Source organism: Elusimicrobiota bacterium, assembly GCA_016788905.1.
Taxonomy (GTDB): domain Bacteria; phylum Elusimicrobiota; class Elusimicrobia; order FEN-1173; family FEN-1173; genus JADKHR01.
Window position 1 is genome coordinate 1 of the sequence record JAEURZ010000006.1, and the last position, 56,387, is coordinate 56,387.

Below are 56,387 nucleotides of genomic sequence, written 5' to 3' on the forward strand. Positions count from 1 at the left end.
TCGCTCAACACACAACCGTTGCCGTCCTTGTTGCCAGTGAAATAGCTCCGGGGGGTGAAACCCCCTGAACGGTTACAAAACAACAAGTTGAAACGGCTGGTGGCGGACCAAGCATTGGACATTTTGGGTTTAAAGGAAATTAACTCAAAAACCTGGTAAGGCTCAGGGCGAAGCGGCAGGCGGTAGATCATCTCACCGACCATCTTGGGTTGAGCGAACGAAGGAGCTGCTGCTTGGTGGGGTTGAGTCGTGGGACGCATTTCTACAAGATCAAGAACCGTTCCCTGGATGAAAGAGTTCGGAAAAGAATGCGTGAAATTCCTGAAAAGAAACGACGATGGGGATGTCCGCTCATTCATAAGGTCTTGATGCGTGAAGATTGGTGAGCAATCACAAACGGACGAAGCGATTGTATCGGGAAGAAAAGCTGCCATTGAGAACACGAAAGAGAAAGAAGCGGGGCTGTCACTTGCGGGTGGAAATGCCAATACCGGAACGGGCCAACCAGCGGTGGTCGATGGATTTCGTGTCGGACCGGATCTGGCGGGGACGCCGGTTTCGGGTGTTTACGATCGTGGACGACTACACCCGGGAATGCCTGGCTCTGGAGGTGGACACATCCATTGGCGGAGCCCGTGTGGCGCGTGTGTTGGACCGGATTGTAGCCCAACGCGGCCGTCCGGAGTGGATTCGGATGGACAACGGCCCAGCATTTACCGGACAAGCGTTGGATGAATGGGGCTATCGGAATGGGGTGAAACTGGATTTTATTGATCCAGGGAAACCAACGCAGAACGCGTTTATCGAGAACTTCAATTCGATCCTGCGACCGGAATGCCTGAACGACCACTGGTTCACAAGTTTGCAGGAGGCCCGGGACATTATCGAAGCGTGGCGTTTGGAATACAATAGAGAACGTCCTCACGGATCACTGGGGGACCTCACGCCAAGGAAATTTGCTACAAAAGCATCGTTGGGACTCTACTTGGCAGTGGCACAATAATGGGGGTATGACCACAGTGGAAACACCGATCCGCCAGGAGGATGTGTGAACGAACCTGTTCGGTTGCGCCCGTCCTGTTCGAGCGATGCTCGCCTGAGCCATAAGTGGCGAAACGAACCGGCTGTCCGTCGGGTTTCTTTTCAACAGGGCTCGATTCCCCTCCGGCACCACTTGACATGGTACCGGAAGGCATTGACCGATATTATTACCCGTGTTTGTGTGGGGGAGAATCGCCCTGGATTTTCCATCGCTCCCGTTCGCTTTCAAAGAACCAAACCGTTTGTGCGGATTAGTGTTGTGGTGGATTATCGTTCTCGTGTACGAAGCATGGGCAGTTCCCTCATTCAACACGGCTGTCACCGTCTTCAGGCGGAGGGGGCGGTCCTTTTGGGAGGGGTCGCCGGTCGGACCCACGTCTTGGAGATGGTTCGGCGTTATCCTATTTCTTTAATCGGGAATCATAGAAAGCGAGCTGCCATGTCCGTTGCCGGTCGCCGTTTAGTGGACGGAGGTGGGACCCGCCGCGTCGCGGAGTTGACGGCATCCTGTCTCCTATGACTCTCGAGGCGCTTTTCTCCCTTGAGAAGGACGATGAGCTCTTAAGTTTCCGGTTTGCCTATGACGGGTTCTTGATGTGGCCATTCATTCGGTTTCCCCTTTTTCTCGAAGCGTTGGCGGTGGAGCATGGGTTCCGTGTCCTGGAGCCAATACGGCGCTTTTCCACCTATCGCACCTTGAAATACTTGATCCAGTCGTGGGTGGAAAACCCACTCAGGATGAAGGGGCCTAGTGATATTCTGCTTTTTGGGTCCACCGCCGGGGTCTCTGTTCTTCGGAATGGGAAATGGTTTGGGCGTGTCAACGATTATTACGCTTTGTTAGAAGAAGAGCGGACGGTGGTCATTGATAAATCCCAGGATAGAGAATTTAAACGGCCCCGCACGCCCCGGCGGATCGCGGCCCAGGACTGGATCAGTATCCGTGCGGAGGTGGGCCGTCTTTTCATGGGCCAAAATTCGAAGGATAAGACAAGAATTGACCAATTTATTGCATACTTACGGGACAAAATTCCCCAAACGCTTGATGATTCGGTTTGGTCCTATTTGGCCGAAACATTAAAACGGGTCGGGGGTCGGCTCGTGGGGTTGCACAATGGATACCGTCGCCTTTTCGACCGTTTACGCCCAACGCTTGTTTTGCTGGAGGATGCCAGTTACGGAAGCGAGGCCTACCTGGTGAAATGGGCCAAGGATGCCGGTATTATAACGGCTGAAATCCAGCACGGGCTTATTGTTCCCTCGCACCACGCCTATCGATTTGGTAACGGTCTTTTTGCAAGCACCGATTACGGCCGATACCTGCCGGACTTTTTACTTACGTATGGAAGCTTTTGGAGCAACAATGCGCGAACCCCTTCTGAAAAAATTGTGATCGGCAATGCCCATTTGACAGAAAGCACACGCGGCTGGACAAAGTCTGTTGGTCGAGATCACCGGCCCACAATGATTATCATCTCACAACCGGATGTGGTCGACCATTTGACGTCGTTGGCCATGGATTTTTCCCGAGAGTGGGGGAGCAGGGGTCACATTATCTACCGGCTTCATCCAACCGAGGTGCCTCATCGGAATGATTACTCGGCCCTGGAAGAAAGATCCAACATTACGATCAGTGATGCTGGAGATATCTACGACCTGTTGAGACAGGCCGATGGAGTGATCGGCTCTTCTTCGACCGTGCTCTTTGAAGCCGTCGGTTTTCGAATTCCGGTTTATGTACATGATAATCCTGGATCACGGTTGTATGTTCCATTAAACTTTGGGAGATGGTTCAAAACCGCAAGAGAGCTTATGAGTCTGATGGAAACCACCGATCCATCTCCACCGGACCCCGCCCTATACTGGGCTCCAGAGTGGCAAGCGAACTATCGACGTTTCCTCTCAGAAAGAATTTTTAAGCCAAGGGAGGTCTCATCTTGATATCGACTCCACCTCCTCCTCAAACAGTTTGTACCCGTTGCCTGATGGACACGACGGATCCCCATATCGTTTTTGATGGGGAAGGGGTTTGTGATCATTGTAGCGCCGCGTTTTGGCGATTAAAGAATTCCGCATGGAATTTGTCGCCCGATGCAAAGATCAAAGCGTTGGACCAACTGGTAAAAAAGATAAAAGTCCAGGGAAGGGGAAAACGATACGATTGCGTGATTGGTGTCAGTGGCGGAGTGGACAGCACTTATGTGGCCTTCATGGCAAAAAAAAATGGATTGCGGCCATTGGCGGTCCATTTCGATAATGGGTGGAATTCGGAATTGGCCGTGGCCAACATTGAGAAAACTCTAAAAAGATTGGGGATTGATCTATACACTTTTGTCGTGGATTGGGAAGAGTTTCGAGATCTTCAATTATCATTTTTGAAGGCCTCAACTCCAGATTCTGAAATCCCAACGGATCATGGGATTTTTTCACTGCTCTTTCAGGTGGCCAGAAAAGAAGGGCTTCGCTATATTTTAGCGGGGACCAACGCGGCCACGGAATCCATTATGCCGTTGGCGTGGTCGAGGGGGCACAACGATTGGAAATACATACAATCCGTTCAGAGACTTTTTGGGACGGTCCGTTTAACCACCTTTCCGCACCGGACGCTCTGGTCCGATGCGTTCATGCGGGTTTTGTTACGCATTCAGTGGGTCCATTTTTTAGACTTTTTCGAATATAACAAAGCGAACGCCGAAAAATATTTAGAAAAAGAAATACATTGGAAACCGTATGGAGGAAAGCATTATGAATCCATTTATACGCGGTTTTTCCAGGGCTATATCCTTCCCAAAAAGTTTGGCATCGACAAGAGAAAAGCCCATCTTTCAAGTATAATCATGTCCGGTCAACGATCAAGGGCACAGGCCCTCGCGGAATTGAATAAACCTCCGCTTGATTCGCGGATGGCTGAAGAAGATCGTGTTTTTGTGATCCAAAAGTTGGGATTGACGGAACAAGCCTTTGATGAAATCATGGCGGCTCCACCCCGTTCGTTTCAGGAGTTCCCTTCCTATGGGAAAAGTTGGTATTTCCGATGGTTAACGAGAATTTACCGTTCTACCCTAGGATCACATCGTGATCGTTATTGTTGACGCGGGCATGGGGAACGTTGGGTCGATTGCCAATATGATCAAGCGATCGGGGCATCAGGCAGAGGTTTCAGCGAACCCCGAGGTGATCGGCAAAGCCTCGCGTTTGATCTTGCCGGGAGTCGGGGCCTTTGATGCGGGTGTTCACGCTCTCCGTTCTCATAATTTGTGGGACGTTTTGGACCGGCGGGTCAGGGAAGGAATCCCTTTGTTGGGGATTTGTTTGGGGATGCATCTTTTAACGGAAGGGAGCGAGGAGGGGGTGGAAAAGGGATTCGGATGGATATCCGGACGAGCGGTGCGCATTTCTCCGGTGGCCGAAAAAAAAATTCCGCATATGGGATGGTCCGAAATTCAAAAGCTCCGACCTTCGCCGTTGTTTGATGAAACGGATCCATCACCCCGATTCTATTTCGTGCATTCATTCCATGTGGTTTGTGATCGGGAAGAGGATATAGTGGCCACCGTTCCTTACGGGGAAGAAGTTACCGCAGTTCTTCATCGTGACCATATATTTGGGACTCAATTCCACCCTGAAAAAAGTCACCGATTTGGTGTGGCTGTCTTTAAGAGATTTATAGAGTTTAAAGCATGACGTTACCAAGGATCATCCCTTGCTTATTGCTCCAGAAAGGGCGTTTAGTCAAAACACGGTGTTTTGAAAACCCCATTTACGTTGGAGACCCCATTAATACCGTTCGCATCTTCAATGAGAAAGAGGTCGATGAACTCTTTTTGATCGACGTTTCTGCCACGGCGCAGGCCAGGCATCCTGATTTTGATCTACTTTCAAAAATTTCACGAGAGGCTTTCATGCCCCTCGGATATGGGGGAGGGATTTCGAACGTTCAGGAGATTCAGCGTCTCTTGAGCCTGGGGTTTGAAAAAGTGATCATTAACAATGCCGCCTTGAATAATCTGGAGATCATACGTGCTGCGGCAGAACGGTGCGGTTCCCAAAGCGTTGTGGTTTCCATCGATGTAAAAAAAGATTTTTGGGGACGTCCGAGACTCTACAATCATGTAAAAAGAAAATTCAATAACCGGTCGCCGACGGCGTATGCGGTTCAGGCCGTCGAAGCCGGAGGAGGAGAAATTCTGTTAACCTCAGTCGATCGGGAAGGGACCATGGAAGGGTTTGATTGCGAATCTATTCGTGACGTCTCTAAAAGCATTTCGGTCCCCGTTGTGGCTTCGGGCGGTGCGGGGAGCCTTGATCATTTTGGGGAGGCGATCCGATGCGGGGCCTCCGGGGTCGCCGCGGGAAGCTTCTTCGTCTTCCATGGACCGCATCGTGCTGTGTTGATAACATATCCTTCTCGGGATGAAATATCGCAGGCATTGTCATCCCAAAGGGAAAAATCCACATGACTCCGATTCGTTTTTCTTGGGTTGGTTCCGGGAGAATCGTAGCCAAGCACATCGAAGCGTTGACCGCTCTGCCTGAAGCGAATGTGGTTGCGTATGCGATTCCCAAGAGGAGCGCGAGGCTTTTTATGGGAAGAAACGAAGTGTCCCTTTGCATGGATTCCCATTCCATTGGGCGATCCCATTTCTCTTCATATTCGGCCGGCTTACCGTTATCTTAATTACCGCCCGGGGGCTTTTCCCTTCGCAGAAGACATTTCAACAAAAAATTGTGAGTGTGCCACTTTATCCAGGGATGGGCGACGAATGTGTAAAAAAGGTTGTTCCGAGGTTCAAGAGTTTTTTCTAGGGGGCTAACCCTATTTCCCGATCCATGAAAATCGCTTACCTCACTAATTTCCTGACCTACGGGGGGGGGACAAGGAGTCTCTTTCTTCTTCTGAAAAGTCTAGGCCCCATGCATTTAGAAAAAAAAGTATTGGTTTCAGAACATCCCACCGACTCATTTGAAAGGGTTTTTCTAAAGCATTGCGGGTCCGTGGAACTTATAAAAAACAAACCCCTTAGTCCGGGAGCAAGTTGTGTGACACTTTGTCGACGTCGTATGGAATCCCCCGTGCCATTGATCCATTCCCTCTCTCTTTGGAAGCCTGATATTGTGCATATTAACGGGGTCATTTATCCACACCTCTTGGAGGAAATTAAAAAACAACTTCAATGCGCTGTTATCGTTCATGTACGAGAACATCGGAAACAAAAGGGAGCTTTATGGGGGGGGGGGGCCAGTTGGAATTTTGCCATTAAACAAATTTATCGATGGGCGGACGCTATTATCGCTATCAGTGATGTGGAAGCCGAATATTTTCGTGGTCACCCAAACCTCCACGTCATCCCGAACCCATTTGATTTTTCAGTTATTAAAAAACCAAGGTCTGGAATCCGGGAAGAGTTCGGAATTCAAAAGAAAGTCCTTTTGATCGGAGTCCTATCCGATTGTTACCGGTCAAAGGGGCAACTTGATTTTGTTGAGGCGATGGGTTTGGTGGCAAAGAGATTCCCTGGGATGGAAGTTTTGGGGGTAATGATGGGGTCTCGTCCACTATTGTATTTTTGGAGATATTGGAACCGCCAGGAAACGGGTCGGCAATTTTACGGGCGCCAAATTCGAAAAAGAATTTCAAGTTTAGGGTTGGACAAGCGGATTCTCTTTCTTCCCCACCGAGAAGATATCTTTGGTGTTTTAAATGATTTGGACGTTATGGTTCGTCCTTCTCGGTTGGGGGATCCGTGGGGGCGGGACGTTATTGAAGCCATGGCTTTTGGAAAACCTGTCGTGGCAACTGGGACCTCGAATTACTATGTTGAAAATGAAATTACAGGGTATTTAGTCCCTCCGTATCGGGAAGATCTCCTGGCCGATCGAATTGAGGATTTGATTCGTGATTCCTCCAAGCGAAAATCTTTTGGAGAAAGGGGTCAGGAGAAAGTTTGGAAAATGTGTGATTTACAGAACTATGGCCATCGAATAATGGATCTCTATGATAACCTTTTAAGAAATCAGGGGGCGACCTCATGGTAGGGTTGCAATCTTTGCGCCTCGGTTATGTCCCTTACAGTAATGCGTTTGATCATCCTGGTGACCGGCGACGATTTTGCCACTACGCCAACCGACGAGGTTTTCCCCTTAATATCGCAGATCCAAATAAAACATACGATGCGGTAATTGTTTCTGAAGGAGGGGATTTGAGCGTTTGGAGCCAATATCAGAAAGGGAAAGTGATCTTTGATATGGTTAACGCGAACCTGGATGTCCCCCGAACAGAGATGAAAGGACTTATGCGAGGATTAGCCAAATTTGTTTCTGGTCAGCATCATCGGTTAACGTTCAATTACTGGAGAACGATTCAGGAAATGTGCCGAAATTCCGAGGCTGTTGTGTGTGGATCTCCTGAACAAGCGGATCGAATTCGCCCGTTCCAGTCGAATGTTCACGCGATTCTTGATCATCATGGAATGTATGATCACGTCAAAGAAGATTTTACCCCCAGCGACCCCTTTCGGTTGGTGTGGGAGGGCCTGCCTCATAACGCGGCTTTCTTTTCAGAGATTAAAGATGTACTGGTTTCACTCCACCACCGCCATGGGTTGTCTCTGCATGTTATCACCACTCCCCTTTCAAAACGCTTTCTTTCAAAATATGGCTCTGTCCGTGTGGAAAGTCTCTTGCCCCCCCTTCCTTTCCCTGTATTTGTCTACCCATGGGATGAACGAACGGTTTCCAGCATTATCACCTCCTGCGACCTTGCCCTAATTCCTATCCCCATGAAGAGTGCGTTCAATTCGCTTAAGCCAGAAAACAAGCTCCTTATCTTTTGGCGAATGGGGATGCCGGTTGTCACCTCGGCTATTCCATCCTATGTTCGGGTCATGCGGGAAGCTGGCGTTTCCCAGGTTTGCCGAAATCTTTCGGAGTGGGAAAGCACCTTGGAGCGCTGTATTTCTGATTTCTCAACGAGATGTGAAACATCGGATCGAGGAAAAAAATATGTGGCCACCCATTGTCGCGAAGACCACTGGCTGACCAAATGGGACGCGGTGTTTTCCTCTATGGGACTGGAATTGTAACCCAACTATGAATCCCACCCGTTTTTCTTCTCCACCCATAAAGCGAGGAGATCAATAATGATTCCCCGCCACGATCCAACACATCCTCAGTTATCGAACTCTGAGTGGGATGTTGCTGTCCTCGGAGCGAGGAAGCTTCATGTTTTCCAAACGTCGGGATGGGCCGAGGTTAAGCGGCGGATGGGATGGCGTGCCCATCGGGTGGTGGTTCAGCGGGATGGGTTTCGGGTGGGGATTCAAATTCTGGAAAGGGACTTTCCTAAAATCGGGTATCGTTTTTTTTATGCGCCGCGGGGGCCCGTCATGGGGGCGGGGTGTACGGCGGAGGATTTGAACGAACTTTTTCGGAAGGTGGAGGTTTTGGCGCGGGAGCGGAAGGCTGTCTTTTTGAAAATCGATCCGGACATCCCTCGGTCGGGCCTGGGCTTGCCTTCGGATCCCCTGCCTGTTTTCTCCGATTTGGTTGGAGAAAACAGAGGGGCGGACTGGATCACGGACCACCTTGTGCGAAACAAATTTCGTAAAGCCCCTGAGGGGGGTGGGTTTTCTGGTGTTCAGCCGCGCCTTGTTTTTCGATTGGACATTTCCAAGAGTGAAGAAGAACTTCTCCAAGGTATGGAACAAAAGACCCGGTACAATATTCGTCTGGCCGAAAAAAAAGGTGTGACGATTCGTGTCGCGGAGAAAGTTCAGGATAAGGAGATCTTCTACCGAATCCTTGTGGAAACCGCCCGCCGGGACGGATTTCTCATTCGACCCTTAAAATATTTTATGGACATGACGGAATGTTTGGGGGAGGCCCCATCTCCTGGGGTGGGAGCGCAAATATTTTTAGCGGAAAGAGAGGGGAAGCCCATCGCCGGGGCCCTGGCGTTAAGAGCCGGTCCCATGGCGTGGTACGCTTACGGGGCCAGTGCGAACACCGACCGCCAATACATGCCCAACCATCTCATGCAATGGACCCTGATCCGTTGGGCCAAATCTCGGGGATGTTCTCTCTATGATTTCCGCGCTGTCCCATCAAACCCAAAACCGGAAGACCCCCTTTACGGTCTCTACCGATTTAAAAAAGGGTTTGGGGCACAGCTCACCGAGTTTGTGGGGGAATACGATCGAGTCTATGTCCCCTGGTTGTATCGTTTGTGGGTTCACGGGTGGCCCCTCTTTAAAAAGATCCGACGAAAAATCTTGCTTCGCCCTTCCTCTCGCCAGGGAGAGCCGGATTAATGGGACGGGATAAAAATCCTCCTCTTCCCCGGTGGGTGGAGGTTGATTTAAGAGCCGTGGCTCACAACGTCCGCGCGGTTCGAAAGGAGCTGGGGCCCTCCATCCATTTTACGGCGGTGGTGAAATCCGATGGGTATGGGCATGGCGCCGCGGCCATTGGGCGTGTCGCCTTGCAAAATGGGGCCGATGATCTCGCCGTCACCTATTTGGACGAGGCGTTGGGTCTTCGAGAAGCGGGTCTCACAGCGCCCCTCCTGGTTATGGGTCCGGTGGATCCCAGGGATGCCAAGTGTGTTGCCGAGGAGAAACTTTCGGTCATGGTCGACAATCGCCAAATGTTGACCGCTCTGGGCCGAACGGGTTGTCCGGTGAACATTCACCTGGAACTGGAAATGGGAATGCACCGATGGGGAATTTCCCCAGGAGACCTCGTGGATTTAGCCCAGCGGGTCCGCGCGGCGCCGAATCTCCGTTTGGAAGGGATTTTTGCCCACGTCGGTTATATGGCGGGCAAAAACGATCGTGAGGTGGTTGCGCGGATCAAGGACGGTTTGGCGACAATCCGACGCGCCCGGTTGTCCCGGATTCCCGTCCATGTGGCCAACAGCGCGGTGCTTCTTAATTTCCCGCAGTTTCGTCTGAACCGGGTGCGCGTGGGCAATTTGATTTATGGGATCAATCCCACGAAACAAAAAATTGACCTTAAAAATCCCTGGCGGGCGAGATCTTTTCTTATGCGCGTGGCGAAAATTTCGGCGGGGGAACGCGTGGGTTATGGGGGAACATTTATATCCTCTAAAAAGATGGTCGTTGGAACAGTTCCTGTGGGATACGCCCACGGGTTGACCCTGGAACCCGTAACCCACCTGGTCCGCCGGGACACGCCCCCCACTTTTTGGGGATGGGTTGATGGCGTCAAATGCCCACTGGTCGGTCGGGTGGGAATGAACCACGCCTTGTTTGACCTTTCCTCTGTCCCCTCCCCGCGACAAGGGATGTTTATTGACGTTCCTCTTCGGCGGACGGCCGCCGCACTCTGGCCGAAAATACACCTATCTTAATGCGGGTCCTGGTGGCTCCCAATGCGTTCAAAGGGTCCCTTTCTTCCCGAGAGGCAGCACGTGTTATGGCGAGGGCTGTCCATCGGGCGGGGGCAAGCCCATTCATCGTTCCCCTGGCCGATGGGGGGGACGGGACGTTGGATATTTTACGAAAACCCCTTCAGCTTATACACCGTCGGGCCAAGACCGTCGATCCGCTCGGTCGTCCGTTGACCGTTCAATGGGGATACAATTCGGGCGTTCGTCTTGCTGTCATTGAAATGGCGCGAGCTTCTGGCTTGGCTTTGTTGGAAGAGAGGGAGCGCCGTCCTCTCCAAACAAGCAGTTATGGAACGGGGGTTTTGATCCGGGCGGCCCTACAGTCGGGAGCCCATACGATTTTGATTGGTCTTGGAGGGAGCGCGACGGTTGATGGTGGAGCGGGGATCCTCCAAGCCCTCGGGGCCCATTTCTTTTTGAAGAAGAAGGGGAAGGTCATTCTTCTCGAACGTCCTGTGGTGGGGAAGGATTTAATAACTCTCCATGAGGTTGATGTGCGACCGCTCCTGAATGTTTTCCGGGGTGTCCGTCTCCGCGTTTTGTGTGATGTGGTCAATCCGTTGTTGGGATCTCGGGGAGCGGCGCGGGCGTTCGGTCCTCAAAAGGGAGCCACTCCCGCGGAGGTCCGCTCCCTTGAGCGCGGGTTAATGAACCTTTCAATATTAATTAACCTGTCGAACAGAACAAGATCTCCCCTGATGGGCGCGGCGGGAGGGGCCGCGGCGGGGTTGCATCGATGCGCCCAAGGAACTCTTGAACAGGGAGTGAAGACAATTTTTCGTCTCACGGAATTGGAGAGAAAACTCAAAAGATCCCATATGGTTTTGACGGGAGAAGGGCAAGTGGACCGCACGTCTTGGGAAGGGAAACCGTTGGGAGAATTGGCGCGGCTCTGTCATCGCCATAAAAAACCGTTGATCGTTTTCACAGGGCGAGTCGGCAGGGGGGGCCGGCGACGTGGAGTAAAGATTATTTGTCTTGGGCGCAGGGAGACTTCGCTTGATCTCAAAATCCGTCGAGCGGGGGCGTTCCTGGAAGAAGCGATCGAAAACTTTTTAAAAAAAATGAGAAAATAAGCAACTTTTTTTTGCTTATCGGCTACGGTTTGTCTACAATCAGTGCGACCCTTTAGGGTTAGTTAATAAATAAGACGAGGTGTCCCATGGCGACAAAAAAAATCGCAACAAAAAAGAAAGCCGTAAAAAAAGTTGTGAAGAAAAAAGCCGCGAAGAAAGGCAGCAAGAAATAGTTCGTCATTAACTAAAGAAAGTTCCAATGCCGACCCCGGAACCTCAGTCCGAAAGGCGGAGGTTCCGGGGGAGCCAGAGGAAGGGTTGGAATTTTTTTAAGCGCCCGTGTGGGATGGGTGGGACGGGGCTGGCCTTCCTTCAAGTGAGAGACACATCTCCCGTGTGTGGCATCCACGGGTCAAGTCGATGGTTCTGGTCTTCGGACAATCGATCGAATCTTTGTGGTTGAATTATTAAACCGCAGACTCTGTGGACGATTCTGTTGGGGATCAGGGCCCGACGGGAGAGTGTCTCTCCAAACAGGAAAATGAAATGACGCGATCCAAAAAGAAAATAGTCGTGGGTTTGACTCTCTTCGCCGTGGCTTGGGGATCTGTGGTTTTGGGTCGTCGTGCACCGGTTTTGTCGGGAGACGCGCCGTCCTACCGGCAGATGGGGTCCCCCCGAGCCCGAGTTGTTTTGACGGAATATTCCGACCTTCAGTGTCCCAAGTGCGGTGCCTCGGTTCCCCTCATCAAAGATCTTCTCAAAGCCTATCCACATGATCTCCGTGTGGTGTTCCATCACGCGCCCCTCAAACAACACAAATGGGCAGTTCTCGCGGCTCAGGCATCGGAAGCCGCGGGCTTGCAGGGAAAGTTTTGGGAATACGCGGAGTTGCTTTTTGCCAAGCAGACCGAATGGTCCTCTGTTGTGGAAACGAAGCCTTTGTTTTTGGGGTATGCGAAAGAGCTTGATTTGGACATGGATCAATTTGCCCGAGACTTCGAAAGTCCTTACGTGGTTGAAATGATCCAAAATGAAAAGGCGCGAGCGGAGTCTATTGAAATCCCCGCCACTCCCACCTTTATCATCAATGGCCGAATGCTTGTGGGCGATACCCAATTGGCGGGTAACGGGGCCCGTTATATCGAGAGGGAGTTGGGGCGATGAATACGTTTCGCGGGGGGCTGTCGTGGATCGCTCCTTTCTTTCGTATTGTTGCGGGCGGAATTTTGGCAATCTCCGGATATCTCAAAGCGGTCCGGCCTACGGCTGAATTTGCCGCCACCTTAGAATCTTACTGGATCTTTCCAGCGTTTCTTGTCTTTCCGGCGGCGAAAGCTGTTCCGTGGGTCGAACTGTTGGTGGGGATGGCTTTGGTGGTCGGGTTTTTCACGCGCGGTTCGGCTTTGGTGGCGGCCGGTCTTTACGCCACCTTCGTGGCGGTCTTGGCCCAATCAATTATCAGAAAGTTGCCCATGGCGGATTGCGGGTGTTTCGGCCAAGTGGGCCCCCATTTGAACCCGATGCAAGCCCTGACCCTCGACGCAGTCCTGTTGATTTTTTGTCTCCTTATTTTATTTGACCAGGCCAGAAGATTCTCGGCGGACCGATGGATCGCACGATCCTAGAACCCATCCCGTTCCATAACTTGGCACCCGTCCACGAACCTCTGGAAGCCGCCGCGGTGGATGTCTTCCGCCATGTGTATCGAAAAAACGATTTCATCCTTGGTGAGGACGTTCGTCATTTCGAAGAGGAGTTCTCCCACCTGGTGGGGGCCAGCTACGGGGTGGGGATGTCTTCCGGGACCGCGGCATTGGAACTGGCCCTCCGGGCCCTCGGGGTGGGGCCCGGGGACGAAGTCATTACCACCCCGTTCAGCTTTTTTGCCACGGCGGCCGCGATCGTTTACGTGGGGGCCCGCCCTATTTTTGTGGATATCGATCCCAAAACGCTTAACATGAACCCTCTCTTCCTGGAGAGAGCCTTGACCTCAAAGACGAAAGCCATCCTCCCTGTCCATCTTTTTGGACACCCGGCGAATATGACAGCGATCAATGATATTGCTCTTGCGCGAAAAATTCCCGTGGTGGAGGACGCCTGCCAAGCGCACGGGGCGCGGTGGCATGGGCGGCCGGTGGGGGCTCTGGGGCAGATCGGGTGTTTCAGCTTTTATCCCACCAAAAATTTGGGTGGGTTTGGCGATGGGGGGATGGCGGTTACCAATGATGGAAGCCTGGTGGAACGGCTCCGGCGACTTCGAAATTGTGGTCGACGGGAACAATATGAACATTTGGAATTGGGATACAACGAACGGCTGGACAATCTTCAGGCGGCACTCCTTCGCATGAAACTGCCTCACTTGAAAATGTGGACCGAAGATCGCCAGAGACTGGCGGCTTTGTACCGTCGGGAATTGGCGGAGTGTTCCGTTTCTCCGTTGTCGGTCCTCTCGGGCGCGGATCCCGTATACCACCTTTTTACCGTTAGAACTTCTCGCCGTGATGCCCTGCGGGAATACCTGGGCGCGCAAGGTATCCAAACGGGGATCTTTTATCCAACACCGCTCCATCTCCAGCCGGCTTTTGCCTCTTTGGGTGGAAAAACCGGCGATTGCCCTGAGGCCGAACGGGCTTCGACCGAGTGTCTTTCGCTTCCTCTTTATCCCGGTCTTTCAGAAAAAAATGTTCAGAGGGTTGCCGCCGCCGTCCACGCGTTCGCTAAGGGATAACGAAAAATTTCGTGATCAGTCTCTCCCCCCATCCGCTTAAGGGGCTTGCCCTCCTGCTGGGCGGGTCCTTGCTCCTCTCCAGTTGTTTCCGAAACCCGATTACCTCCAAGCGACAAGCCAAACTTATTTCTGAACAAGCGGAACGGGAAATCGGTTTGGAAACGAAAAAAGCCATTCTTAAAGAATACGGGGAAATGAAAGATCCCGTTCTGGCTCAATACGTGACGAATTTAGGAAAACGGCTCGCCGCGGTGAGCGACCGACCCAAGGTCGACTATGAATTTGTTGTGTTGGACACGGACCTCGTGAACGCTTTTGCGGCACCGGGCGGATTTATTTTTGTCACGCGGGGACTTCTACAGGAAATGTCGAACGAGGCTGAGCTGGCTTCCGTCTTGGGCCATGAAATAGGTCACGTGGCCGGCTGGCATTCGATCGGCATGATCCAACGTCAAATGGGGTATGGAGCGTTAACAACGTTGGGGGCCATTGCCAGCGGAATTCATATGGGACCCGAGGCCATGATTTTGGTGGCGCAGACCGCGGATCTGTTCACGAGCCTCTATTTGTTGGGGTACAGTCGGGAACATGAGTTGGAAGCCGATCGTGTGGGCGTCCGTTATATGCTTTCGGCGGGATATGATCCAAAGGCCGCGCTCACTTTTTTTGAACGTCTCGCCGCTCTCGAAAAAAAAGAAGGGCCCGATCATTGGGAATCCTACCTTCGCTCGCATCCACCGACCGATCAACGTATTGATCTGGCCAAGGGATTCATGGCGCGCTCCTTCTTTTTCCATCGTAAAACAGAATTGAATGAAGAAATCTATAAGGACATGAAGGCAAGACTTCCCAAACTCCGACCAGAAGAGGTGGGTCAAACCCAAGGGAAACGTTACGCGTTGCCTCTGTTCGGGGTTGCTTTAACCATTCCAGGGGAATGGGGATGGGAGCCTCAAGGGGGCCGAGCGTTAATCGGGTTCCGAAAAACGGGAGGAGAGGCTTGGGGCCAGCTTCGAAGGGAATCGTTAGAGGCACCCGTGACAGCAGAAGAATTTGCCAAGAATTTTGCAAAAGAGCATCAATGGAAATTTCTCCAAGGAAGACAGGTTCTTTATCCGTCAGGTTACGGGTTCCTTGGCCAATTCTTTGGGCCCGGGGTGTTAGGAGGGGCATATGTTTACCGAGGTTTGTTTCTTGTTCGCGACGGGATGGGGTGGGCCCTTCTTTGTGCCGCCACCCCCACCCGCACGTTTGAATACCTGGTCCCTTTTGAACAAATTTTGCGTTCATTCGAATTAAGGTAGCGGGAGGTTCTGAGGCGTGGGATAATGTTTATTCCAGAGACCATGGTTTTTAATTCGATGCGACCGAAACCCTTGCCCATCTCCCTCAATGGGTTGGGCATCGGGCGAATAGACGAGAATGATTTATTATGAACCGTTTTTGAATATAAAGTTTTGAGTTGATCGGTAGAATGGGAATGGTTTTCCGGTCATGGTGCAAAATGGGCGGTGGTTCGACGGGTGGAATTGATAGGTTCTTTTATTGTAATAACGGAGGAAGGACTATGCGTGGAGCGGCTTTAAAACTTCAAAAACAAGTTGAAGCCTTGCCCGACGTGGAGAAGCTCCATCTGGTGAACACCATCCTTTCCGAATTGGATAAACCGGACCCAGCGATCGATAAAATTTGGATGGGAGAGGCCCAACGGCGGTGGAACGCTTACAAGAGAGGAAAACTCAAAGCCATTCCCTATCAAGAGGTGATGAAAAGATTTAAGGCTAAATGAAGGTTCTTTTTCTCGCACCCGCTCTTCATGAACTTGAAGACGCTTTTGAATGGTATCAAGGCCAGCTGGACGGGCTTGGCCATGAATTCTAAGACGAAATTGATGCGTGAGTTCGGCGAATTGTTTCTTGGCCAGAGATGCATGCTCTATTAGGTAAAGGAAAACGGCGCTGCCTGATCCGGAGATTTCCTTTTGGGTTGATCTATGAGCTTGACAAAGATTCTGTCATTGTCATTGCCGTGGCGCATCTTCATCGCAAGCCATTCTACTGGTCGGGGCGGAAGTAGGGTTTAATAAAAAGGTCAATGGAGCTTCATCCCTCCGTCACTGGGAAATTTGTAGAAACGGAGAGCCCCCCTTAAAAATTGTGTAGAATTGATAGTCCTTACTTCATTAATTTAAGCCGAGGTAGCTCAGTCGGTAGAGCACAGGTCTGAAAAACCTCGTGATTTAGATTTGATGGGTTTAAATCAAGATTCTCTTGAAATAACCCTGGAATTCCAGTAGCAGGCATGAGGTCGATTGAACTGAAATCTCTTTACTCGACAAAACAGATCGTGGTCGAGGCCAAAAAAATTCCACCGCCTGGACACCATCAACCTGGGAAAAATCCTGCTTCATCCACTGGCTCAGCTGATGTGTAGCAATGGTTCAGTTTTTAGGGGGAGCACTGCATCGCGTGAACTTTCAATAAGGCAATCACATGAAACTGACCCCATGACGAAAGTGGTTCGCGGCCTGCTTTTGGTGTTCCTTTCAGGGACCGTCCTCCCAGCCGTTCTTTCGTCATCTCCCGGCAATTCTCCCCCCGAACCCACTGTGACTGGGATCCTCGGGGCCTTCGCCGAGGAAACCCGGGTGTTGAAAGTCGCCACGGCAGACAAAGATGTCCGCACCATTTCGGGCATCGAATTTGTTTCTGGAAAATTGGAAGGGCGCCGCGTGGTCATTGCCGGGACCGGCGTTGGGAAGGTTAACGCGGCCGTTGTTGCCGCGTTGCTTCTGGCCCATTTCCACCCCAACGAGGTCATTTTTACCGGAATCGCCGGCGCGGTCGACAAGGCTCTCCGGCCGGGGGACATTGTGATCGGAGAGAAACTTGCGCAGCACGATCTCGGGCATGTCGGCCCGAGGGGCTTTCGTGCCGAATCCGTTGAAAATCCAATCGACCGACGGCGTAACCCGTTATTTTTTCCATCGGATCCCGCCCTGGTCGGACTTGCGCGTCGGGCGGCATCGGAGCTTGTTTTGGAAGAAGTTGACGCAAAAGTGGGTCGGCGGACGCCCAAGGTTTTAACGGGAATTATTGTTACCGGAGATGTGTTCGTCGCTTCGCGAAGGACGAAGGCTTTTCTCAAAAAAGAGTTCGATGCCGACGCCGTAGAAATGGAGGGGGCAGCTGTGGCACAGGTCTGTTTCCAGCAAAAGGTTCCTTTCCTTGTTCTCCGTAGCATGAGTGACTCCGCCGATGAAAATGCGGGGCTGGACATCGGGCGGTTCTATCAGAAAGCCGCAGCGAACTCGGCTGCTCTGACCCGTTCGCTGCTTCGCCAACTGGCCAAACGGGATGGCGCGCAAACCATGGAGAGACTTGAAGGCCAGTGATCTCTCTTGTGTCCTTCCCTAGGCCTCGAATCAATGAAGAGTCCAGTAAATTGGGGGATCTGTCCCCGAAGTTGGATGGTGTGTCCGGGATTCCCGTTGTGCACCGAAGCTTGAAGCCCTGACCGAGCAAATTATGGACATCTCTCGAAAAATGACCTAAAATCAGCTTTCGACGTGATAAATAAGGCTTTCGTGTTTTAAAAGGAGTCGGTTATGGGAGGGATTCGGTTCGTCGTGGATGAGAAAGGCCGTCAGACGGCTGTCATCATCGATTTGAAGACCCATGAATCCCTATGGGAAGACATCTATGATGCATTCAAGGCTCATCAGAGAGCCCATGAACCAAGGGAATCCCTTGCCTCCGTAAAAAAAGCCTTGGGCCATAAAACCCACCGCGTGCATGCCTGATTAAGAGATTAGCTTTGCTCGATCGGCAAGGAAAGAACTGAAAGATTTAGACCGAAGTTTTCAACGGCGTATTATCGACAAAATTGAAGGCCTGGGTCATCAACCGAGGCCGAGCGGTTGTGTTAAACTCACCGGACAAAATCGCCTGTGGCGAATTCGCATCGGGGATTATCGCATCGTCTATGAGATTGACGATGATCATCGGCAGATTGACGTGATCGTCATCCGTCATCGTCGGGATGTTTATCGGCAGTTTTGACCCTCGGTTAGGCTTCAGGTAGGAGCGTCCTTTAACTGGGAATATTCGGGATCAACAAAGAATTTCAAAAATTTTCATCAAAACTGTTCAAACTGAAGTTACGCAACATTTAAGCCGAGGTAGCTCAGTCGGTAGAGCACAGGTCTGAAAAAACTCGTGCTGAAGATTTGATGGGTTTAAATCAAGATTCTCTGGGAATTACCCTGGAATTCCAGGTGCAGTCATGAGGTCGATTGAACTGAAATCTCTTTACTCGATAAAACAGATCGTAGTCGAGGCCGAAAAATTCCACCCCCCCGGACACCATCGTTCTGCGCAAAATCCTGTCGCATCCACTGGCTACACTCATTCGTAGTAGTGGTTCTCTTTTAGTGAGCGGTGAAGACCCATGATCAAAGTAGATTAAAAAATGGGGCTTCCGTGTTTCGTGTACATGGAATTGCCCCTCTTTATTGACGATAAAAGCTTTTTAAAAACTTGACACAATAACCGGAGGGCGAGTAGAGTGAGGAACCATGACAAACCCCACTCGACTTCTGGACGAATACCGCTTCCCCGGCTTCTGCCCGCGCTCGGCTCTGGCGGTGCATCCGACCGATCCGACCGCGCGAGTCATTGAACTGGTGCGGCACAAAAAAAAGCGTCGGCTCCGGTTGCGGCGGCCGACGGCCAGTCCGTAGCTCCCGCCGCCAATTCGTCCGCGACTTGGACTGCGCAGGAGCGACGGTTTACCTGTCTTTCGACTACCGCCGTGTGGCCTGCCGGGACTGCGGAGTGAAGCAAGAGACGCTGGAGTGGCTGGCCTCTTCCAAGCATGCCACCCAACGCTTTGAGGACGCCATTGGCCGCCAATGCCGGGATCTCCCGCTCACACGCGTGGCGGAATTGAACCGCCTCACCTGGGACCAGGTCCGTCGCATGGAAATGGCCTACATGTTCCGCCTGGAGGCACGGCATCCACCGCCAGAATCGATCCGGGCCATCGGCATCGATGAAATCTCCGTGGCAAAGGGACAGACCTACGCCATCGTGGTGGCCGACTTGGACCAAAAACGCCCGATCTGGATCAGCCGCGAGCCCGGGCGAACCCAAGCGGACCTGGACATGTTTTTCGTCGAGATGGGAGCCCAGCGCTCCGCCTCCATTCGACTGGCCGTGATGGACAGGTGGAAACCCTTCCGTAAATCCACCAAGGCCCAAGCGCCCAACGCTCAAATCGTCTACGACAAGTTTCACGTCATGACCTACCTGGGGGATGCCTTGGATGATGTCCGCCGCTTGGAATTCCAGAACGCCCACGCCGAAGACCGGCGGCTGATCAAACGGCAACGCTACACGCTTTTGTCCCGGCGAGCGATTCTCGACGAAAAGAAGGAACGGGCCTTGGCATTGCTTCTGAAGGCCAACCGGCGGCTCAACACAGCCTATCTGATGAAGGAGAGCTTCGCTCCATTGTGGGACTGCGAGACCCCCAGGGAGGCGCGGGACTTTTTCGACCGCTGGCGCCGCCAGTTGCGTTGGCGGCGGTTGGACCCCCTGGAGAAATTCACCGCTCTGGTGGAACGGCACTGGGACGGTATCGTGTCCTACTGCTGTCCGGAGAACGTTCTACTATTACTTCAACCGGAATTACAAGCAATATTGGAAGGGCGGATATCGAACTAAGGAACAGGCGAGTGACGCCGAGATCAGAGCCAAAGACCGAGTCATCAGAGAGGAGATCAACCCAGAGATTAAACAGGTTGACATGACGTTAAATGCGGCCTGCGATTGGTATTGGAAGGTCGCTGGAAGTTTAAGAAAGAATGCTGAGAATGATTTGTTGGTGGTTAAGAGAATTAAGGAATCCATGGGCGATAAGACCTTGGCCACTGTGTCAGGTGAAGATATCGTGAATTTTAGGAACTCCCTCTATCGAAAGAACCTCTGTCATCGGGTCGTCAAGCATCACCACTCATTCCTTGGGACGATCTTTAATGCTCTCACCAAACACGATCTCTACAAGGGTCGGAATCCGAGCAAACTCATTGCCTTTGAGAAAGTTCCCGATGCGGCTCCGAAGTTTATTTCCGATGAAGACCTCAGAAAGATCAACGCTGAAGCCTTAAAGAATCCAGCCTTCTACCCATATTTCCACGTTGCTCTGAATACTGGACTGAGAATAGGAGAAATTACGTCGATCAACGTCAGCGATTACGATTATGAGAAGAAACTTATCTTCTTGAGAAATACGAAGAACGGGAAATCCCGCCATGTTCATCTTTCCAACGCCGTCAATGGATTCATACAGGAAATTGTGAAGACAAGGGTAAACAACGGTCTTCTGTTGGGAAACTATACGAGATTCACCGTTTCAGACTGTTTCCGAGAGATCGTCAGGAAACTTGGACTGAGAGACATCACGTTCCATTGCCTTCGCCATGCTTTTGTCAATCGCCTTCTTTCCAACGGAGTTTCAATCTACAAAGCATCGAAGATGGTTGGCCATTCGAGCGTCTCGGTGACCGAGCAAATTTATGGACATCTCTCGAAAAATGACCTAGAATCAGCATTCGACGTGATTAATAAGGCCTTCAACTACGAGGGATCAACTGAAGTCGCTTACGGAGCCATTAGTTCAAGATAGGCCTTCAATTTAAGCATTTAGTGGCTGGGATTGATGAGGAAGGAGGTTTCATGAGTCATTTGAATCGGATCACTGTTGATTCCAACCAGTGCGGCGGCCGGCCTTGCCTACGTAGCCAACGTGTGCGCGTTAAGGATATTCTAGACCTATTGGCTGCCGGGGTATCCCACGAGGAGATCTTGAAGGATTACCCGTATCTTGAGAACGATGACATTTTGGCCGCCTTAGAGTTTGCTTCCGTTCAAGCTGACCATCCAATTCTTCGCGTGGCGTAATGAAGTTTTTGATCGACGCTCAACTTCCTCCTGGTCTGGCCCGACTTTTGGTGTCTTGTGGTCATCTGCGGAGCACGTGTTTGAGACCGGCGGATTAGGAGCGAAAGACGAAGATATCTGGATCTATGCGAAGCAGACTGGCTCCACGATCATTACCAAAGATGAGGATTTTGCCATTAAAGTTTGCACGGGATCTGAAGGCCCGTCCGTTGTGTGGGTGCGGATTGGAAATACGAGCAATCGCTTCCTAATGTCTTGGTTTTCCCCGCTTCTTCCGAAAGTTCTTGAACCATTGAACCGGGGAGAACGTCTCGTAGAATTGACATAAGAAAATTCGGATCCAGTCTCTGGTAGGAGCATCCTTCAACTGGGGTTTTTCAGGATCAACAAAGAATTTTTTAAATTTAAGTAAAACTGTTAAAACTGAAGTCATTCAACATTTTCGCCGAGGTAGCTCAGTCGGTAGAGCACAGGTCTGAAAAACCTGGTGTCGTCAGTTCGATTCTGACCCTCGGCACATTTTTTTGTTAACAGACCCTTTCACCCATTGGCTTTAATTCCATCCGGTGTTTGTGCCGAAGGCAACGTCCCGGTTGATAGGAGTTTCGAACAATGCCATTGATGCCTAGATTTCATGTGGGGGATGTGGTTCGGTTAAAGTCGGGAGGGATGCCCATGACGGTGGAGGGGTATTCGGACTCGAATCATCACCAAGCCAAAGTGGTCTGGTTTGATTCAGCGGGTAAGCCTCAACGGGAGACCTACCCTGAGGACACGTTGGAGAAAATTGAGGCAACCTATTCTTAAGAAGTTGACCTGAACGAACGGTGAGCACTCTTTAAAATAAAGAGCCCGGGATCCCTGTTGAGGGGGCCCGGGCTCTTTCTAAAACGACTCGCGCTTCTTTATGGGTTTGAGCGTTTGGCCTGTTCTTCCGCCAATTTATCGAAAGCGGACTCGGCGTTGGCTTTGATGTGGTCCCGGACGCCCTGCGAAAGGCCCTTCACCTTCCCCGCCAAATCCGTCAACTTATCGATGTTCAGGGTGGCGAGCGAATAAAGTGTTCCGCTTTTGTCTTGGTATCGGTCGGACACCGTTACTCCAGAAAGGACGTTATCGGTGAACGTTTTTATGGTGTTCTCAATGTATTGCTCTTCGTTCCCCAAGGCTTCAGCAGGGATGGCGGTGTTGGCCATGTAGTCCCGCATGAGGCTGGTGGACATGACCGAAAGCTGCTTGGAGATGTCCGCGATGGCCCGGTTGTCGGCCGTGGTTCGACGGAGCGCCTCGGATTGAATTCCTTCCGCAACTCCAACGCCGTAAAATGTTTTCGATTTGTCTTTGAAGGCGCCCGCTCCTTTCATGATCCAGTCGGGACGTTTAACGCCCCCGCAAGCGAATAAGGCCAACCCAACGGACGTGAGCATGGTGTAGCGAAACAGCGTCTTGAGATTCATAGGTGTTCCTCCTTAAATGACCAGCAAAAATCTATTCATTGAACAAATAAGAACTGAGAAGTTCAGCCGCTTCCAGGGCGAGGGCGGCTTCTCCCGCGGCGGTTGTTTTGGAGCGGGCGGCTTTAGACGTGAGGTGCCCCTCCACTCCGTCTCGGGTGGCGCTCTTCAGCACTTTTCCTGATTTCAGGTCAACCAGTTCTACACCACCGGACCACTGAAAAAAAGTCCACTCGGGAATCCCCCGGTCAAAGGGTGTAACTTCGAAAGCCGTTTTCACTTGCAACCCATTGGCGTTTCCACTGGAAACGAAAACGCCCAGTTCCGTGATTTGGGCCACCACGGCTTCGCGAAGTTTAGAGCCGTCGGGCCCCTCGGCTTGGACGGACACCGGGAGGGCATTGATGGTTTTTTCAAGGGCGGCTTCCAGTGTGGCAATCGACCCGGTGTTGAGCGGCGCCATCCCTGCGGGATCGATCACGCGGCGGCGTGTGGACAGGGCGTCCCGTTCTTCGGCGGTTTCGATGGCGGCGGAGAGGGCGCGGGCTCGTTCCAGCGGGGTTGTCGCCGCCTCGGCCCGGGATTGGGCGGCGGAAAGGATGTGCTCCTTCTCCATGATTTGAGCGCTGAGAGTTCGTCGAAGGGCGATCTTATCAAGAACCGCTAAGGCGTAATGTTTCTTCGACTTCTTATGAAAATAGGTTTCCGCAATGGCCACGCCTTCCAACAGAGTGTCCGTGGTGAGCTGCGTCTCGATTTGGCTTTTTTGGGTTCCCTGGGCGGCACTGCGTCTTTTCCCTACGGATGTGGAGGACTCTGTTTGTCGGTCCGTCAATGTTTGTTGAACGTGGGCTTGGAAGGTCCGGGCAATTTCGGCCCGTGCGTTGGACCGGGCCGCGTCCAGATCGTTTCCGATTCCCACCCCGGTCACGTATTTGGTTTCCGGATACTTCGAATCCGGCCCGTTAAGCCAGGCGGGTTTTTTCCGACCTGCGGAAAGGGGCAAGGCGAGTGAAAAAACGATTGAAGCCAGGATGAACCGTTGGGTTAAGGGCATGGGTGTTCCTCCAGAATGATTATACAGCAGTTCGAACAATTACAAAAGATTTTCGATTGGCGGACACCGAGACATTTTTGATTTCGCGCGTTTCGACGCTATTTCCCTGAGCGTCCAAGTAACGGACGGTCAACGTGTGTTCCCCGGGGGGCAATCTTAAGCGGGCCATGAGGATTCGGTCGGGGAGCGTGCGCCAGGACCGCTTGTCCGCAATTTCTGTTGCGCTGGACGCGGCCTGGAGGATGGCTCGAACGAGAAATCCCACTCCTTCACCGTTCTTGTTCTCAACGGCGTTACTGATCTTTTGGGCCAGGAGGTACTTTACAACTGCCCGAGCGATGGCCCGTGCGCGAGTTCGAACCACTCGGTCTTCCAGGTTTCGGACCGCCAGGGCGCCGACGTCTTCCACTAGTGTGGAACGGCAGGTGGTCGACGCGGAAAAAACTTCTGACGATTGGATGCGGGCCTTACTTTGCCGGTATTTAGGGAAGGCCACTCGGATCATTTTGTCCGCTACGATGGAACGGAAAACGGCCCGCGCCTGTTCGACTTGGGTATCCTCTTGTGATTTGGTATTGACTTGTTCCACGTAGGGCCAACCGTTAAATAGGCTGATTTCAAAAAACGATTCCACTTTTTCGGGGCCGAGCCCTGCGTAATGAAGAAAGAGGACTTCCCCGGTTTCTTCCGGGAGGGCAGAATCCGGGGAAGGGGCCGGGCCCCAGCGCCGTTGTATCTCCTCAACCTTATCGGAAAAACCCAATTGACGTGCGGTGCGAAGAGCGTCTTCCACGAGCGCGTCGGGCCGTGGGGTCTTATAAAATGTGGCGTAATCGTCGTATGCTTTCAACGCCTTTACATAGGAAATGTAGGCATCATTGATCTCGCCTTGGTCTTCATACAGGAGCCCCGCCAGGTAACGCCCGAAGGCGTCATCCTGGTAGTTGTTCCTCTGTCCGTCAAAGGGGAGAGCACGAAAAAAGAGGTCCAGTTGCCGGCACTCCACCAAGGCCTCTTCCCCCTGACCCAGGGCGGCGTAATTGATAGCGGAAAAAAGATAGATGAGGGCTCGTTCAAAATCTTCCCCGTAGTAGGGCGTCATGACATCGTTAATGAGAAAAGTGCTGAGATGGGCGGTGACGCTTTTGGTGAAAAGGTCGAGAGCTGTGCGTTTGGCCTGGGCCAAGGCCTGGTTGCTCGCGTTGTAGTCTCCGGCCAAGTGCAACAACATCCCCCGGTCGAGAGCGTAGAGGAGCGCGTTTTTCTCCCCGTAGCTTGATTTTTTCTTTTCCACCTGTTCGGCGGCCTGGGAAAATTCGTTTCGGAGGGTAAAGTTGTTCAACTCCTTTAGGGAGAGCGTGGTGGCGCACCCCGCGATCAGGAGGGCGCTCGAAAGGATGAAAGAATAAATTCGTGGAGGGGAAGGAGGGGTGTGTTTCATTCAAATCCTTTAGGGAACCTTCCTGCCCCTGGCGAAGGACAGGAGGGCGAGTTTTTCAGGTGAAAATCCTGTTCAGCGAATCGGACTGAAAAACCTATTTAGAATTTGCGTTTCGGGTAAACGACCGATTTTTTGATTTTCTTTTGGCCGATCCAAACTTTTTCGTTCGTGGTCAAATCGATCATTTCCAATTCGACCTGATAATATTTGAGTTGTTGCTTACCGGCCTGGTCTTCAATGGCGTTGATCTGTCCTTTCAGCATGAAGTCCGCCCCATACTCTTGTCCCATGCTTTTGGCTGTTTTAACGGAGGCGTTCTTGGCTTGGTCGGTGCGTTCTTCACGGACCTCATTTCGTTGTTCTTTGGACGCCACAAAGCGGACTTGACCGGAATTGGTCAGTTCCCGTTCCAAATCTTTCACGAACGTTTCGGTGGAAATATGTTCGCTGCTCTTGTTTCCCACCAGGCCCACGATCACGCGTGGTTGGGTGTTCTTGGCCGACTGAAAATCACCCAACCAGGGCCGCGCGAGTGAATCCTTGACCATCTCCTCCGCCACTTGGCGCGAATCGGTGTCGTTCCAGTTTCCAGAAAGGTCAATGGTTTCTCCCGCGTCCACGCGGGTGACTTTGGGCGTGGTCGCGCAGGCGGCCAAAAAGCCGGCCAGGCAGAGAGCAACGGACGAGCGTACGAGTTGGGTCATTTTTTCCTCCTAGGGGATGTTCGGTAAGTTTAGTCGAAAAACCTGTTCTATGCAAGGGATCAATGGGATGGTATAATGAATCCACTATGAAGAGAGGATTCATTAAACAAATGCCCCTTTTCGTCCACGTGCGTAGTTCCTTCGCACGCTGGGCTCGCCCTTCTATTTGCGGGGCGGGGGTGTCTGGGAGGCAATCTCTCTAAAGTAGCGAGCCAAAGAGTCACGCCCCCGACACCCGCTGCCCCACCGGTCAGCGGGTTTTTATTTGAGAGCCCCCCTGGACAATTATTCAAAAGGGAGGTATGTATGTGTAGGACAACAAGAGAGGTGACTGCAATGAACGTGTTGGTCGAAGAAGATGTGCGGACCCTGCGGTTAGCTGAACAGGGACTGATGAAGCAGGTTCTTCAAGTGAAGGCTGCCCGGATCGGAGAATTGGAGGCGGAGGTCCGATATCTGCGGCGGCTATTGAACGAATTGTTGGCGGCCCCTAAGGCTCAGCCATTCCCCAAGCCGACGTCGGCCACGCCTGTGGTTCGATCGTCCGCTGTGCCACCCCGGCGTTGGAAGGCTTAAGATGGCTCCTCTTGAACATGTGGTCCTCTTCAAGCTTAAGGTGGATGTGGCGGAAGAAAAAAAAGAGGGGCTCATGCGGAGCCTGCTCTCCCTACGTGACGTCATTCCTGGGATTCTTCAGGTATCAGCGGGGGTGAATTTTTCGGCTCGAGCCCAGGGGTATACCCATGGGTTCGTGGCGCGATTTCAAGACCGTGTGGCTTTGGATCACTACATTTCCCATCCGGCTCACGTGGCGGTGGTGGAAAAACAAGTTAAACCCATTTGTGAAAGTGTTCTAGCCCTTGATTACGATCTTATTTCCTAACCTAAAGATCCCTCTTCACTCATTTGTCTCTTCCTTTGCCGGTTAAAAACGGTCTTGCGCGTTCGCTTCTGGTCCGGTAAAGTAGTGTCATTGTTTTTCGAAGGAGTGACTAATGCCCGATACCCCGGAACGGAAACGTGCCTTTGAAACGTACGATCTGACCTTAACCGAAAGTTGTGAAATCGCCCCTCAGAACAAGCACCTGCGTTTTGCCCTCCCGCCGGGAAAGTCCCTCAAGTTCCACGCGGGCCAGTACGCCCAACTCTTTATCCCTCATGAAGCCGGAGTGCGTCGCCGGGCCTACTCCATCGCTTCTTCCCCATGGCATCCCGACTACTTTGATCTCTGTGTGACGTTGGTTGACGGGGGCATTTCGTCCACCTATCTCCACAGCATGAAGGTGGGAGACACGATCCAGGGGATGGCGCCCCTCGGTCATTTTTTAATTAAAGATGAATCCCGGGATTTTGTTTTTATCGCCACGGGATCCGGTGTGGCGCCCTTTCGCGCCATGATCCACGATTTGGTCCACCGAAACGTGCCTCGGGAACTCTATCTGATCTATGGTCATCGCTACGAGCCCGATATCGTTTACCGGAACGAATGGGAAGATTTGGCCAAAAAGACCCCCCGGTTTCACCCGATTTTTACCCTGAGTCGGGACACGAACTGGAAAGGGGAGAGGGGCTATGTCCAGGAAAAAATTGCCCCTTTCATTCCAAACCCGACAGAAAAAAGCTATTACATTTGCGGTTTGAACAACATGATCACCGCGGTGAACGACCGTTTACTCTCATTGGGTGTCCCTAAAGAACAAATCTATTTTGAACGCTACGACTAAACTTGACAGTTTTTGGTTGAACTAGTAGACTTCGGATTCTTCACCCGTTCACAAATTTTCGTCTGAGAATACCCTATGGCTGATGCCCCTTCATCGTCGGAACCCACCGGACCGGACGGCTTATTTAAGTCCGAACTGACCCGCCGTGGCCTTTTGGCCGGGGCCTGGGGCGCTTTTGGGGCCTTCCTGGCTGTGAGCGCAGGCGGGGCGGCTCGTTTTATGTTGCCCAATGTCCTTTACGAACCCTCCCAACGCTTTAAAATGGGAAAGGTCAAAGATTTCCCTCTCGGGGTGACGGTGAACAAAGAACAGCGGGTCTGGATCGTCCGGGATGAAAAAGGGGTTTACGCCTTGTGGGCCCGCTGCACACATTTGGGGTGTACCCCCAATTGGTTCCCGGCTGAAGTTCGTTTTCGTTGTCCCTGCCATGGATCCAACTACAATCTGGACGGCGATGTGATTGCAGGGCCGGCCCCCAAACCCTTATGGCGTTGCGCGGTGGATGTGACACCGGAAGGGGATCTGGTGGTCGACAAATCTCAAATGGAAAATCGACCCGGTTTTCGTGAGCGTGGTTCTTTCCACGTGATGGTCTGATGATAAAAATACCCACTCTTAAAGAAGCCAAAGACCTTCTGATTAATAGCCAAATTTGGCGGTCCATGTTCCGTGGTGGAACTTGGAAAGACACGTCCCGTGACCGGGCTCAGCACATTATGGGGAACGTTTGGCTTCATCTCCATCCGGCCCGCGTTCGCCAGCGCGCGGTTCGGTTTACATACACCTGGGGTTTGGGGGGATTGTCTTTTGGGTTGTTCATGATTTTGGTGGTGACCGGGGTCCTCTTGATGTTCTATTACCGGCCCGCTGTGGACCTGGCTTATCGGGACATGAAAGATCTGGAATTTGTCGTGTCCCTCGGGATGTTTTTACGAAACTTGCACCGTTGGTCGGCCCACGCCATGGTGCTGTTGGTGATTCTCCATATGGTTCGTGTGTTTCTGACCGGAGCCTACAAGACCCCTCGGGAGTTTAACTGGGGCGTGGGTGTTGTCCTTCTGGTCTTAACCCTCTTTCTTTCTTTCACGGGCTATCTTCTCCCCTGGGATCAGTTGGCCATGTGGGCCGTAACGGTGGGCACGAATATGGCCAGTTCCACCCCCTTTGTTGGGGCGGAAGGGCCTTTCTCCAATTTGGTGGGGGTCACGGCATCGAACGACGCTCGGTTTGCCCTTTTGGGGGGGACGACTGTTGGCGCGAATACCCTCCTTCGGTTTTATGTCCTTCACTGTGTGGCTGTTCCCGTCTTTGCCGGAGTTCTCATGATCGTTCACTTTTGGCGGATTCGGAAGGACGGTTTTTCAGCGGCCCCTCTCCCTGGCGACGCGCCAGAGAAGAAAATGGACGTTTGGCCGAATTTGATTGTGCGGGAATACCTGGGCGCGATTTTGATGTTGGCCTTTTTGATTGGGTGGTCCGTTCTGGTAAACGCCCCCCTGGAAGAATTGGCCAATTCCGGAGTGACGCCGAACCCCTCGAAAGCTCCCTGGTATTTCCTGGGTCTGCAGGAACTGCTGGTTTACTTTGATCCCTGGTTGGCGGGTGTCGTTTTGCCTGGGGTCATCACCACGGGGCTCATGGCCATTCCCTATTTAGACCCAGATCCCAAATCCGGGGTGGGCACTTATTCTTTGAAAACGCGACCTTTTGCCAATTCTGTTTTCCTGTTCGGAATTTCCATGTGGTTTATTTTGATCATTATTGGGACGTTCATGCGGGGGCCCAATTGGGCGTTTTTCTGGCCCTGGGAGAGTTGGGAAGGGCACAGTCAGGCGGTTCAGCTTCCCACCTGGAACCTGATCATGGTCGATTTTACGGACAAGGTGGGGAGTTTTTTCTCCAGTCAGAAAGTTCCCGGAATTCGGGTGGGGGGGATCCTGGGGATCCTCTCGGCGTTCGGCGCAGCGGGGGCTCTTTTCGGAGCTTATTTCGGTGGAGGATTGCTGTTCCCTAAGTTGGTTAAAGCGGACTGGCCATTAAAGAAATCCATCGGCCTGACCGCCATGGGGTCCGTTTTGGTGGGTGTTTTGGCCAAGGCCGCCCACGCGTTTCTGTTTCGGTTCGATTTTATTTCAAAGAACATTCCTCATTTTGGCTTGACGGAAATTTTTTATGTGGCGTTCTTCCTGTTCATCGTTTTAGTGATGGCGTTCGTGCTTCCTCAGAAATATCTGCGAACAGCCAAGCTCAGTCCGATCCAATACGGAACAACCATGATGATGTTGCTCATGATGTTGGGTGTTGTTCTTAAAATGGCCGCCCGTCTGGGTTTTAACATCAAATATCTTTTCAGTTTGCCTGGCCTTAATCTCAACATATGAGTCTGAAAGAAATTATTTTCACGCGCTATTTAACCCTTCGGAATCTTTTCGTCGGAGGGAACATCCTTCTGCTCGGGCTGCTCGTGGCGGCTGTGATCAAAGACCAAAACCGAGAATGGAAAAAATATCAGCGGGAATTTTTTCGCATGGAGAAAACGCGACTGGCGGAGGAAATTTCTCGGGCCAAAACGCCGGAGGAAAAGGACGTTTTTGTTAAAGAGTTGAATTTGTTTCGTGGACAATCGGTCAAGATTCGTCAACTCATGGCACCCGCTTTGGACCGGTACGACCGTTGCACGTCCTGCCATTTGGGGTATGATCCTGTCCTTTCGCCGGGGACCGAAACGGTTTACGCGGATCACCCTTACGCGGCAAAGCCCCACGCGGTTCACAAGGCGCATCCGGTGGAACGGTTCGCCTGTTCTGTTTGTCATGAAGGGCAGGGGTTGGCCACTTCCGTTGACGCCGGGCATGGTCGGGTGAAGCATTGGGAAAAGCCTCTGCGGACGGGGGGTTCCATTCAGTCGTCTTGCACGAAATGTCATAGTGACCTGTACGACGAGACTCGACTGCCTCAGACCCCTGTGTGGCGGCGAGGAGAGGTTCTTTTTAAGAAACTTGGCTGCATCGGGTGTCACCAGATTCATGGACAAGGGGGTCCGATTTCTGTCGATTTGGCCGAAGAAACAGCGGACAAGCCCCTTTCTCGAATTGATTTTAGCCACACGGGTCTTCCCGAAAGTCAGCGAACTTTAGCCAACTGGATTCGACTGCATTTTGTGAAAGATCCCTGGGAACTGGTTCCGGGTGATCCCACCGGTCGGTTTAACGACGAACCCATTGCGCCCTCCGGAATGCCATTCTTCAATTTGCCTCCCGAGGACGCGGACGCGGTGACCACCTACGTGTTGTCCCTGTCCCGTGATAAAATTCCCATGGAATATAGGGTTCCCGTGGCCGGTCCCCGGCCGGAACCCGTTCTTAAAACGGCCGCGCAACGGGGAGCCGCGGTCTACACGAAATACGGTTGCGGCGGGTGTCACGCGCCGGATGGGTCCGGGGGAACTCGAAACTTCAACTACGTGAACGTGACCGAACCGAATCTTCGGAAATCCGTGGCGACTTACACCCGGGAAGAGTTAATCGAAAAAATCGAAAAGGGCGTATCCCCGGTTGATAAAGCCGACCCCAAAGGCCCGACCCCGTCGCTGTACATGCCTCCTTGGAAAGACAAAATCCATGGGCAGGAAATGGAAGATCTAGTGACCTATCTCTTTAGTATCGCGGAAAAGCTGGAAGAGTGGTAGAATACGCTCAACGACAAACAAAGGCGGTCTCCATCATGAAACGTTCTCTTTTATGGGTTGCGGTGGGTTTTCTTGTGGGTGGGTTTGGTTTCGTGTGGGCGGAGGAATCTTCCTTTGAAGCGGAAAAAGCTAAGGCCCTGGCGAGCCCCTACGCGAACGATTTTGGCCCGGAAAAACTTACCGATAAGGAATTGGCCACTTACCCCGCGGACTTACAGGCGGCGTATAAAAACGTCCTGCTTATGAAATGCACCAAGTGTCATTCCGCGGCTCGTCCGCTCAACAGCCAGTTCTTCGAAGTGGATGGAAAAGGTCCCGAGAAACTAACCAATCTGAATAAATTGAAGGCTTCGGATCCCGATATGTTTTCTTCTCATAATGTTTGGCAGGTGGAAACGGACATTTGGCAACGCTATGTCAAACGGATGATGTCCAAGCCTGGGTGCGAAATTTCAAACGAAGAAGGGCGGGCGGTGTATAAGTTTTTGGCTTACGATAGTCAGCAGCGGAAAATGGGAAAGAACAAGGCCGCTTGGAAAGCCCATCGGGAAAAATTGTTGACAGATTTTAAAGCCAAACACCCCAGCCGCTACAAAGAGTTGTACGATAAATAAGGATAAAGAAGACGTGGCCACTATTCTGATTGCCGATGATGAATCCGATATCCGGGAATATTCTCGGAGTGTCCTTGAGCGAAACGGTCATCACGTCCTTGAAGCGTCGTCTGGGACGGCGGCTTTAGAAGTTTTGTCGAAGGGAAAGCCGGACCTGTTGCTCTTGGATGTGATGCTCCCCGGTATGGATGGCCACACGCTTTCAATGCATCTTTCTAATCATCCTCAGTTTAAGGACCTTCCCGTGATCATAGTGACAGCCTTGGAATTTACCCAAGAGATGTTTGCCAAATTTCCCCAAGTCAAAGGTTTCTTGGCGAAACCGTTCACCCCGGTCGAATTGGATCAGGCGGTTCGGCAAGTGGTTCCTTCCCCGAGTTTGTGATTTCCCATGGCTGACGATAAATTCGACGCGATCGTTGTTGGGGCGGGTCCCGCTGGAACGGCTGCCGCTCTCACCATGGCCAAAGCCGGGTTGAACGTTGTTCTTTTGGAACGGGGCGAATACCCTGGAGCCAAAAACGTTCAAGGCGCGGTGATGTATACCAAAATGTTGGACGAAATTGTCCCGGAGTTCTGGAAAGACCCCCAGGCCGCCCTGGAACGGCCGATCACGGAACAAAAAATTTGGGTTCTTTCCAAGGATTCCATGTTTCAAGTGGGGTTCAAATCAGAGAAATGGTTGGCGGAACCCCACAACTGTTACACCGTTATCCGTGCGAATTTTGATCGATGGTTTGCCAAAAAAGCTGAAGAGGCGGGGGCTCAGCTGTTTACTGGAGTGACGGTCCGAGAAGGGATCAAAAAAGACGGAAAAGTGGTTGGTATTAAAACCAGTGAAGGCGATGAAATTTTTGCGGACGTGGTGATTGCCGCTGATGGGGTCAACTCCCTCCTGGGGCAACAACTCGGTCTTCTGGACGAATGGACAGCGGACGAAGTGGCGTTGGGTGTAAAGGAAGTCCTGGCGTTGCCTCGCGAAAAGATCGAAGATCGCTTCAACTTGGAGAAAGGCGAAGGAACCACCGTTGAGATCTTCGGCGATACCTCACGGGGCATGTTGGGGTATTCTTTCCTTTACACGAACAAAGAATCTCTTTCTTTCGGTGTGGGCGTAAAGCTTTCTCATTTCCAAAAAACGGGGATACGTCCACCGGATCTGCTGGAATACGCCAAAAGGCATCCCATGATACGGCGCCTGATTAAAGACGCCAAACCCTTGGAATATTCCGCCCATTTGATTCCGGAAGGGGGCTACAACTCGTTGCCGAAGCTTTTTGCGGATGGCGTTTTGGTTGTGGGTGACGCGGCCCAAATGGTTAACGCGTCCCACCGGGAAGGGTCCAACATGGCCATGACCGCGGGCCGGTTGGCCGGTGAAACGGTGATTGAGGCCAAAAAGAAGGGGGACTTTAGCGCGAAAACCCTTTCGAATTATCAGACGAAATTGAGAGACTGTTTTATTATTCCCGACCTCTTTGATCATAAAGACCTTGAATCCATGGTGGAAAAGCATATGGATCTAGTGGCTGAGGGGCCTGAGCTGATGGCCCAATCCCTGTACGACTATTTCCAGGTGGATGGCCGTCCGAAACGCGACGTTCAAAAAAGCATTCTTCAACGATTGCTTGGAAACCCCGCGGTCAAGGCGATGGTGAAATCGGAACTGACCCTTAAAAACGAATTTAGTCTTATGAAGATGGCCCTTAAAATGAGGGTCCTGTTGTGGAAACTGACCCACAGGAACTAACCATGAGCTCTGACGCGTTACCGAAAGTTAATGTGGATGAAAAGTTAGGGAGCCTGACGTATAAGGCGGACCATCAGGCCCATATTACCATCAAAGACAACGCCGCCTGTCTGAACAAGTGCCACGACAAACCTTGCACCACGGTTTGCCCCGCCCAAGTCTATCAATGGGAAGAAAGCCAAAAGAAACTTATCGTCTCGTTCGAAAATTGCATCGAATGCGGTGCCTGCCGCATGCTTTGCCCTTTCGATAATATTAAATGCGACTGGCCCCGCGGGGGCTTCGGCGTTCAATACAAATACGGTTAAACGATCTACGCAATTGAAAAGGCCCGGCTTCCTTTTAAGGGAGACCGGGCCTTTTCTTTAGGGCTAAAAGGCGGACGTTATCGGTAGACGCTCATGTCCACGGAAGCTGAGTTTGTTCCGTAGCTCACGTAAATTCGGATGTTGGGTTCATTGTTCCGTCTTCGGAAGGTTAAAGCGTAGATATCTTGAAATGACCCCCCATTCAGAAGGTTGCTTAGGTCATTTTCCAAATCTATGGGGTCTAGAGATTCGGAAAGGGTTCCCCCTGTTCCATCGACAATCGTCTGCATCTTTGCTTTGGCATTATTAGAAACGGATGTACTAACAATCACCCCACTGGCCACCGTTCCAATTGAAAGGAGTGCGGCTTGAGTGTCTTCGGCGGTATGGGTGCTTGCGCTGTCATCTCCATCAGTGAGAAAGACGATTAATCGTAACCCGGTCGCTTTCGAGAGTTCCTGAGCCCCGAGAATAATCGAGTCGTAGAGGGCCGTCCCGCCCTCGCTGGCGGTCGAAAAGTTGACCGCCGATATGACATGTTGCTTGTTGGTGGTCATGGGTACTGTTATCTGGGCATTCGAACTGAACTCGATCAGCCCCGCTTGGGCGGTGGCGGGGAGGTTGTTTAGAAACACAGTGGCCGCGATATTGGCTTCTTCGGCTCGACTCGAACTGCCAAAGGGATCCGCCATACTCCCGCTCCGATCCATGATGAGCATGACGGCGAAAGGGTAGTCGTTCGCTGGGCCATAACGAGTTGCGATCAGCGGTTTTTCATCTTGAAGAACGGCAAAATTAGCTAATAACAAATCCGTCATGCGAAAAGAAGAATTTGCCACGGACTGAAAAAGGACCGATACTTCAGGGGGATTTGTGTTGTCTACCCCGCGCACGTAAAGTTGAACGTCCGTGACGGCATCATCGGGTGTTCCCAGGAGTGGGTTGTTTGCATTGCGCTTGCATCCCCAGGAAAAAACCAAGAGACTCATTAATCCAAAGACTAACGGGAAGGGCTGTTTGGTCATATTATTCCACCACATTGGCCGGGGGCCAATAGGTTAACGCCAACATATACGAAATATGGGACGTCCAATATTGATCGGGTTCGCGGACGGCTTGGTAGCGAACTTCAGGGATGAGGCGAAACCCTGCCACCGTGGGGAGCATGAAGCCGCCCGTCGCCGAAAAACCTAGGTGCATGTTCGCCCCACTTTCCTGAACAGCCGGGTGTTTAATAGAAACACGGTCCCATTGAAGGGCTGGACCCGCTCCAATGAAAGGGATGAGTCTCTTGTGTTCCGGGGTTCCGTAAAATCCCATGAGTCGAAAAATAACCGTGGCGTTAACAGAATAGAGATCCTCCGTTGTGTAGGCCACGTAGGGGGGAACCTCTAAAGGATAATAGCTGCCGGAAAGACGGAATAGAAGCCGGTCATACCATCGTGGGAATTGGGGGACGGGTGGTCGAAAATAAATATCCAGCCCAACGTTACCCAGGTTCCCATAGTCTTTGTACCCGCCCAGGAGAGTGGTGTGCCCCCCGGTCGGTCCAATGGCCAGATTCCACCCCACCCCACGCTCGCGTTCTTCCAGTACGGCCATATAGTCTGTGTCGTCAAAACTATCGTCGGCGTGAAGGGAAAGAGTCGGTGTGAAGAGCGTGGTGGTGAGGCCCAAAAGCGCCATTCCCGAGAGAAACGATGCGATTTTTTTTGAACAACGCGGGGGGAATTCCGCAGCGTGATGTCGGCTCTGTTGTCTCATCTCTTTTAACATAGCAGAAGAACATTTTTTTTTCAAGGGTTTCTTATCAAGGGGGTGGATCTTTCCTTGAGAGATAGGTCCCCTTCATATACAATGGGGCATCGGAATCCCAACCTTATGCACTTATTTTTATCGGCTTTAATTGTTTTTTTTCTGTGGGGGTGTTCTTCCCCTTCGGATCCTGTGGCGCGGGGTCGGGCGCGCTTCGTGGGTCTGGGTTGTTTAACGTGCCACCGTGTGGGTGATCGTGGGGGAGGGCAGGCGGGTCCCGATTTGACCACCGTGGGTCTTCGTCATTCAACGGAATGGCTGGACCTTTGGATGAAAGATCCCCAAGAGTGGAAGCCCGATACCCGAATGCCCCGTTACAAATTAACGGAATCGAACCGTGCTGAGCTTGTGGCCTATATGGCGACGCTCCAGGGGGAAGACTATCGGCGAGACCCGCCCTGGAATTCCAGACGCTTCCAAGGTCAGCCGGAAAAACGTGGGGAAAATATTTACAACCGGCTCGGATGCGGGGTCTGTCACGGGCCGTACGGAGGAGGAGGGGTCCGGAACACGAACGTGGTGGGTCTGGAAATCCCTTCCCTCACGATGGTTCGGGACGGATTTACCCGTGACGAATTGAAAGAGCGAATCGCCTTGGGGCGGCAACCGGAACCTGAGGATCCCTTGAAACCACCCCCGATGTTTCTTATGCCGGCCTGGGGAGATTTGCTCAAAGAGGATGAAATGGAAGATTTGATCACCTATCTGTATTCTCTTCGCCCACCAATAAAACCGGGTGATGTGTGGGACGAATGACCGATCCCTACGTTTATTCTCCAGGAAGATTTCGGGTGGCCTTGACGTTGGTTGTGGCCACCTTGGCCCTTATTTTTGTCGGAGGTCTTGTCACCAGTACCCATTCCGGTTTGTCGGTCCCGGATTGGCCCCTTTCTTACGGTCGGCTCATGCCGCCCATGGTAGGGGGGATTCTTTTTGAACACGGACACCGGATGGTGGCCACAGGGGTGGGAATGCTGACCATCCTCACCGTTGTGGTCTTTCGGCGGGATCCTCGAGCGTGGATTCGCCGGGCGTCTTGGGGTGCCCTGGCCCTTGTGGTCGTTCAGGGTGTTTTAGGCGGTCTAACGGTCCTCTATAAGCTTCCTAAACCCATTTCCATTGCCCATGGAACTTTGGCCCAAACGTTTTTTTGTCTGACCGTTGCCTTGGCGGTGTGGACGTCTCCGGCGTGGCGATCGACCGGGGTCCCCGCCGCTCCGGACCGACCCTCACACGTGCCACTGCCCCATATTGCGTTGCTCCTCTTTCTCACTCTTTTTGTTCAACTCGTGTTGGGGGCTGTGGTCCGCCATACGGGTCACGCCATTGAATTCCATATTGTTAACGCGGGCCTCCTCCTCCTGTGGATCGGATGGGTGTTTCATCGCTTGAATGGGACCCACGCTCAGGATCTCACGCTTTGGCGGACGGCCCTGGGCTTGGCGGCGGTCTATTTTCTCCAGGTGTCGCTGGGGGTGATCACGCTCTTAAGTTTCACGGTGAGCGGTTGGCAACTACGACCGATGGCGGTTGTGTTGTGGACCACAGGGCACGTGATGGTCGGGGCCCTTCTCTTGGGATTTTCCGTGATGTTGTTGCTCTTGGCCTGGCGACGCTTTTCAGGAACCTTCACGTCGAACCGTGTGAAAGATTACATGGCTCTCACGAAGCCGGGGATCAGTGTTATGGCCGCGGTGACCGCTCTGGCGGGGTTTCTCCTCGGATCTCCGGGTGTTTTGGATGGGGCGCGTTTGGGGCACACGGCCTTCGGCGTGCTTTTGGTGTCGTCCGGGGCCTGTGCGTTAAACATGCTTTTTGAGCGAGATGTGGACGCGCTCATGCGGAGGACCGAATCTCGCCCCCTACCTGCCCGCCGACTTTTTCCGGGAGAAGCGTTGTTCGTGGGGGTCCTCTTATTGGTGGGAGGAATGGTTTATCTGGCGGGTTTCGTGAACGGATTGACGGCGGTGGTGGCCGGACTGACAGCCAGCGTTTATCTTTACGTCTACACACCGCTCAAGAAAATTACCGCGCTCAATACGGTGTTTGGTGCGGTGGCCGGGGCCCTCCCTCCGGTGATGGGTTGGACCGCGGCCGCGGGTCGGTTTGAACCGGGGGCTTGGGCGTTGTTTGCCATCCTTTTCTTTTGGCAGTTTCCCCACTTTTTTTCTCTGGCGTGGCTTTACCGTGACGATTACGCCCGAGCGGGGCTTTCCATGTTGCCGGTCAAGGAAATCGATGGGAAGAGGACCGCTCGTCGCATCGTGGGGTTAACGGTGGCCCTGTTGGTGGCAAGTTTTCTGCCCTTGTTGGCGCCCCTGGTGGGGCCCGCTTACGCGGTTTCCGCCGGCCTGATGGGCGGAGGTCTTTTGGTTTTGGGGTTTCTCTTTTCGCAAGACCGGTCGACGACTCGAGCCCGTAGGCTCTTTTTGGCTTCGGTGGTTTATTTGCCGGTCTTATTGGGCATCCTTGTTATTGACGGTGTGCGGTGGAGCGTATGACCACCGATGCCGTAGAGATTGACGGGCTCCGTCACGATTATCCGCCCCGACAGCGAGGCGCCGATCCCTCCCCGGCGCTCCGCGGAATTACTTTTTCTGTTCAGCCGGGGGAACTGTTTGGTGTCCTCGGCCCCAACGGAGGAGGAAAAACAACCCTTTTTAAAATCCTTTCCACGGCGCTTCGTCCCACCGGGGGTCGGGCGGTTCTCTTGGGACACGAGGTGGCGGTGTCTCCCGAAAAGGTTCGCGAAACGATTGGAGTGGTTTTCCAATCGCCCAGTCTCGATAAAAAACTATCCGTCTTAGAAAACCTTATTCATCAGGGGCACCTGTATGGTTTGGAAGGGGAAACACTTCGCCGGAGGGCGACGGATCTTTTGGCGCGGCTGGGTGTTGCCGATCGGTCGTCCGATGGGGTCGAAACCTTGTCTGGTGGCCTTCAACGACGGGTGGAGATCGCCAAAGGGCTGCTTCACGAACCCTCCGTCCTCCTCTTGGATGAGCCCACCACGGGTTTAGACCCGGGTGCCCGAAAAGATGTGTGGACGTATCTTTCCTCGTTAACAAAACAAGGGGTGACCGTTCTGGTGACCACTCACTTGATGGAAGAGGCCGAGCGGTGTTCTCGCTTGGCGTTGTTGGACAAAGGCTTGCTGGCGGCCTTGGGCACCCCCGCCCGATTGAAAGACGATATTCGAGGGGACGTGGTGACCGTTATTACGACAGATTCCGACCGGCTGATTGAGGGGGTTCGCGCTCAATTCGGCGTGGAGGCGAAGGAAGTGGACGGGTTTGTTCGGATGGATCGTCCCGACGGGCATCGGTTTGTTCCCCAATTGGTGGAGGCGTTTCCGGGATTGATTGTTTCTGTTCAAGTGGGAAAACCCACCTTGGAAGACGTTTTTGTTCTTCACACCGGCCATCGGTTTTGGGCGGAACAATCGGAGGTCCTCGCGTGAGCGGTCGTCGTTTCATCTTAGCCACCGGGACCTTGGTCGCCCGTGAAATGGCGCGTTTTTTTCGGCAAAGGAATCGGGTGATTGGGGCTTTGGCGACCCCCCTCCTCTTCTGGCTTTTTCTTGGAGCGGGTTTGGGACGCAATTTTCAGGCTCCCCCGGGGACGGTGGGAGCGGGACTGAACTACCTGCAATACTTTCTTCCCGGGACCATGGCGCTTGTCTGTTTGTTCACCGCTATCTTTTCAACGATTTCAGTGATTGAAGATCGCCAAGCGGGGTTCCTTCAGGCTGTCTTGGTCTCCCCCGCACCTCGGGGGTCCATTGTCATGGGAAAAATGCTTGGAGGTACCCTTTTGGCGCTTCTTCAAGCGGTGATCTTTATTGCGCTTCTTCCGGTGGTTGGTGTTTCTCTTTCCGTGAGTGGGGTGATTTGGGCTGTGGTAATCCTGGTTCTTCTTTCTTTTGGGTTAACAGGGCTCGGGCTGATGATGGCTTGGATGACGGATTCCATTCAAGGATTTCACGCCATGATGAACTTGATTTTGATGCCGATTTGGTTTCTGTCTGGAGCGGTGTTCCCTGTGACGGGGGCCCCAGGGTGGCTCCAGGTTCTCATGTTGGCCAACCCTGTGACCTACGGTGTGGCCGGTCTTCACCTCGCTTTTTTTGGTTCCTCGGGAAGCGGCGGACCGTCTATGTTGGTGTGTGTGGGAGGGATTTTCCTGTTTTCGGTGTCCATGTTTACGGGGGCCTGGTTCTTGGTTCATCGAACGCGCAGCCACTAATGGCTTTTCGGGTTCCACCACCCGAGTTCTTTTTTCGGCAGTTCTGTCTCTGGTTGACCCTGGTGTTGATGGGGCTGATTGGGAGTTCGTGGTATCTGGATCGTGAAAAATCCAAGACGTCTGATTCTCCCAAAGGCGCGCCTGTCCCGGTGTTTCATCTCTTGGAAAGCACTGGAAAATCCTTTTCATCGGTTCAACTTACGGGACGTGTGTGGGTGGCCAATTTTATTTTTACCCGTTGCCAGGGTCCTTGCCCTCTCCTTTCCCAACAAATGGCCCGGTTGCAGAAAACGTTTGCCGATGCGGAGGATTTTCGGTTGGTTTCGTTTTCCGTCGATCCGGCGTTTGATACCCCCTCGGTCCTTCGTTCCTATGGGGCGCGGTTCGGAGCGGATCCGAAACGGTGGTTTTTCTTGTGGGGGGAACCCCCCACGATGCACGAAGTGGTGGTGAATGGGTTTCGTATTGCCGTGGATGGTTCCTCCCCTCCGCATCCCGCAAACCAACTGATCCACAGCGTTCGTTTGGTGCTCGTGGACAGGGACGGGATCCAACGCGGTTCTTACGACGGGACGAACGACGAAGAGGTGGAACGCCTTGAACGTGACCTGCGTGCGCTCTTGTGACATGGGAACAAAGATGAATTCTGTTGTCGCGCCGGCCAAGGAGAAGGATCCTTCTCCCCCCGTTTTGATTATTGGGCATCGGGGGGCGATGGGCCACGCTCCGGAAAATACACGCGCGTCTTTTGAGGCGGGCCTTCGGTTGGGGGCGGAGGCTGTGGAATGCGACGTCCATCTTTCGAAGGATGGTCAGCCCGTGGTGATTCACGATGAAACGGTGGATCGCACCACCAATGGTCGTGGCCTCGTTCGAAAGAAAATCTGGGCGGACCTGCAGCGCCTGGACGCGGGGTCCTGGTTTGGTCGGGGGTTTGCCCGTGAGAAGTTATGGCGGTTGGACGATCTTTTCGACTGGGCCAAATCCCGTCGGACTAAAACCGGGGCACTCCTCCAGGTTGTTGTTGAATTAAAAACCAATTCTGGGAACGCGCGTTCCCTTGTTCAACAGACCGTTGCGGTTCTGAAGAAAAGGGGAATGGTGGGACGGGTAATTTTAATTTCTTTTAATCCTAAAGCGATGACCCAGGCCAAGGTCTCGTGTCCCCGCCTTCGAACCGGACTCCTTTTACGCACCATCCCTCAGGACCTTCCTCGGCGGATGGCGCTGTCCAGGGCGGAGTGGGTTTTCCCTCGGTTCACTCTTCTGACGGACCGGTTCACACGGGAGGCTCGGCAGCGGGGATGGTTCGTGGGAACCTGGACCGTCAACGAGCGATTGGACTTGAAACGCGTTCTTCGTCTCCGGGTGAACGCCATCGCTTCCAACTTTCCCGAACGGCTGGTTCGTCTCCGTTCTTCCTGAACAAGTGACGAACGCAAAGGCACAACGGGTTCGAGCGTTGGCCCAGGAACTTGGGTTTGACCGTGTCTCATTCACCGGATCGGATTCCGTGGTGGAAGATGGGGACCGTTTGGCTTCTTGGTCTCAAGCGGGTCATGCCGCGGGGATGGCGTGGTTGACCCGGGACCCCGCGCGGCGCGCGTCTCCTCGCTCTTTCCTCGCGGAAGCCCGGTCGGTGATCACGCTCGGGGTTTCGTTTCATGCGGGGCCTCTTCCGGCGGCTCCGGGATTGGCCTACGGGCGTGTGGCTCGATACGCTTGGGGTGTGGACTATCATCCTGTGATTGAACGGCGGTTGGAGGAATTTAAAGAGAAACTTGGGCGCGAGTTTGGTGACGTGCTCGCCCGGCCGAGCGTGGACGCCCAGCCGTTTTTGGAACGGGCTTTTGCCCGAAGGGCGGGGTTGGGTTTTGTGGGAAAAAATACCAACCTCATTATCCCGGGTTTGGGCTCAAACTTTTTTCTGGCGAACCTTGTCGTGAATTTGGACCTTCCTTCGGACGCGGCTCTTCCTCAAGGGTGCGGGTCTTGCGAACGGTGTGCGGATCGATGCCCCACGGGGGCGCTGGACACGCCTTTTTCTCTGGACGCACGGCTTTGTTTGGCGTACCACACCGTTGAGAACCGCGGGGAGATTCCCTGGCCTCTCCGAGTCCGAGGGGGCGATTGGTTGTTTGGGTGCGATGATTGTCAGGACGTTTGTCCATTCAACGTGCGTCCGTTGGAAAGCCGATGGCCAGAATTTTCATCGGATCGTGGGACGGGGGCCTGGGTGTCCTTGGCGGAAGTTCTCCGGTTGAAAACACCGGAAATGTTTCGAGCGCGATACGCTGGGACGGCCCTCCTTCGGGCGAAGCGCGCGGGATTGGTTCGGAACGCGTGTTTGGTGGCGGCGAACCGAGGGGCTGTGGATCTTTTGCGAGAGGAACTGACCGACGTGCTTCGGACGGATCCGGAACCATTCGTCCGGAATCACGCGGCGTGGGCTCTGGGACGTGCTAGGGCTCCTTGGGCACGGACCGTGTTGGAGGCGGCTCGAGGAACGGAATCGGTCGTGGCGGTTCGGGATGAAATAGAGCGGGTCTTGGAGAACAAGGAATGACACCTATGGACGCGATCGTTCGGGCCGAAATCGGGCGGCGGGGCCGGGTGACCTTTGCGGAATTTATGTCGTGGGCACTTTTTCATCCGGGCTACGGTTACTACATGACCAAGGTTCGGACCGGGCGAGCGGGGGACTTTGTGACGAACGTTCAGACCGGTCCCTTGTTCGGCCGCTTGTTGGCGGAAACATTTATCGAGATGTGGGACGCTTTAGGATCCGAACGGTTCACCCTGGTGGAACTGGGTGGATCCGACGGTGCTTTAGCGGAATCGGTGCTGCGCGCTTTGGAAGAGAAGGGGCGGGCCCGCCGTGTCAGTCTCCACCTGGTGGAAGCGAGCCCCGTGGCCCGACAGGCCGCTCGGTGTCGATTGTCCCGCTATGGACATGTTCATTTTCACGCCAGTTTACAGGAAATGGAACATACGGCGGGGGTGGACGGATGTGTTTATTCCAACGAATTTTTTGACGCTCTCCCCTTTCATCGCGTCCGTTGGAAAGAAGGGCGCCTTTGGGAACTGTGGGTGGAAACTCATGGAGAACGTCTGCGTGAGTGTCCAGGGCCTCCCTCCCCTGGTTTAGCGGAATCTTTGGCTTTGTCTGGGGTGATCCTTGAGGAAGGCCAAGAGGGGGAAGTTTTTCTTTCTATGGAAGATACAGTGGAAGAAATATCCCGCGTTTTGGCTCGAGGTTTTGTGCTGACGGTTGATTACGGTGGGGTGGGGGGGGAACTGTTTGGTAACCATCGGCCCCATGGAACGCGACGAACTTTCTTCCAGCACACCGTTGGAGAGGATCCTTTCACCGCCATAGGCGAACAGGACATGACGGCCCACGTGGATTTTACGCGTTTGGCTCGTTTGGGAGAACCTCGAGAATTGGTCCCCCTTGTTTACGCGCGGCAAGGGTCCTATTTTCTCTCGGCGGGGGAGAATCTTTTACGGACGTTGGTTGAAGGGGCGGCCGAATCCGACCGACCGCGGGTGGCACGGCAAGTTCAACAGTTGATTCATCCCCATGCGTTTGGGGGGGCCTTTCACGTTTTGGTTCAGGGGAAAAACGTGGGGGGAGTGACTTTGTCTGGAATGAAAGTAAACCGTCTTCAGCGTTTGTCGCCCTTTTCAATCCAATCTAAAATTTGAATCTCTAGTTTTCCGTCGAAGAGTTGAACCCCGTGGGCCCCCTGAGGCGTCCCCGCCGAAAGGGGTTTCCATGTGAGAAGGGAAGGCGGAGCTAACATTTTCAATCGTTCGGCGCTTGTGAAAGCGTAGAGATCCGGTTTCGCCGCGATGAGGAGTGTGGGCAGGGTCAAGGAGGATATGGGGCCCTCCGTTAAAATCCCCGCGTAATTGAGGCCGGGGGATAGAAGGACCAGTGCCCGTGTGCCCGGGAGGCGTGCGGAGGCGTCCAAAACCGTGTTCGCTCCGACGCTTGCGCCGATCAGAACAATTTGTTGCGGAGTGATCCCGTTCTTCTTTTTTAACGCGTTGACCACCCGTTCCAAATCTCCCGGGAGATGGGCCCAAAAAGCGGGATTGCGGCCGTTGTCCGGATCCTCGAAATTGACGGGTTTCCCTGAAATCGTTCCACGGCTTCGTCCGTGGCCTCGAAGATCAAAGGCCAAGGAACCCCACCCGCGATCGGTGGTTCGCTGGAGGATTGGAGCCCATTCTTCGCGTGAGCTTCCTAACCCGTGCACTGTAACGAGAACCGGGGCGCCCTTGGCCGTGGGGGCCGTGTAGGTCCCTTGCAAAATAATGGGGTCGTTCGACGTTGGTCCTTCGACAGCCACATCGAAAGGTTCTGCCGCGATGCCCGCCCACCCGCCTGCCATGAGTAAGACCATCAGAAGTCGTTTCATTTTCGTTTCCTCCAAAGGTAATATATCAGGAACCCCAACAATCCCTCCGCGCACAGCGCGCCGACGACAATGGCCAAGGTCGGCGGGGGCGCCTGTGGGTGAAGAAGAATCCACCAGGTTCGGTCCGCCACGGGAAGACTGAAATAGGAGTCGTAAGCCGGTGAAACATTTTTTACCCCAGGGGACGGGGAAGCGTAAATTTCGCGACCCTGCCGCTCATCAATGATCGTGTAATAAAAATCTCGACCAACGGTTGGTGAAATCAAGTCTAGCGCCACACGGGCGATCAGAACCGATCCCTCCAGCACGCCCGTCCATTGCCCGCCGTAGTGGACCGGGGCGTAAAGGAGGATCCCCCTCCCCCCTTCCATCAGATCCACAAGTCCGGAGGCCGCGGGTTCTCCGGTGCTGACGGACCGGTGGGCCGCGGTCCACTCTTCGGAAGGATTGACCAGATTTGTTCCCTGCGTGAGCCGACGGGAAGTGAAAGGGAATCCCCACTGTCGCCTAAAACTTTCGTTTAAAAACGCGATCGCGGAATACACCGGAGCGTCACGTAAGAGCCGGACCGCTTTTTCCTGAAAACCGGTTTCTTCCAGTGTGGCGCTCTGCCCCATTTCATAGGCCAAGTCTCCCAGGTCGCGGGTTTGGCGATCAAGGGTTTCCTGCAGGTTCGACCGCGCTTCCTGAGAAACGCCCGCTGATCTTAGGAAAAACGCGTTATGGACAGTGTTTCGGAGGTGATGGGCGGTGGCGGCCATTCCCGATAGGATCACGATCGCCCAAACCATCCCCCACAATCGGTTCACCATCTATTCCGGAACGTAGGGGCGCCGGATCAGCGCTTTCGCCTTGTCGTGAAGTTCCCACACGTCACGGCGTTTCAGAACGGTATGGTAGTCGGCCAAGGCGTCTTCGCGTCGGCCGATTAAATCGAATGTTTTTCCCCGGTGGAGATACGAGAAACTGATCCAACGGTCTTCAAAGGGAAATTCAGCGAGGATATGATTGTAGAGGGCGAGGGCTTTGGCGGTTTCTTTTCGGCCCAAATAACTGTTCGCAAGAGCGTAGAACCCCCGATGTTCGAACCGCGCCCCGTAGTGAGGTCGTCCCTCTTTGATGCGGGCAAGGAAATCCAACGCTCCGGCTTCCAGTCCGTCCCAGTCCTGGGCGTCGCCCAACAAGAGGAGTTCAACAAAATGAAAAAAGGGGCTGTCTGGGAACTCCAGACGACCTTCCCGGAGGAGAGCCAAAGCCGTGGCTGGATCTTTTTCATTGTTGGCGTAAATGTTCACGAGAAAAAGGCGCGCGGGCATACGGGAGAACCGTCCTCGCGTCATGGCGAGACGAATTTCTTCAAGCCCCTGGCTTTTGGAACCACCGAAAACCATGCGGGCAAAAAACTTCACGGTGGCTGGGAGAACCGCCACGTAGTAATGAAAGATTCCGGGGCCCAAATAGGCATCGTAATTGTTTGGATTGATCTCAATGGCTTTTTGCTGAATGTCGAAAGCGCCCTTGCCGTGCCGGTAGGCGGCCAGCCAATGGCCCTGAATGGCGTCCCAGCGCGCCAGGAGGCCCAACGCCCCGCCCCAGCAAAGATGGCCGACCCCCGAGGGGTCTCCTTTCTTGACCATGGCGCGGGTCATCGCGATGGTTCGATCGGCCGTGGCGATAAACTCTTTTTCCAAGACGTCGTTTTTTTCGTCGAATTCGTTCGTCAGTTCCCACCACAGGGTGGTGGTCAATCCATAAAGCCCAATGGGGTGAGCGGGGTAGGTTTCGGACAAATGGATAAACGTGGATTTCGCTTTCGGAAAATCGAGGTTGTAGAGAGCGGTGAGACCTTCGTCAATGGCGGTGTTCATCCGTGCGTCCGCGGTGGCCGGTGGAACAGAGGCGAAGAGGGAGTTTCCCAACAAAATACCACTTAGAAAAAGAGCGAACCCTTTATTCATGGCAGGGTTGAAACAATCCAAAACAGCTGGTGTATCCGTGGACGTAGGTGGTGCCCCCTACCGGTCCGATTTCTCCGTTGCAAAAAAAACCACCGAGAGGGACCGGCCCAACGTTCTGTAAAAAAAAGTCGGTGTCATGATTGGCCTTCCCGAAAAGGGATTTTCCGCGGCCCACGCACGAAAAGAGAAGTGCTCCCCGGGTTTTGGTTTTGGCTTCTCCCGTGCGGTCAAAGACCGCACGAAGATCTTCGGTCGAACTGTGAGAATCCCGGAGGTGAAATTGGATGGTTTGGCCCGGGCGAAGGGGGGAGCCGATCGCCAAAGAGCCGTTTTCGTTGTTAACGCCAAGGATGTTTCGAATAAGGAAATCTCCTTGGGCAGGGTGATCCAGGGTGGATGTCATGGCGATCCCCACGAAAAGGGCTTGTTTCATCAGCCGGCGATCCCGGTCCGGAAGATCCGGGAAAATGGATTGAAGCACCTCCACCGGAGGTTTTCCGTTAACGGAAATCAAGATGTTTTCGTTACACTCGGTCACGCGAAGCGGGAGACCAATGGGGCGGCATCCTTGAGCGACAACGGTCTCAAGGGCAATATTTCCTGTGAGGGCCACGCCGACCAATCCGGATCGAAGGCACAAATGGTTCAGGTAGAGGGCGTTTCGTCCGGGTTCCGACCCGCCCGAGGCCAGCCCACCCACTTTGGCAGATTTTGGAAACGCGAAATCGAGACCCAGGATAAAGTTGTCAATTCGAAAGGAAAAAGGGTCAGCCAAAAGTACGAACTGCGGGTTCTCTGTCGCTCGAACCCCCACCAGTTTTTCCCAGGCGCGGGGAGAATCATCCAGGTCGGGCAAGTCCTCCTCTTGGATGGAAAAAGCGTGAACTTTAACATCGGGAAGAACCGCGGCGGTCAGGCTGACCCCGGGTTTTGACTCCAGTTCTTTTCCTTCGCCGATGAGCCCGGCGGCGCTCGTTCCCATGACCACCCGGCCCGGCAGTCGATCGGCCAAAAGTGCGCCGGCCTCTTCATAGCGGTCCGCAAAGTTTCGGGACACGAACAGGGCCATGAAATCCGGCACCGCTCCATCCAATTGTTTTTTAACCGAGAGGGCCGCTTCTTTTACGGCCGTTTCCAATCGGCTTTCTGCCGAAAGCGCTGAAGCCCATTTCATAGGGTTCGATGATACCACCTTGCGCGGATCCCGGCTAGACGGGTTACCGACCCGATAAAGAAGAGACCCCCTTGGGGCAATCCTTTGAAGAGGTTCGGATGGCGGTTTACCTTAGGCTCCGATTGGCGTATGATTGAAGCATGGTCAATTCCCGCATCGTTGGGGCCTCCTTTCTGGGCGGTTGTAGGTCGCGCTCCGGGTGATTTGATGGCCCAATTCGTCGTTGATGGGTACAACGTTATTTGCCAATCGGAGGCGCTTTCATCCGGTTTGCTTCGGGAGCGACGGGAGAAGTTGCTCCGTTTCATCGAAGATCGCCAGCCCCAAGGGAGTCGTTCCCATTCGGTCACCGTGGTGTTCGATGGGCAAGCGGATGTTTCTTCTCCCCCGTGGACGGGGACAACACGAGTTCTCTTTTCACCGGGGAAGGACGCGGACAAGTTAATTAAGGATTTGGTGGACGATTTAGCGAATCCCCGTGAAGCGGTTGTGGTGACGGATGACCGGGCCATTCAGCGGTGGGTGCGCGGTGTCGGGGCACAGGTCTTGGGGGTTCAATCTTTTCTGGCGGCGGGGACCCCCGCCGTCCAACCGCGAAAAGCGGACAAAATTTCTCGGGACGATATTGACGCGATCAACCGGGAATTGTGGAATTTATGGAAGCTGAAATAGTCTTTTCGCCACCGTTGGCGCGGGGGATCCTCCTGAAGCGCTACAAGCGTTTCTTGGCGGATGTGCGTCTTGAAACCGGGAGAACAGTGACGGTCCATTGCCCCAATACGGGGAGCATGAAAAGTTGTTCCGAGCCTGGACGCCCCGTGGCGCTCAGTTATCATCCCGATCCTGGAAGAAAACACCGGTACACGTGGGAGATGATTGAAATGGACGCGGGCTGGGTGGGTGTCAATACCGGGATTCCCAACGGCTTAGCGGGTTTGGCCGCCCAGTACGGACTGATTCCAGAGTTCATCAGTTTCACGGATGTCCGGCGGGAAGTGCGCTACGGCGTCAACAGTCGGATTGACCTTTTGTTGGAAGGGCCGCCGGGCCGGTGTTGGGTTGAAATAAAAAATGTGACCTTGCTGGAAGGGGACGCGGTTTCTTTTCCGGACGCGGTCACCGAACGCGGGAAGAAACATTTGGAAGAATTGACTCGGGTGGTGCAGAGGGGCGATCGCGCCGCCATGCTGTTCGTGGTTCAGCGCCCGGAGGGAAAGGTATTTCGCGCCGCGGACCACATTGATCCCGCGTACGGGGAATCCCTCCGACGGGCCGTTGACGCGGGTGTTGAGGTTTTGGTTTACCGGGCCATCGTGGGTCCTGACCGGATTCGTTGGGGGGACCCTATCCCCAAAGATTTTTCAATCCCATCAGAGAGAGGATAACGTATGTTTGACAAAATGAAGCAGTTGATGGATATGCGCAAGATGGCTCAGGAAGCGGAACGGCGCTTGGGGGATCTGCGCATTGAAAAAAAAGCATTGGGTGGAAAGTTAGTCATTGTGGTGAATGGAAACCATCGGGTGGAGAGCTTGTCGATCGACGACACGTTGTTAAACCCCGGACAGAAAACGACACTTGAAAAATCTTTGGCGGCGCTCCTGACAGAAACCGGTGAGGCGGTTAAGCGTGAGGCCGCTTCGAAAGCCATGGAAATGATGAAAGGGATGAATCTTCCCGGAATGTGAGAACGCCTGACCCGAGAGACGTTTCCGTTTGTCTTTTGTGCGGGGGAACCGCTGTGTCGCGCAAGTGTAAAATTATTTGCCTCAACTGTGGTTCCACGCGGGATTGTTCGGATCCCTGAGCCCTCCCGCCGTTATTCGGTTATTTCTTCCTCAGGAGGCGGTTCGTTGGTTTCGTGGTCCACGGGACATAAATCCGTGGGGACGGTCCCCTCGCGGAAGGCCTCGAGTACGACGTGGGGGCAGGTGGGCAGGGCCAGATATCCGGTGTCACGATCGATTTTTGAAAACAGGATGCCGGGGGGGGCTTGAAAGTCGCGGTTGGGCACGTATTTCGTCGCTTCCGTCATATACTCGGTCCAAAGGGGAACGGTGGTTCCCGCGCTGGTTAATTTTTTCCCCAACGACGTAAAATCGTCGTAACCAATCCAAACACCTGTCACCAAATCCGGAACATAGCCCATAAACCACAGGTCCCTCATGTCCTGGGTTGTGCCTGTTTTTCCGGCCACAGGTCGGCCCAAGCGGCGGGCGTAGGAGCCCGTCCCTTCCTGAATCACCGCTTGCATGAGGCGAGTGATCAGATAGGCATTTTGAGGGGACACGCTGGGCGTCCCTTGGATCACATTTTCTTCTAAAACTTTTCCGTCGCGGTCCACCACGCGGGTTACGGTGTAGGGATCCATGTGAACCCCATTGTTGGCGAAGGTCCCAATGGCACTTGTCATTTCGAGAGGAGTGACAACCGAGGAACCGAGGGCCAGGGAAAGAACGGCGTCCAGGGGACTGTTGATTCCAGAGCGATGGGCGATGTCCACCACGGCTTTGGGGCCAACCCGATCGATCAGTCGAACCGAAACCAAGTTCCGGGATCCCGCTAAACCCCGGCGAAGAGAGATGGGGCCCAAAAATTTGTTGTCCCAGTTTTGCGGGGCCCAGATCGGGTCGGGTTGATCGGGTTTCCGGGGCAAGAGGTAGTATCCCGTGACCATTTCCCGGAGCGTGGCGTAATCCGTGGCTTCGGCCACCAGGCGGGGGCGACGTTCCATGTCGGTGAAAGCGATGGGGAGGTCGTCGACAATGGTGGCGGCTGTCATCCCCGCGTCCAAGGCGGCTAACCACACGAAAGGTTTAAAGGTTGAGCCCGGCTGACGCTTGGCTTGCAACACGCGATTGAACTGGCTCTCTTGAAAATTGCGGCCCCCCACGAGGGCTCTTACGCCGCCGGTGTGGGGATCCAGAGAGACGAGCGCTCCTTGGACCGGAACCGGTTCGGGGAAATCATCGGGTTCTTCTTCTTTCTCTGGGGCCGCTTTCCATTTTTTCCAGCGGTCAAAAAAGTCTTGTGTGATTTCTTTGCTTTTCAGCAGGCCTTCCAAGCGTTGCTCCGCGTATCGGTCGTCAAAGGAGTTCCAATGCCGCTGCGTGATTTCTTCCGCGGCGCGCTGCATGCGGACGTCCAAGGTGGTGAAGATGGACAATCCCCCTTTGTAGAGGGCTTCTGTCCCGTATTTGGGCTCCAATTGAATGCGAACACTTTCGACGAAGTAGGAAGCGTGTGCGGTATCGGCCTTTTTTCGCTCAAACAGATGGGGTACGGCGATGGCGTGCAGTTGTTCTTTTTCGGTAATATAGCCCTCGTCTTTCATGCGTTGAAGAACTATATTCCTTCGCCGGATAGCGCGGTCGGGCCGCCGAAAGGGGGAAAATCGTTCTGGCCCTTTGGGCAAACCGGCCAAGAGAGCGCATTCCGGCAAGGTGAGATCCGTGGCGGATTTATCAAAGAAAGTGCGGGCCGCCCGCTCGATGCCGTAGGCCCCATGGCCAAAATAAATTTGGTTGATGTAGAGCTGAAGGATTTCGTCTTTGCTCAAGTTCCGTTCGATCTGAAGAGTGAGAAGGAGTTCTTTCACTTTCCGAGAAAGAGTGCGTTCCCGTGTCAGGAAGATGTTTTTGGCCAATTGTTGGGTAACAGTGGAGGCCCCTTGAACAAGACGTCGGGCGCGAATATTTTTCCAAAGGGCACGAAGGATCCCACGCGTGTCAATCCCCATATGGGAGTAAAAATTGTTGTCCTCGATGGCCAAAACGGCCCGCCGCATATTGACCGGAATTTCGGTCAAGGGGAGCAGGCTACGTTTCTCGATAAAAAGTTCGGAAATAAGTTCCCCGCGAAAATCGTAAACCTTCGTGACCAGAGACGGGGTGTAGTTGTCCAGGCTGTGGACGGGAGGAAGGTCCACTAAAAAGTGCCGTAAGAAAAGGCCGAGGGCCAAAACCGCGAAGATGAAACCCGTCAAGAGAATTGAGATCAGGGCTCGATGGCGAACGAATGGATTGTTCATGGGCCCCTATCCTACGTTTTTGGAAAAGACCCATCAAGATTTTTTCGACGATAGAGAAGGCGCCCATGGGCTTGCGGACCCAATGAGGGGATGCTAGAATCCCAACGCTATAGATTTTTCCCCGGTAGCTCAATGGTGGAGCATTCGACTGTATGAAATGCGCTTGGCGCCGGTGCGATCGAGTGTTGACAGGGCGGCAAAGAAAGTTTTGTGGATTAAACTTCAAAACAAAATTCTTTGTTGCTCGTAGACGCAGTAACCTGAAATCAATGGCTGTTGGCCATATGGGCGGACGTTGTCAGCTCTGCGGTTACAGCCGATGTTTCCAGGCTTTGACGTTTCATCATGTTGATGGAAAGTCTTTCGGCATAGCTTTTAAGGGCTATACGAGATCTTGGGAACGAGTCAAAGCAGAACTCAAGAATTGCCTGCTTGTCTGTGCGAACTGTCACGCGGAATTGCACGCCCAGCTTAATAATGCAGCCCCGTTTGGAAACAGGCGGGTGAATAACCAGGTGAATTCAGGGAAGCCTTCGTCCAAAAGACATGGGAATCCTGAGCCAAGCCCAACATCATCGGTTGGGAAGGTGCAGAGACTAGAGCTTACGCTCGTACCCCGTAAGGGGGAAGCGCCTGGCTCCGTCACCCCAGACTTCCGGGGCCGGAGATGAGATAGTCCAAGCCTTGAGGAAACTCAAGGGAACTTGTAATCGAAGGGTTGCTGGTTCGAGTCCAGCCCGGGGAGTATTTTTATTCCGGTTTGTCGTCGCGCGATCCATCTGAATGGGTGTCGCGACGGGAAACCGGATTTTTCTTTTCCCAGGAGGCGGCTCGGTTCGGTATAATAGAGCCATTAATCCAATGGGAAGGAGGAACCCATGTCCGAACCTCGCGTGGCTCAGAAAGGTCCTTATATCAAAGAAGAAAGCCCTGGAATGAAACACTGGTGTGCGTGTGGGCATTCGGCGAACCAACCCTACTGCGATGGGGCCCATGCCAAAAGTGGGACGGGGCTTCGACCTGTTCCTGTTGAAATAAATGAGGTCAAAAAAGTGGCGTGGTGTGGGTGTAAGCACACCAAGACCCCGCCCTATTGCGACGGAACCCACCGTAACCTCCCCGCCTAGGTTCCGATCTTTGCGGAACGCTGCGATCGCGTGACAGCCCCATCTGTCGTTGTGGTGGGTGGGGGGGCCGCGGGATTTTTTGCCGCCATTGCCGCGGCGGAGGTCGGGGCTTCGGTTGTTCTCCTGGAACGGGGACGGGAGGTTTTGGCAAAAGTCCGGATCTCGGGAGGTGGGCGATGTAATGTGACACACGCCTGTTTCGAACCGAAACGTCTCGTTCAACATTATCCCCGGGGGGGGCGCGAGCTCTTAGGTCCCTTTCACCACTTTCAGCCCCGTGACACCATGGACTGGTTTCTCAAACGGGGTGTCGATCTGAAGATCGAATCCGATGGTCGCGTTTTCCCCTCTTCCAACCAATCCCAATCCATTGTGGACGCTCTGATGAGTGCCGCCCGTGCGGCCGGTGTCAGGATCCACACGGGTCTCGGGGATCTGCATGTCAAAAAAGAAGAAAACCATTTTCGGGTCCATCAGGGTGAAAACCTGTGGCAAGGGGACCGCTTGATCCTGGCCACCGGAAGCGGAGCCCAAGGCCATCGCTGGGCCCACGAGCTGGGGCATTCCATCGTTTCCCCTGTACCGTCCCTATTTACATTGACCATTTCAGACCCGCGGATAAAAGGATTGGCTGGAGTTTCGGTAAAATATGCCGATCTATCCATTGAAGGGACCGAGCTTAAACAATCGGGCGCCTTGCTGATTACCCATTGGGGTCTTAGTGGACCTGTTGTGCTTAAATTATCGGCATGGGGGGCACGGGAGCTTAACGAACGAGAGTACAAGGCTCACGTTTGCGTTAATTGGGTGGGAAGGCGGGGCGAATTGGTTCAAGAAGAGATGAAAGGCATGCGAACCGATTTTCCCAGGGGCGCTGTGTCTGTGCGGCCCCTTGGTGATCTACCTCATCGATTGTGGGAACGGCTTGTGAGCGCGGCGGGGTTGGTCCGCGATCGCCGATGGGCGGACCTTACAAAAACAGAATCCGTTCGTTTAGGGGATGAGCTGACCCGCGGACGTTTTTTAGTTTCTGGAAAAAGCGCGTTCAAAGAAGAGTTTGTTACCGCGGGGGGGGTCCGTTTGAAAGAGATCAATTTTTCGACTATGGAAAGCCGGCTTTGTCCAAAACTTTACTTTGCGGGTGAACTCTTAGACATTGATGGGGTCACAGGAGGGTTCAACTTTCAGAGCGCTTGGACAACCGGTTGGCTTGCGGGTCGTGCCGCTGGGGGAGGTCGTTAGAATGGAAAACGCACCAAAAAATTTCTCGATCCGGTTTCATGGGGGGGCGGATGAGGTGACGGGCTCCCGCCATTTGGTGGAATATGGAGATTCCCGAATCCTGATGGATTGCGGCCTCTATCAAGGGCATCGTCACGAGGCGTTGCTCAAAACCCGGTCTTTCCCCGCGGATCCCAAATCCATTTCCTCCGTTCTCCTTTCCCACGCGCACATTGACCATTCGGGAGGATTGCCCCTGTTGGTGAAGGAAGGTTTTCGCGGGGGGATTCACTGCACGGAGCCGACGGCGGATCTCCTCCGCATCATGTTGATGGATTCCGCCATTTTGCAGGAGGAAGACGCTAAATTTTTCAATAAAATCCATGCCGCCGAAGGCCTCCGCATTGAGCCCCTTTATGACAAAGAGGATGTGGAGAGGACCTTGGCGGTGTTGAAAACCCATCCCTACGACGAATCGTTTGAAGTGGTTCCCGGGGTGGAAGGCGCTTTTTTTAACGCGGGCCACGTCTTGGGATCCGCCATGGTTCACCTGGGGCTGCGAACATTGAAACGAAAACGGCATCTCCTTTTTACGGGGGACTTGGGTCGCCGGGAGAGTATTTTAATGGATCCACCTAAAATCCCCGCCCACGTGGACTACCTTCTGATTGAAACCACTTACGGAGGGCGCACCCACCCGCCGGTGCATGAGGCCGAAGCGTTCCTGACCAACGTGATCAACCGGTCCGAAAAGGAGGGGGGGCCCATCCTGATCCCCAGTTTTGCGTTGGAACGGACCCAGGAACTCGTGTTCATCTTGGAAAAACTTCTCCGACAAAAGAAAATAAAGCCTATTCACATCTATGTGGATAGCCCCATGGCCACGAACATAACCGAAATATTTCAGAAACATATGAGCCATGTCAGTTTGTCAAAAGAATTTAGGGATTTTGCTGTTAAGGATGGGGACCCCTTTGGGTTCGGGTCTGTTCGCTATGTTCGATCGGTGGAGGAATCCAAGCGGTTGATGAATACCCCCGGCCGAAAAATTATTATGGCGGGATCAGGGATGTGTGAGGGAGGGAGGATTCTTCATCATCTGCGCAATTTGGTGGGATTCTCCCACACGACGATCGTGATTGTGGGTCACCAGGCGTCCGGGACCCTGGGCCGTCGGCTCGTGGAAGGATCCCGTAAGGTGAAAATATTCGGGCTCATGCACGCCGTGGCGGCGGAAGTCCAGGTTTTGACTCACCTTTCCTCCCACGCGGATCAAGAGGACTTGGCGTGGTTCGTCCGTAGCCTTTCGCCTCGTCCGGCACAGACCTTTCTTGTCCATGGGGACCAGACCCAGCGGGAAGCCCTTCGCGACCGCCTGAAATCCGAGGGGATTGACCGTGTGATTACCCCCCGATTTGGCGAGGTGTTCGAACTGGATTAGTTTTAGTTGTTTCCCTTCCGATAGGAAAATCCTGTTGAGAAAACGATCGTTTTTTTTGACCCTTGACCGAGACGACCAGTAAGGCTAGAATCCATTCTTCCAATTCCACACGCTGACCCAGGAGGTTTACAGGCTATGCAAGGTTTAACATCGTTCGAACAAATTGCCATATGGTGCGTTTTGGGTGTCGCCATCATTGGTTTATGGTATGCCTATTTTCTACGGAAGCAGATTTTGCGGGAAGATTCTGGAACGCCCAAAATGAAAGAAGTGTGGAACGCCATTCGGGAAGGCGCGGACGCTTATCTGGGCCAACAATTGAAATCCATTCTGCCGTTAATCGGTGTGTTAACGGTGGCGCTCTTCTACTCGGTCTACATCGTCCCTCCTACTCCGGAAGCCATGGAGCGGTTTCACGGGATGACGGAAGACCGCGTGCGGATGATCATCGGGTTGGCGCGGGCGGGGGCGTTCGTTATGGGGGCTTTTTTTAGCTTGATGGTGGGCCAGATCGGAATGCGGATGGCGGTGCAAGCCAACGTCCGCGTGGCCTCGGCGGCGCGACGTTCCTTTGGTGACGCGCTCCGGATTGCCTATCGAGCGGGGACCGTGACTGGGATGTTGACCGACGGTTTAGGTCTTTTAGGCGGAACGGTGATCTTTATTATCCTCGGCATTGCCGCGCCGGACGCTCTTTTAGGTTTTGGTTTTGGTGGGACTCTCCTCGCTCTCTTTATGCGTGTGGGTGGTGGTATCTTTACAAAGGCCGCGGACGTGGGGGCCGATTTGGTGGGGAAAGTCGAAGCGGGCATTCCTGAAGACGATCCACGCAATCCGGCCGTCATTGCGGATTTGGTGGGCGACAACGTGGGAGACTGCGCGGGGATGGCCTCGGATATTTTCGAGTCCTACGAAGTGACCATCGTGGCCGGACTAATTCTAGGTTTAGCCCTTATGCACATTACCGGGCGAATGGAGTGGATTGTGTTTCCCCTCATGGTGCGGGGCATCGGGGTCCTCTCTTCGATTTTCGGAACCTATGTCGTGAAA

General features: G+C 53.3%; 59 protein-coding genes, 1 tRNA gene and 1 pseudogene (1 of these 61 running past the window's edge). 50 read left to right on the plus strand and 11 right to left on the minus strand.

Annotated features, from left to right (window positions below; translation table 11 throughout):
• Positions 1-382: 382 nt before the first annotated feature.
• From JNK54_03660 to JNK54_03780, 25 genes and pseudogenes are all read left to right on the plus strand, one after another.
• On the plus strand, positions 383-1,003 hold the full coding sequence (locus tag JNK54_03660; GenBank protein MBL8023363.1) for an IS3 family transposase: 621 nt from the start codon (positions 383-385) through the stop codon (positions 1,001-1,003).
• 45 nt (positions 1,004-1,048) lie between these two features.
• Positions 1,049-1,561, plus strand: coding sequence for a hypothetical protein (locus JNK54_03665; protein ID MBL8023364.1), 513 nt, complete (start codon positions 1,049-1,051; stop codon positions 1,559-1,561).
• Positions 1,558-2,982 (plus strand): hypothetical protein, encoded by a 1,425-nt coding sequence (locus JNK54_03670; GenBank protein MBL8023365.1) that lies wholly within the window; start codon positions 1,558-1,560, stop codon positions 2,980-2,982. The genes JNK54_03665 and JNK54_03670 overlap by 4 nt, the downstream gene beginning before the upstream one ends.
• Before the next feature lie 44 nt (positions 2,983-3,026).
• On the plus strand, positions 3,027-4,133 hold the full coding sequence (locus JNK54_03675; protein MBL8023366.1) for an N-acetyl sugar amidotransferase: 1,107 nt from the start codon (positions 3,027-3,029) through the stop codon (positions 4,131-4,133).
• Complete coding sequence (hisH, locus tag JNK54_03680) at positions 4,120-4,725, plus strand: imidazole glycerol phosphate synthase subunit HisH (protein MBL8023367.1); 606 nt, start codon at positions 4,120-4,122, stop codon at positions 4,723-4,725. Before JNK54_03675 ends, hisH begins: the two co-directional genes overlap by 14 nt.
• On the plus strand, positions 4,722-5,501 hold the full coding sequence (hisF, locus tag JNK54_03685; GenBank protein ID MBL8023368.1) for an imidazole glycerol phosphate synthase subunit HisF: 780 nt from the start codon (positions 4,722-4,724) through the stop codon (positions 5,499-5,501). Before hisH ends, hisF begins: the two co-directional genes overlap by 4 nt.
• 370 nt (positions 5,502-5,871) lie before the next feature.
• A complete protein-coding gene (locus JNK54_03690; GenBank protein MBL8023369.1) occupies positions 5,872-7,077 on the plus strand; it encodes a glycosyltransferase family 4 protein in 1,206 nt (401 codons plus the stop codon).
• A complete protein-coding gene (locus JNK54_03695) occupies positions 7,071-8,123 on the plus strand; it encodes a hypothetical protein (GenBank protein MBL8023370.1) in 1,053 nt (350 codons plus the stop codon). Before JNK54_03690 ends, JNK54_03695 begins: the two co-directional genes overlap by 7 nt.
• 57 nt (positions 8,124-8,180) lie before the next feature.
• On the plus strand, positions 8,181-9,350 hold the full coding sequence (locus JNK54_03700) for a peptidoglycan bridge formation glycyltransferase FemA/FemB family protein (GenBank protein MBL8023371.1): 1,170 nt from the start codon (positions 8,181-8,183) through the stop codon (positions 9,348-9,350).
• Positions 9,350-10,411 (plus strand): alanine racemase, encoded by a 1,062-nt coding sequence (alr, locus tag JNK54_03705; GenBank protein ID MBL8023372.1) that lies wholly within the window; start codon positions 9,350-9,352, stop codon positions 10,409-10,411. The genes JNK54_03700 and alr overlap by 1 nt, the downstream gene beginning before the upstream one ends.
• On the plus strand, positions 10,411-11,526 hold the full coding sequence (locus JNK54_03710) for a glycerate kinase (protein MBL8023373.1): 1,116 nt from the start codon (positions 10,411-10,413) through the stop codon (positions 11,524-11,526). The genes alr and JNK54_03710 overlap by 1 nt, the downstream gene beginning before the upstream one ends.
• Before the next feature lie 486 nt (positions 11,527-12,012).
• Entirely contained in the window at positions 12,013-12,633 is a 621-nt protein-coding gene (locus tag JNK54_03715) for a thioredoxin domain-containing protein (GenBank protein MBL8023374.1), read from the plus strand.
• A complete protein-coding gene (locus JNK54_03720) occupies positions 12,630-13,094 on the plus strand; it encodes a hypothetical protein (protein MBL8023375.1) in 465 nt (154 codons plus the stop codon). The genes JNK54_03715 and JNK54_03720 overlap by 4 nt, the downstream gene beginning before the upstream one ends.
• Positions 13,076-14,197: a DegT/DnrJ/EryC1/StrS family aminotransferase gene (locus tag JNK54_03725; protein ID MBL8023376.1), complete on the plus strand. Its 1,122-nt coding sequence runs from the start codon at positions 13,076-13,078 to the stop codon at positions 14,195-14,197. The genes JNK54_03720 and JNK54_03725 overlap by 19 nt, the downstream gene beginning before the upstream one ends.
• Positions 14,198-14,208: 11 nt before the next feature.
• Positions 14,209-15,501, plus strand: a complete 1,293-nt coding sequence (locus JNK54_03730) for a M48 family metalloprotease (protein ID MBL8023377.1) — start codon at positions 14,209-14,211, stop codon at positions 15,499-15,501.
• Positions 15,502-15,764: 263 nt separating this feature from the next.
• Positions 15,765-15,986, plus strand: coding sequence for an addiction module protein (locus tag JNK54_03735; GenBank protein MBL8023378.1), 222 nt, complete (start codon positions 15,765-15,767; stop codon positions 15,984-15,986).
• A 717-nt stretch (positions 15,987-16,703) separates the two neighbouring features.
• Positions 16,704-17,591, plus strand: a complete 888-nt coding sequence (locus tag JNK54_03740; GenBank protein ID MBL8023379.1) for a 5'-methylthioadenosine/adenosylhomocysteine nucleosidase — start codon at positions 16,704-16,706, stop codon at positions 17,589-17,591.
• 213 nt (positions 17,592-17,804) lie between these two features.
• On the plus strand, positions 17,805-17,999 hold the full coding sequence (locus tag JNK54_03745) for a hypothetical protein (protein ID MBL8023380.1): 195 nt from the start codon (positions 17,805-17,807) through the stop codon (positions 17,997-17,999).
• A 7-nt stretch (positions 18,000-18,006) separates the two neighbouring features.
• Complete coding sequence (locus JNK54_03750) at positions 18,007-18,258, plus strand: type II toxin-antitoxin system RelE/ParE family toxin (protein ID MBL8023381.1); 252 nt, start codon at positions 18,007-18,009, stop codon at positions 18,256-18,258.
• A 615-nt stretch (positions 18,259-18,873) separates the two neighbouring features.
• Positions 18,874-19,923 (plus strand): ISL3 family transposase, encoded by a 1,050-nt coding sequence (locus JNK54_03755; GenBank protein ID MBL8023382.1) that lies wholly within the window; start codon positions 18,874-18,876, stop codon positions 19,921-19,923.
• A gap of 82 nt (positions 19,924-20,005) precedes the next feature.
• Entirely contained in the window at positions 20,006-20,884 is an 879-nt protein-coding gene (locus JNK54_03760) for a site-specific integrase (protein ID MBL8023383.1), read from the plus strand.
• A gap of 50 nt (positions 20,885-20,934) precedes the next feature.
• The gene (locus JNK54_03765) at positions 20,935-21,159 is read left to right on the plus strand and encodes a DUF433 domain-containing protein (protein MBL8023384.1); all 225 of its coding nucleotides are present in this window, start codon (positions 20,935-20,937) and stop codon (positions 21,157-21,159) included.
• Positions 21,159-21,487: pseudogene (locus JNK54_03770) on the plus strand (DUF5615 family PIN-like protein). The gene JNK54_03765 and the pseudogene JNK54_03770 overlap by 1 nt, the downstream one beginning before the upstream one ends.
• A gap of 116 nt (positions 21,488-21,603) precedes the next feature.
• A tRNA-Phe gene (locus JNK54_03775) sits at positions 21,604-21,676 on the plus strand.
• A gap of 95 nt (positions 21,677-21,771) precedes the next feature.
• Positions 21,772-21,966: a DUF2158 domain-containing protein gene (locus JNK54_03780; protein MBL8023385.1), complete on the plus strand. Its 195-nt coding sequence runs from the start codon at positions 21,772-21,774 to the stop codon at positions 21,964-21,966.
• Positions 21,967-22,064: 98 nt separating this feature from the next.
• Here the strand turns inward: JNK54_03780 and JNK54_03785 are convergent, their stop codons facing one another.
• The 4 genes from JNK54_03785 to JNK54_03800 form a co-directional block, all read right to left on the minus strand.
• Entirely contained in the window at positions 22,065-22,616 is a 552-nt protein-coding gene (locus JNK54_03785; protein MBL8023386.1) for an LPP20 family lipoprotein, read from the minus strand.
• Positions 22,617-22,647: 31 nt separating this feature from the next.
• Positions 22,648-23,670 carry an LPP20 family lipoprotein gene (locus tag JNK54_03790; protein MBL8023387.1) on the minus strand — a complete coding sequence of 341 codons (1,023 nt, stop codon included), beginning with the start codon at positions 23,668-23,670 and terminating at the stop codon, positions 22,648-22,650.
• Positions 23,671-23,689: 19 nt separating this feature from the next.
• Entirely contained in the window at positions 23,690-25,111 is a 1,422-nt protein-coding gene (locus JNK54_03795; protein ID MBL8023388.1) for a hypothetical protein, read from the minus strand.
• A 98-nt stretch (positions 25,112-25,209) separates the two neighbouring features.
• Positions 25,210-25,815 (minus strand): penicillin-binding protein activator LpoB, encoded by a 606-nt coding sequence (locus JNK54_03800; GenBank protein ID MBL8023389.1) that lies wholly within the window; start codon positions 25,813-25,815, stop codon positions 25,210-25,212.
• 336 nt (positions 25,816-26,151) lie between these two features.
• On the opposite strand from JNK54_03800, the gene JNK54_03805 reads away from it, so the two are divergent.
• The 10 genes from JNK54_03805 to JNK54_03850 all read left to right on the plus strand — a co-directional run bounded on the left by JNK54_03805 (position 26,152) and on the right by JNK54_03850 (position 33,899).
• The gene (locus tag JNK54_03805; GenBank protein ID MBL8023390.1) at positions 26,152-26,391 is read left to right on the plus strand and encodes a hypothetical protein; all 240 of its coding nucleotides are present in this window, start codon (positions 26,152-26,154) and stop codon (positions 26,389-26,391) included.
• A 1-nt stretch (position 26,392) separates the two neighbouring features.
• The gene (locus tag JNK54_03810; protein ID MBL8023391.1) at positions 26,393-26,698 is read left to right on the plus strand and encodes a Dabb family protein; all 306 of its coding nucleotides are present in this window, start codon (positions 26,393-26,395) and stop codon (positions 26,696-26,698) included.
• Positions 26,699-26,810: 112 nt separating this feature from the next.
• Positions 26,811-27,539, plus strand: a complete 729-nt coding sequence (locus JNK54_03815) for a hypothetical protein (protein ID MBL8023392.1) — start codon at positions 26,811-26,813, stop codon at positions 27,537-27,539.
• A 75-nt stretch (positions 27,540-27,614) separates the two neighbouring features.
• Positions 27,615-28,136 (plus strand): Rieske 2Fe-2S domain-containing protein, encoded by a 522-nt coding sequence (locus JNK54_03820; protein MBL8023393.1) that lies wholly within the window; start codon positions 27,615-27,617, stop codon positions 28,134-28,136.
• Positions 28,136-29,920 (plus strand): cytochrome bc complex cytochrome b subunit, encoded by a 1,785-nt coding sequence (locus JNK54_03825; protein ID MBL8023394.1) that lies wholly within the window; start codon positions 28,136-28,138, stop codon positions 29,918-29,920. The genes JNK54_03820 and JNK54_03825 overlap by 1 nt, the downstream gene beginning before the upstream one ends.
• The gene (locus JNK54_03830; GenBank protein ID MBL8023395.1) at positions 29,917-31,227 is read left to right on the plus strand and encodes a c-type cytochrome; all 1,311 of its coding nucleotides are present in this window, start codon (positions 29,917-29,919) and stop codon (positions 31,225-31,227) included. Before JNK54_03825 ends, JNK54_03830 begins: the two co-directional genes overlap by 4 nt.
• A 35-nt stretch (positions 31,228-31,262) precedes the next feature.
• Positions 31,263-31,841, plus strand: a complete 579-nt coding sequence (locus JNK54_03835; GenBank protein ID MBL8023396.1) for a hypothetical protein — start codon at positions 31,263-31,265, stop codon at positions 31,839-31,841.
• Positions 31,842-31,854: 13 nt separating this feature from the next.
• A complete protein-coding gene (locus JNK54_03840) occupies positions 31,855-32,226 on the plus strand; it encodes a response regulator (GenBank protein MBL8023397.1) in 372 nt (123 codons plus the stop codon).
• A 6-nt stretch (positions 32,227-32,232) separates the two neighbouring features.
• Positions 32,233-33,591: an FAD-dependent monooxygenase gene (locus tag JNK54_03845; GenBank protein MBL8023398.1), complete on the plus strand. Its 1,359-nt coding sequence runs from the start codon at positions 32,233-32,235 to the stop codon at positions 33,589-33,591.
• 2 nt (positions 33,592-33,593) lie between these two features.
• Positions 33,594-33,899, plus strand: coding sequence for a 4Fe-4S dicluster domain-containing protein (locus tag JNK54_03850; GenBank protein MBL8023399.1), 306 nt, complete (start codon positions 33,594-33,596; stop codon positions 33,897-33,899).
• A 77-nt stretch (positions 33,900-33,976) separates the two neighbouring features.
• On the opposite strand, the gene JNK54_03855 is transcribed toward JNK54_03850, so the two are convergent.
• Positions 33,977-34,888 carry a VWA domain-containing protein gene (locus JNK54_03855; GenBank protein ID MBL8023400.1) on the minus strand — a complete coding sequence of 304 codons (912 nt, stop codon included), beginning with the start codon at positions 34,886-34,888 and terminating at the stop codon, positions 33,977-33,979.
• Between the two features lie 37 nt (positions 34,889-34,925).
• Positions 34,926-35,585 (minus strand): hypothetical protein, encoded by a 660-nt coding sequence (locus JNK54_03860; protein MBL8023401.1) that lies wholly within the window; start codon positions 35,583-35,585, stop codon positions 34,926-34,928.
• 195 nt (positions 35,586-35,780) lie between these two features.
• Here JNK54_03860 and JNK54_03865 point away from each other — a divergent pair, with 195 nt between their 5' ends.
• Genes JNK54_03865 through JNK54_03900 form a run of 8 tightly spaced genes read left to right on the plus strand, consistent with a single transcriptional unit; the run spans position 35,781 to position 43,667 of the window.
• The gene (locus JNK54_03865) at positions 35,781-36,470 is read left to right on the plus strand and encodes a cytochrome c (protein MBL8023402.1); all 690 of its coding nucleotides are present in this window, start codon (positions 35,781-35,783) and stop codon (positions 36,468-36,470) included.
• Entirely contained in the window at positions 36,467-38,215 is a 1,749-nt protein-coding gene (gene cyoE, locus JNK54_03870) for a protoheme IX farnesyltransferase (protein MBL8023403.1), read from the plus strand. Before JNK54_03865 ends, cyoE begins: the two co-directional genes overlap by 4 nt.
• Positions 38,212-39,174 (plus strand): ATP-binding cassette domain-containing protein, encoded by a 963-nt coding sequence (locus JNK54_03875; protein ID MBL8023404.1) that lies wholly within the window; start codon positions 38,212-38,214, stop codon positions 39,172-39,174. The genes cyoE and JNK54_03875 overlap by 4 nt, the downstream gene beginning before the upstream one ends.
• Entirely contained in the window at positions 39,171-39,959 is a 789-nt protein-coding gene (locus JNK54_03880) for an ABC transporter permease (protein ID MBL8023405.1), read from the plus strand. The genes JNK54_03875 and JNK54_03880 overlap by 4 nt, the downstream gene beginning before the upstream one ends.
• Positions 39,959-40,585, plus strand: a complete 627-nt coding sequence (locus JNK54_03885) for an SCO family protein (GenBank protein ID MBL8023406.1) — start codon at positions 39,959-39,961, stop codon at positions 40,583-40,585. Before JNK54_03880 ends, JNK54_03885 begins: the two co-directional genes overlap by 1 nt.
• Before the next feature lie 13 nt (positions 40,586-40,598).
• Complete coding sequence (locus tag JNK54_03890; GenBank protein MBL8023407.1) at positions 40,599-41,384, plus strand: hypothetical protein; 786 nt, start codon at positions 40,599-40,601, stop codon at positions 41,382-41,384.
• 4 nt (positions 41,385-41,388) lie between these two features.
• Positions 41,389-42,525: a tRNA epoxyqueuosine(34) reductase QueG gene (queG, locus tag JNK54_03895; protein ID MBL8023408.1), complete on the plus strand. Its 1,137-nt coding sequence runs from the start codon at positions 41,389-41,391 to the stop codon at positions 42,523-42,525.
• A complete protein-coding gene (locus JNK54_03900; GenBank protein MBL8023409.1) occupies positions 42,522-43,667 on the plus strand; it encodes an SAM-dependent methyltransferase in 1,146 nt (381 codons plus the stop codon). Before queG ends, JNK54_03900 begins: the two co-directional genes overlap by 4 nt.
• Here JNK54_03900 and JNK54_03905 read toward each other — a convergent pair.
• The 4 genes from JNK54_03905 to JNK54_03920 are packed head-to-tail and all read right to left on the minus strand — an operon-like array spanning position 43,628 to position 47,518.
• The gene (locus JNK54_03905) at positions 43,628-44,386 is read right to left on the minus strand and encodes an alpha/beta fold hydrolase (GenBank protein MBL8023410.1); all 759 of its coding nucleotides are present in this window, start codon (positions 44,384-44,386) and stop codon (positions 43,628-43,630) included. The two genes, JNK54_03900 and JNK54_03905, sit on opposite strands and share 40 nt — an antisense overlap.
• Positions 44,383-45,198, minus strand: coding sequence for a CHASE domain-containing protein (locus tag JNK54_03910; protein ID MBL8023411.1), 816 nt, complete (start codon positions 45,196-45,198; stop codon positions 44,383-44,385). Before JNK54_03910 ends, JNK54_03905 begins: the two co-directional genes overlap by 4 nt.
• A complete protein-coding gene (locus tag JNK54_03915; GenBank protein ID MBL8023412.1) occupies positions 45,199-46,344 on the minus strand; it encodes a hypothetical protein in 1,146 nt (381 codons plus the stop codon). It abuts the gene before it with no gap.
• Positions 46,337-47,518: an FIST C-terminal domain-containing protein gene (locus JNK54_03920; protein ID MBL8023413.1), complete on the minus strand. Its 1,182-nt coding sequence runs from the start codon at positions 47,516-47,518 to the stop codon at positions 46,337-46,339. Before JNK54_03920 ends, JNK54_03915 begins: the two co-directional genes overlap by 8 nt.
• A gap of 129 nt (positions 47,519-47,647) precedes the next feature.
• Here JNK54_03920 and JNK54_03925 point away from each other — a divergent pair, with 129 nt between their 5' ends.
• The 3 genes from JNK54_03925 to JNK54_03935 are packed head-to-tail and all read left to right on the plus strand — an operon-like array spanning position 47,648 to position 49,206.
• Complete coding sequence (locus JNK54_03925) at positions 47,648-48,190, plus strand: NYN domain-containing protein (GenBank protein ID MBL8023414.1); 543 nt, start codon at positions 47,648-47,650, stop codon at positions 48,188-48,190.
• Complete coding sequence (sfsA, locus tag JNK54_03930) at positions 48,175-48,903, plus strand: DNA/RNA nuclease SfsA (protein ID MBL8023415.1); 729 nt, start codon at positions 48,175-48,177, stop codon at positions 48,901-48,903. Before JNK54_03925 ends, sfsA begins: the two co-directional genes overlap by 16 nt.
• Before the next feature lie 3 nt (positions 48,904-48,906).
• Positions 48,907-49,206 carry a YbaB/EbfC family nucleoid-associated protein gene (locus JNK54_03935; GenBank protein MBL8023416.1) on the plus strand — a complete coding sequence of 100 codons (300 nt, stop codon included), beginning with the start codon at positions 48,907-48,909 and terminating at the stop codon, positions 49,204-49,206.
• Between the two features lie 131 nt (positions 49,207-49,337).
• On the opposite strand, the gene JNK54_03940 is transcribed toward JNK54_03935, so the two are convergent.
• Entirely contained in the window at positions 49,338-51,548 is a 2,211-nt protein-coding gene (locus tag JNK54_03940) for a PBP1A family penicillin-binding protein (GenBank protein MBL8023417.1), read from the minus strand.
• Positions 51,549-52,426: 878 nt separating this feature from the next.
• Here JNK54_03940 and JNK54_03945 point away from each other — a divergent pair.
• The 4 genes from JNK54_03945 to JNK54_03960 all read left to right on the plus strand — a co-directional run.
• Positions 52,427-52,675: a CDGSH iron-sulfur domain-containing protein gene (locus JNK54_03945; GenBank protein ID MBL8023418.1), complete on the plus strand. Its 249-nt coding sequence runs from the start codon at positions 52,427-52,429 to the stop codon at positions 52,673-52,675.
• A 30-nt stretch (positions 52,676-52,705) separates the two neighbouring features.
• Positions 52,706-53,917 (plus strand): NAD(P)/FAD-dependent oxidoreductase, encoded by a 1,212-nt coding sequence (locus JNK54_03950; GenBank protein ID MBL8023419.1) that lies wholly within the window; start codon positions 52,706-52,708, stop codon positions 53,915-53,917.
• 1 nt (position 53,918) lies between these two features.
• The gene (locus JNK54_03955; GenBank protein ID MBL8023420.1) at positions 53,919-55,337 is read left to right on the plus strand and encodes an MBL fold metallo-hydrolase; all 1,419 of its coding nucleotides are present in this window, start codon (positions 53,919-53,921) and stop codon (positions 55,335-55,337) included.
• 135 nt (positions 55,338-55,472) lie between these two features.
• On the plus strand, positions 55,473-56,387 hold the beginning of the coding sequence (locus tag JNK54_03960) for a sodium-translocating pyrophosphatase (GenBank protein MBL8023421.1). It continues 1,419 nt past the right edge of the window; only the first 915 of its 2,334 coding nucleotides appear in the window; its start codon is at positions 55,473-55,475; its stop codon lies beyond the right edge, outside the window.

Excerpts from the sequence above, each read along its gene's own strand:
- JNK54_03670 (MBL8023365.1), top strand. The coding sequence starts at position 1,558 with ATGACTCTCGAGGCGCTTTTCTCCCTTGAGAAGGACGATGAGCTCTTA.
- JNK54_03675 (MBL8023366.1), top strand. The coding sequence starts at position 3,027 with ATGGACACGACGGATCCCCATATCGTTTTTGATGGGGAAGGGGTTTGT.
- hisF (MBL8023368.1), top strand. The coding sequence starts at position 4,722 with ATGACGTTACCAAGGATCATCCCTTGCTTATTGCTCCAGAAAGGGCGT.
- JNK54_03690 (MBL8023369.1), top strand. The coding sequence starts at position 5,872 with ATGAAAATCGCTTACCTCACTAATTTCCTGACCTACGGGGGGGGGACA.
- JNK54_03695 (MBL8023370.1), top strand. The coding sequence starts at position 7,071 with ATGGTAGGGTTGCAATCTTTGCGCCTCGGTTATGTCCCTTACAGTAAT.
- JNK54_03700 (MBL8023371.1), top strand. The coding sequence starts at position 8,181 with ATGATTCCCCGCCACGATCCAACACATCCTCAGTTATCGAACTCTGAG.
- alr (MBL8023372.1), top strand. The coding sequence starts at position 9,350 with ATGGGACGGGATAAAAATCCTCCTCTTCCCCGGTGGGTGGAGGTTGAT.
- JNK54_03710 (MBL8023373.1), top strand. The coding sequence starts at position 10,411 with ATGCGGGTCCTGGTGGCTCCCAATGCGTTCAAAGGGTCCCTTTCTTCC.
- JNK54_03715 (MBL8023374.1), top strand. The coding sequence starts at position 12,013 with ATGACGCGATCCAAAAAGAAAATAGTCGTGGGTTTGACTCTCTTCGCC.
- JNK54_03720 (MBL8023375.1), top strand. The coding sequence starts at position 12,630 with ATGAATACGTTTCGCGGGGGGCTGTCGTGGATCGCTCCTTTCTTTCGT.
- JNK54_03725 (MBL8023376.1), top strand. The coding sequence starts at position 13,076 with ATGGATCGCACGATCCTAGAACCCATCCCGTTCCATAACTTGGCACCC.
- JNK54_03735 (MBL8023378.1), top strand. The coding sequence starts at position 15,765 with ATGCGTGGAGCGGCTTTAAAACTTCAAAAACAAGTTGAAGCCTTGCCC.
- JNK54_03740 (MBL8023379.1), top strand. The coding sequence starts at position 16,704 with ATGACGAAAGTGGTTCGCGGCCTGCTTTTGGTGTTCCTTTCAGGGACC.
- JNK54_03745 (MBL8023380.1), top strand. The coding sequence starts at position 17,805 with ATGGGAGGGATTCGGTTCGTCGTGGATGAGAAAGGCCGTCAGACGGCT.
- JNK54_03760 (MBL8023383.1), top strand. The coding sequence starts at position 20,006 with ATGACGTTAAATGCGGCCTGCGATTGGTATTGGAAGGTCGCTGGAAGT.
- JNK54_03765 (MBL8023384.1), top strand. The coding sequence starts at position 20,935 with ATGAGTCATTTGAATCGGATCACTGTTGATTCCAACCAGTGCGGCGGC.
- JNK54_03780 (MBL8023385.1), top strand. The coding sequence starts at position 21,772 with ATGCCATTGATGCCTAGATTTCATGTGGGGGATGTGGTTCGGTTAAAG.
- JNK54_03785 (MBL8023386.1), bottom strand. The coding sequence starts at position 22,616 with ATGAATCTCAAGACGCTGTTTCGCTACACCATGCTCACGTCCGTTGGG.
- JNK54_03790 (MBL8023387.1), bottom strand. The coding sequence starts at position 23,670 with ATGCCCTTAACCCAACGGTTCATCCTGGCTTCAATCGTTTTTTCACTC.
- JNK54_03795 (MBL8023388.1), bottom strand. The coding sequence starts at position 25,111 with ATGAAACACACCCCTCCTTCCCCTCCACGAATTTATTCTTTCATCCTT.
- JNK54_03800 (MBL8023389.1), bottom strand. The coding sequence starts at position 25,815 with ATGACCCAACTCGTACGCTCGTCCGTTGCTCTCTGCCTGGCCGGCTTT.
- JNK54_03805 (MBL8023390.1), top strand. The coding sequence starts at position 26,152 with ATGAACGTGTTGGTCGAAGAAGATGTGCGGACCCTGCGGTTAGCTGAA.
- JNK54_03810 (MBL8023391.1), top strand. The coding sequence starts at position 26,393 with ATGGCTCCTCTTGAACATGTGGTCCTCTTCAAGCTTAAGGTGGATGTG.
- JNK54_03815 (MBL8023392.1), top strand. The coding sequence starts at position 26,811 with ATGCCCGATACCCCGGAACGGAAACGTGCCTTTGAAACGTACGATCTG.
- JNK54_03820 (MBL8023393.1), top strand. The coding sequence starts at position 27,615 with ATGGCTGATGCCCCTTCATCGTCGGAACCCACCGGACCGGACGGCTTA.
- JNK54_03825 (MBL8023394.1), top strand. The coding sequence starts at position 28,136 with ATGATAAAAATACCCACTCTTAAAGAAGCCAAAGACCTTCTGATTAAT.
- JNK54_03830 (MBL8023395.1), top strand. The coding sequence starts at position 29,917 with ATGAGTCTGAAAGAAATTATTTTCACGCGCTATTTAACCCTTCGGAAT.
- JNK54_03835 (MBL8023396.1), top strand. The coding sequence starts at position 31,263 with ATGAAACGTTCTCTTTTATGGGTTGCGGTGGGTTTTCTTGTGGGTGGG.
- JNK54_03845 (MBL8023398.1), top strand. The coding sequence starts at position 32,233 with ATGGCTGACGATAAATTCGACGCGATCGTTGTTGGGGCGGGTCCCGCT.
- JNK54_03850 (MBL8023399.1), top strand. The coding sequence starts at position 33,594 with ATGAGCTCTGACGCGTTACCGAAAGTTAATGTGGATGAAAAGTTAGGG.
- JNK54_03855 (MBL8023400.1), bottom strand. The coding sequence starts at position 34,888 with ATGAGTCTCTTGGTTTTTTCCTGGGGATGCAAGCGCAATGCAAACAAC.
- JNK54_03860 (MBL8023401.1), bottom strand. The coding sequence starts at position 35,585 with ATGGCGCTTTTGGGCCTCACCACCACGCTCTTCACACCGACTCTTTCC.
- JNK54_03865 (MBL8023402.1), top strand. The coding sequence starts at position 35,781 with ATGCACTTATTTTTATCGGCTTTAATTGTTTTTTTTCTGTGGGGGTGT.
- cyoE (MBL8023403.1), top strand. The coding sequence starts at position 36,467 with ATGACCGATCCCTACGTTTATTCTCCAGGAAGATTTCGGGTGGCCTTG.
- JNK54_03875 (MBL8023404.1), top strand. The coding sequence starts at position 38,212 with ATGACCACCGATGCCGTAGAGATTGACGGGCTCCGTCACGATTATCCG.
- JNK54_03885 (MBL8023406.1), top strand. The coding sequence starts at position 39,959 with ATGGCTTTTCGGGTTCCACCACCCGAGTTCTTTTTTCGGCAGTTCTGT.
- JNK54_03890 (MBL8023407.1), top strand. The coding sequence starts at position 40,599 with ATGAATTCTGTTGTCGCGCCGGCCAAGGAGAAGGATCCTTCTCCCCCC.
- JNK54_03900 (MBL8023409.1), top strand. The coding sequence starts at position 42,522 with ATGACACCTATGGACGCGATCGTTCGGGCCGAAATCGGGCGGCGGGGC.
- JNK54_03905 (MBL8023410.1), bottom strand. The coding sequence starts at position 44,386 with ATGAAACGACTTCTGATGGTCTTACTCATGGCAGGCGGGTGGGCGGGC.
- JNK54_03910 (MBL8023411.1), bottom strand. The coding sequence starts at position 45,198 with ATGGTGAACCGATTGTGGGGGATGGTTTGGGCGATCGTGATCCTATCG.
- JNK54_03915 (MBL8023412.1), bottom strand. The coding sequence starts at position 46,344 with ATGAATAAAGGGTTCGCTCTTTTTCTAAGTGGTATTTTGTTGGGAAAC.
- JNK54_03920 (MBL8023413.1), bottom strand. The coding sequence starts at position 47,518 with ATGAAATGGGCTTCAGCGCTTTCGGCAGAAAGCCGATTGGAAACGGCC.
- JNK54_03925 (MBL8023414.1), top strand. The coding sequence starts at position 47,648 with ATGATTGAAGCATGGTCAATTCCCGCATCGTTGGGGCCTCCTTTCTGG.
- sfsA (MBL8023415.1), top strand. The coding sequence starts at position 48,175 with ATGGAAGCTGAAATAGTCTTTTCGCCACCGTTGGCGCGGGGGATCCTC.
- JNK54_03935 (MBL8023416.1), top strand. The coding sequence starts at position 48,907 with ATGTTTGACAAAATGAAGCAGTTGATGGATATGCGCAAGATGGCTCAG.
- JNK54_03940 (MBL8023417.1), bottom strand. The coding sequence starts at position 51,548 with ATGAACAATCCATTCGTTCGCCATCGAGCCCTGATCTCAATTCTCTTG.
- JNK54_03945 (MBL8023418.1), top strand. The coding sequence starts at position 52,427 with ATGTCCGAACCTCGCGTGGCTCAGAAAGGTCCTTATATCAAAGAAGAA.
- JNK54_03955 (MBL8023420.1), top strand. The coding sequence starts at position 53,919 with ATGGAAAACGCACCAAAAAATTTCTCGATCCGGTTTCATGGGGGGGCG.